This window comes from Streptomyces sp. NPDC050546 (assembly GCF_044457425.1).
Classification (GTDB): Bacteria; Actinomycetota; Actinomycetes; order Streptomycetales; family Streptomycetaceae; genus Streptomyces.
Genome location: NZ_JBITGX010000008.1, coordinates 227,416 through 282,315, shown reverse-complemented (window position 1 = coordinate 282,315; position 54,900 = coordinate 227,416). Strand labels below are relative to the sequence as shown.

At 72.1% G+C, this 54,900-nt stretch carries 44 protein-coding genes (1 of these 44 only partly in view); 23 read left to right on the top strand and 21 right to left on the bottom strand.

Features of this window, described 5'->3' with window-relative positions; all coding sequences use genetic code 11:
* Positions 1 to 528: 528 nt before the first annotated feature.
* From ACIBK5_RS21715 to ACIBK5_RS21705, 3 genes are all read left to right on the top strand, one after another.
* A complete protein-coding gene (locus tag ACIBK5_RS21715; protein ID WP_399021515.1) occupies positions 529 to 1,200 on the top strand; it encodes a DUF6230 family protein in 672 nt (223 codons plus the stop codon).
* Complete coding sequence (locus ACIBK5_RS21710) at positions 1,200 to 1,658, top strand: DUF6114 domain-containing protein (protein WP_399021514.1); 459 nt, start codon at positions 1,200 to 1,202, stop codon at positions 1,656 to 1,658. Before ACIBK5_RS21715 ends, ACIBK5_RS21710 begins: the two co-directional genes overlap by 1 nt.
* Before the next feature lie 144 nt (positions 1,659 to 1,802).
* Complete coding sequence (locus tag ACIBK5_RS21705; RefSeq protein WP_399021513.1) at positions 1,803 to 3,059, top strand: cytochrome P450; 1,257 nt, start codon at positions 1,803 to 1,805, stop codon at positions 3,057 to 3,059.
* Here the strand turns inward: ACIBK5_RS21705 and tatA are convergent.
* A complete protein-coding gene (gene tatA / locus ACIBK5_RS21700; protein ID WP_399021512.1) occupies positions 3,016 to 3,276 on the bottom strand; it encodes a Sec-independent protein translocase subunit TatA in 261 nt (86 codons plus the stop codon). The genes ACIBK5_RS21705 and tatA overlap by 44 nt on opposite strands.
* A gap of 77 nt (positions 3,277 to 3,353) precedes the next feature.
* Between tatA and ACIBK5_RS21695 the strand changes: the two genes are divergently transcribed.
* The gene (locus ACIBK5_RS21695) at positions 3,354 to 4,892 is read left to right on the top strand and encodes an LCP family protein (RefSeq protein ID WP_399021511.1); all 1,539 of its coding nucleotides are present in this window, start codon (positions 3,354 to 3,356) and stop codon (positions 4,890 to 4,892) included.
* On the opposite strand, the gene mgtA is transcribed toward ACIBK5_RS21695, so the two are convergent.
* Both mgtA and ACIBK5_RS21685 read right to left on the bottom strand, forming a co-directional pair.
* Positions 4,883 to 7,375 (bottom strand): magnesium-translocating P-type ATPase, encoded by a 2,493-nt coding sequence (gene mgtA, locus ACIBK5_RS21690; RefSeq protein ID WP_399021510.1) that lies wholly within the window; start codon positions 7,373 to 7,375, stop codon positions 4,883 to 4,885. The two genes, ACIBK5_RS21695 and mgtA, sit on opposite strands and share 10 nt — an antisense overlap.
* On the bottom strand, positions 7,365 to 7,712 hold the full coding sequence (locus ACIBK5_RS21685) for an ArsR/SmtB family transcription factor (RefSeq protein WP_399021747.1): 348 nt from the start codon (positions 7,710 to 7,712) through the stop codon (positions 7,365 to 7,367). Before ACIBK5_RS21685 ends, mgtA begins: the two co-directional genes overlap by 11 nt.
* 237 nt (positions 7,713 to 7,949) lie before the next feature.
* Here ACIBK5_RS21685 and ACIBK5_RS21680 point away from each other — a divergent pair, with 237 nt between their 5' ends.
* From ACIBK5_RS21680 to ACIBK5_RS21655, 6 genes are all read left to right on the top strand, one after another.
* Complete coding sequence (locus tag ACIBK5_RS21680; RefSeq protein WP_399021509.1) at positions 7,950 to 8,777, top strand: SAM-dependent methyltransferase; 828 nt, start codon at positions 7,950 to 7,952, stop codon at positions 8,775 to 8,777.
* 214 nt (positions 8,778 to 8,991) lie between these two features.
* On the top strand, positions 8,992 to 9,996 hold the full coding sequence (locus ACIBK5_RS21675) for a substrate-binding domain-containing protein (protein WP_399021508.1): 1,005 nt from the start codon (positions 8,992 to 8,994) through the stop codon (positions 9,994 to 9,996).
* 191 nt (positions 9,997 to 10,187) lie between these two features.
* Positions 10,188 to 12,818 (top strand): nitrate- and nitrite sensing domain-containing protein, encoded by a 2,631-nt coding sequence (locus ACIBK5_RS21670; protein WP_399021507.1) that lies wholly within the window; start codon positions 10,188 to 10,190, stop codon positions 12,816 to 12,818.
* A gap of 14 nt (positions 12,819 to 12,832) precedes the next feature.
* On the top strand, positions 12,833 to 13,264 hold the full coding sequence (locus ACIBK5_RS21665; protein WP_020271575.1) for a roadblock/LC7 domain-containing protein: 432 nt from the start codon (positions 12,833 to 12,835) through the stop codon (positions 13,262 to 13,264).
* Between the two features lies 1 nt (position 13,265).
* Positions 13,266 to 13,625 (top strand): DUF742 domain-containing protein, encoded by a 360-nt coding sequence (locus ACIBK5_RS21660; protein ID WP_399021506.1) that lies wholly within the window; start codon positions 13,266 to 13,268, stop codon positions 13,623 to 13,625.
* On the top strand, positions 13,612 to 14,196 hold the full coding sequence (locus ACIBK5_RS21655; protein WP_399021505.1) for a GTP-binding protein: 585 nt from the start codon (positions 13,612 to 13,614) through the stop codon (positions 14,194 to 14,196). The genes ACIBK5_RS21660 and ACIBK5_RS21655 overlap by 14 nt, the downstream gene beginning before the upstream one ends.
* A 251-nt stretch (positions 14,197 to 14,447) precedes the next feature.
* On the opposite strand, the gene ACIBK5_RS21650 is transcribed toward ACIBK5_RS21655, so the two are convergent.
* The 6 genes from ACIBK5_RS21650 to ACIBK5_RS21625 form a co-directional block, all read right to left on the bottom strand.
* On the bottom strand, positions 14,448 to 15,404 hold the full coding sequence (locus ACIBK5_RS21650) for an ABC transporter substrate-binding protein (RefSeq protein ID WP_399021745.1): 957 nt from the start codon (positions 15,402 to 15,404) through the stop codon (positions 14,448 to 14,450).
* Between the two features lie 63 nt (positions 15,405 to 15,467).
* Positions 15,468 to 16,133 carry an ABC transporter permease gene (locus ACIBK5_RS21645; RefSeq protein ID WP_382496137.1) on the bottom strand — a complete coding sequence of 222 codons (666 nt, stop codon included), beginning with the start codon at positions 16,131 to 16,133 and terminating at the stop codon, positions 15,468 to 15,470.
* Positions 16,130 to 16,828 (bottom strand): ABC transporter permease, encoded by a 699-nt coding sequence (locus ACIBK5_RS21640; protein ID WP_399021504.1) that lies wholly within the window; start codon positions 16,826 to 16,828, stop codon positions 16,130 to 16,132. Before ACIBK5_RS21640 ends, ACIBK5_RS21645 begins: the two co-directional genes overlap by 4 nt.
* Complete coding sequence (locus ACIBK5_RS21635) at positions 16,825 to 17,970, bottom strand: ABC transporter ATP-binding protein (RefSeq protein WP_399021503.1); 1,146 nt, start codon at positions 17,968 to 17,970, stop codon at positions 16,825 to 16,827. Before ACIBK5_RS21635 ends, ACIBK5_RS21640 begins: the two co-directional genes overlap by 4 nt.
* A gap of 68 nt (positions 17,971 to 18,038) precedes the next feature.
* Positions 18,039 to 19,520 (bottom strand): sensor histidine kinase, encoded by a 1,482-nt coding sequence (locus tag ACIBK5_RS21630; RefSeq protein ID WP_399021502.1) that lies wholly within the window; start codon positions 19,518 to 19,520, stop codon positions 18,039 to 18,041.
* On the bottom strand, positions 19,517 to 20,215 hold the full coding sequence (locus ACIBK5_RS21625) for a response regulator transcription factor (protein ID WP_382825598.1): 699 nt from the start codon (positions 20,213 to 20,215) through the stop codon (positions 19,517 to 19,519). The genes ACIBK5_RS21630 and ACIBK5_RS21625 overlap by 4 nt, the downstream gene beginning before the upstream one ends.
* A gap of 152 nt (positions 20,216 to 20,367) precedes the next feature.
* On the opposite strand from ACIBK5_RS21625, the gene ACIBK5_RS21620 reads away from it, so the two are divergent.
* The 4 genes from ACIBK5_RS21620 to ACIBK5_RS21605 are packed head-to-tail and all read left to right on the top strand — an operon-like array spanning position 20,368 to position 23,461.
* On the top strand, positions 20,368 to 21,708 hold the full coding sequence (locus tag ACIBK5_RS21620; protein WP_399021501.1) for a ferric reductase-like transmembrane domain-containing protein: 1,341 nt from the start codon (positions 20,368 to 20,370) through the stop codon (positions 21,706 to 21,708).
* 13 nt (positions 21,709 to 21,721) lie between these two features.
* On the top strand, positions 21,722 to 22,135 hold the full coding sequence (locus ACIBK5_RS21615; RefSeq protein WP_399021500.1) for an FMN-binding protein: 414 nt from the start codon (positions 21,722 to 21,724) through the stop codon (positions 22,133 to 22,135).
* Between the two features lie 4 nt (positions 22,136 to 22,139).
* The gene (locus ACIBK5_RS21610; RefSeq protein WP_399021499.1) at positions 22,140 to 22,877 is read left to right on the top strand and encodes an FAD:protein FMN transferase; all 738 of its coding nucleotides are present in this window, start codon (positions 22,140 to 22,142) and stop codon (positions 22,875 to 22,877) included.
* A 41-nt stretch (positions 22,878 to 22,918) separates the two neighbouring features.
* A complete protein-coding gene (locus tag ACIBK5_RS21605; protein ID WP_399021498.1) occupies positions 22,919 to 23,461 on the top strand; it encodes an MOSC domain-containing protein in 543 nt (180 codons plus the stop codon).
* A gap of 22 nt (positions 23,462 to 23,483) precedes the next feature.
* Here the strand turns inward: ACIBK5_RS21605 and ACIBK5_RS21600 are convergent, their stop codons facing one another.
* From ACIBK5_RS21600 to ACIBK5_RS21575, 6 genes are all read right to left on the bottom strand, one after another.
* On the bottom strand, positions 23,484 to 24,422 hold the full coding sequence (locus ACIBK5_RS21600) for a Dyp-type peroxidase (protein WP_399021497.1): 939 nt from the start codon (positions 24,420 to 24,422) through the stop codon (positions 23,484 to 23,486).
* 126 nt (positions 24,423 to 24,548) lie between these two features.
* Complete coding sequence (locus ACIBK5_RS21595) at positions 24,549 to 26,609, bottom strand: beta-galactosidase (RefSeq protein WP_399021496.1); 2,061 nt, start codon at positions 26,607 to 26,609, stop codon at positions 24,549 to 24,551.
* A 29-nt stretch (positions 26,610 to 26,638) separates the two neighbouring features.
* Positions 26,639 to 27,457: a carbohydrate ABC transporter permease gene (locus tag ACIBK5_RS21590; protein ID WP_193476626.1), complete on the bottom strand. Its 819-nt coding sequence runs from the start codon at positions 27,455 to 27,457 to the stop codon at positions 26,639 to 26,641.
* Positions 27,454 to 28,395 carry a carbohydrate ABC transporter permease gene (locus ACIBK5_RS21585; protein WP_399021495.1) on the bottom strand — a complete coding sequence of 314 codons (942 nt, stop codon included), beginning with the start codon at positions 28,393 to 28,395 and terminating at the stop codon, positions 27,454 to 27,456. Before ACIBK5_RS21585 ends, ACIBK5_RS21590 begins: the two co-directional genes overlap by 4 nt.
* 78 nt (positions 28,396 to 28,473) lie before the next feature.
* Positions 28,474 to 29,823: an ABC transporter substrate-binding protein gene (locus tag ACIBK5_RS21580; RefSeq protein WP_399021494.1), complete on the bottom strand. Its 1,350-nt coding sequence runs from the start codon at positions 29,821 to 29,823 to the stop codon at positions 28,474 to 28,476.
* A gap of 23 nt (positions 29,824 to 29,846) precedes the next feature.
* Entirely contained in the window at positions 29,847 to 30,905 is a 1,059-nt protein-coding gene (locus ACIBK5_RS21575; protein WP_399021493.1) for a LacI family DNA-binding transcriptional regulator, read from the bottom strand.
* A gap of 234 nt (positions 30,906 to 31,139) precedes the next feature.
* Here ACIBK5_RS21575 and ACIBK5_RS21570 point away from each other — a divergent pair, with 234 nt between their 5' ends.
* Positions 31,140 to 34,244, top strand: coding sequence for a beta-N-acetylglucosaminidase domain-containing protein (locus ACIBK5_RS21570; RefSeq protein WP_399021492.1), 3,105 nt, complete (start codon positions 31,140 to 31,142; stop codon positions 34,242 to 34,244).
* Between the two features lie 56 nt (positions 34,245 to 34,300).
* Here ACIBK5_RS21570 and ACIBK5_RS21565 read toward each other — a convergent pair whose 3' ends face one another.
* On the bottom strand, positions 34,301 to 35,065 hold the full coding sequence (locus tag ACIBK5_RS21565; protein ID WP_399021491.1) for a sugar isomerase domain-containing protein: 765 nt from the start codon (positions 35,063 to 35,065) through the stop codon (positions 34,301 to 34,303).
* A 166-nt stretch (positions 35,066 to 35,231) separates the two neighbouring features.
* Between ACIBK5_RS21565 and ACIBK5_RS21560 the strand changes: the two genes are divergently transcribed.
* The 6 genes from ACIBK5_RS21560 (at position 35,232) to ACIBK5_RS21535 (ending at position 44,512) form a co-directional block, all read left to right on the top strand.
* On the top strand, positions 35,232 to 36,116 hold the full coding sequence (locus tag ACIBK5_RS21560) for a MurR/RpiR family transcriptional regulator (protein WP_399021490.1): 885 nt from the start codon (positions 35,232 to 35,234) through the stop codon (positions 36,114 to 36,116).
* 140 nt (positions 36,117 to 36,256) lie between these two features.
* Positions 36,257 to 40,465, top strand: coding sequence for an NEW3 domain-containing protein (locus ACIBK5_RS21555; protein ID WP_399021489.1), 4,209 nt, complete (start codon positions 36,257 to 36,259; stop codon positions 40,463 to 40,465).
* Entirely contained in the window at positions 40,462 to 41,109 is a 648-nt protein-coding gene (locus ACIBK5_RS21550) for a peptidyl-prolyl cis-trans isomerase (RefSeq protein ID WP_399021488.1), read from the top strand. Before ACIBK5_RS21555 ends, ACIBK5_RS21550 begins: the two co-directional genes overlap by 4 nt.
* A 114-nt stretch (positions 41,110 to 41,223) precedes the next feature.
* Positions 41,224 to 42,597 (top strand): extracellular solute-binding protein, encoded by a 1,374-nt coding sequence (locus ACIBK5_RS21545; protein ID WP_399021487.1) that lies wholly within the window; start codon positions 41,224 to 41,226, stop codon positions 42,595 to 42,597.
* A gap of 2 nt (positions 42,598 to 42,599) precedes the next feature.
* Positions 42,600 to 43,637: an ABC transporter permease subunit gene (locus tag ACIBK5_RS21540; protein ID WP_391113971.1), complete on the top strand. Its 1,038-nt coding sequence runs from the start codon at positions 42,600 to 42,602 to the stop codon at positions 43,635 to 43,637.
* Positions 43,634 to 44,512 carry a carbohydrate ABC transporter permease gene (locus ACIBK5_RS21535; RefSeq protein WP_399021486.1) on the top strand — a complete coding sequence of 293 codons (879 nt, stop codon included), beginning with the start codon at positions 43,634 to 43,636 and terminating at the stop codon, positions 44,510 to 44,512. The genes ACIBK5_RS21540 and ACIBK5_RS21535 overlap by 4 nt, the downstream gene beginning before the upstream one ends.
* On the opposite strand, the gene ACIBK5_RS21530 is transcribed toward ACIBK5_RS21535, so the two are convergent.
* On the bottom strand, positions 44,476 to 46,767 hold the full coding sequence (locus ACIBK5_RS21530; RefSeq protein ID WP_399021485.1) for a glycoside hydrolase family 3 N-terminal domain-containing protein: 2,292 nt from the start codon (positions 46,765 to 46,767) through the stop codon (positions 44,476 to 44,478). The genes ACIBK5_RS21535 and ACIBK5_RS21530 overlap by 37 nt on opposite strands.
* Positions 46,764 to 47,948: an N-acetylglucosamine kinase gene (locus ACIBK5_RS21525; protein WP_399021484.1), complete on the bottom strand. Its 1,185-nt coding sequence runs from the start codon at positions 47,946 to 47,948 to the stop codon at positions 46,764 to 46,766. The genes ACIBK5_RS21530 and ACIBK5_RS21525 overlap by 4 nt, the downstream gene beginning before the upstream one ends.
* 18 nt (positions 47,949 to 47,966) lie before the next feature.
* Between ACIBK5_RS21525 and ACIBK5_RS21520 the strand changes: the two genes are divergently transcribed.
* Positions 47,967 to 49,235, top strand: coding sequence for a glycosyl hydrolase (locus ACIBK5_RS21520; RefSeq protein WP_399021483.1), 1,269 nt, complete (start codon positions 47,967 to 47,969; stop codon positions 49,233 to 49,235).
* Positions 49,236 to 49,239: 4 nt separating this feature from the next.
* On the opposite strand, the gene nagZ is transcribed toward ACIBK5_RS21520, so the two are convergent.
* Positions 49,240 to 50,724: a beta-N-acetylhexosaminidase gene (gene nagZ, locus ACIBK5_RS21515; protein WP_399021482.1), complete on the bottom strand. Its 1,485-nt coding sequence runs from the start codon at positions 50,722 to 50,724 to the stop codon at positions 49,240 to 49,242.
* Between the two features lie 223 nt (positions 50,725 to 50,947).
* Between nagZ and ACIBK5_RS21510 the strand changes: the two genes are divergently transcribed.
* Complete coding sequence (locus tag ACIBK5_RS21510) at positions 50,948 to 53,806, top strand: ABC transporter substrate-binding protein (RefSeq protein ID WP_399021481.1); 2,859 nt, start codon at positions 50,948 to 50,950, stop codon at positions 53,804 to 53,806.
* Between the two features lie 8 nt (positions 53,807 to 53,814).
* On the opposite strand, the gene msrB is transcribed toward ACIBK5_RS21510, so the two are convergent.
* Both msrB and murC read right to left on the bottom strand, forming a co-directional pair.
* A complete protein-coding gene (msrB, locus tag ACIBK5_RS21505; RefSeq protein WP_399021480.1) occupies positions 53,815 to 54,222 on the bottom strand; it encodes a peptide-methionine (R)-S-oxide reductase MsrB in 408 nt (135 codons plus the stop codon).
* A gap of 14 nt (positions 54,223 to 54,236) precedes the next feature.
* Positions 54,237 to 54,900 carry the end of a UDP-N-acetylmuramate--L-alanine ligase gene (gene murC, locus ACIBK5_RS21500; protein WP_399021479.1) on the bottom strand. Its footprint extends 728 nt past the window's final position, so only the last 664 of its 1,392 coding nucleotides appear in the window; its start codon lies beyond the right edge, outside the window; its stop codon occupies positions 54,237 to 54,239.

The following is a 54,900-nucleotide window of genomic DNA, read 5'->3' as shown; positions in this document are numbered from 1 at the left end:
GGGGGGCCCCGCGTTCGGTCGGGGGGGGGGGGGGGGGCCGGCTGGGGGCGCCGCGGGCGCGGGCCGTCCCCGCTTCCCCTTCCGGCCCGGCCCCCCCACCGGCGGTCCGGTCGCCGGCCGGAGGCACGCACGGGGACGCGACTCCGGCCGGGCCGGGCGGGGGGTGGCTGGTGGCACGGCGAGACACCCGTTCAGTACGGGCGGTGCTGGGGCGCGCGGACGGTGCCGCGTGACGGATCCGGCGCCACGGATCCGGTGTGAGACGAGGAGAGTTGTAGACCTACCGGTCAGTCAACGTCAAGGCATTGCAAGGGAGTTGTGCGTCGGCTGAGAGTTTCCGAACGCCGTTGACTCACATACGGCGCACATTCAACACTCTTTGTTCACACTTCCCTTGACCCTTCATGTAACCCCCGGTAACTTCCGACTCGGCTACCGCGTCGTAGCGCTTACGCACGCGGTCGGTGTCCGCGCCAGGGCAACGTGCCACCGAAGTCCGATCCGCACCGACACGCACCTGGAGCAGACATGACCTCCTCCGCCGAGCACACCCCCGAAAGACCGGACGGCCCGGCCGCCGCGGACGTCGCCGACGTCCCCGCGCGCCGCGGGCGGGTCCGGGCACGCCGGGCCGCGGTGATGGCGGTGCCGGCCACCCTGGTCGCCGCGAGCCTCGCGGTCCTCACCGCCGAGGGGGCGCTGGGCGTGCAGTTCGCCATCTCCGGTATGCCCTTCACGGTCACCGCGACCGAGCTGAGGGGCAACGGCTTCGCACAGTTCGGCGGTCTGGACGAGATGGCCGAGGGCAGCCCCAACGCGGGCGAGACCGGCGGCCAGGTCCTGGTCGTCACCTCCGTGATCAAGGACGCGACGCTCACCAAGCTGTGCCAGAGCGTGGACCTGGGCGGCACGAACCTGATCATCAGGGCGGGTGAGGGGACGAAGAAGGTCCGGGCCACCGACCTGACGACCGACTCCACCCAGCTCTCGGGCGACGCGGCCTTCACCAACATCGAGATCGGCAACGACGCCAGCAAGCTCAACAAGGCCGGAGACCTGGGCCGCGGGCCGATCGGCGTGTTCAGCCAGCAGTCCGACACGGTGCACATCGCCAACCTGCGGCAGACCAACTACGCCACGACAGCTGGTGTGTTCAAGCTTCCGGGGCTGAAGCTGGGCTTCAGCGAGTCGGGCTGCTGATGCCCGGCGGCGCACGCGGGAACGTCCGGCCCGCCTTCCGCCGGTGGCGGGCGGGCCGTCCCTTCTGGGGCGGGCTGCTGCTCACCCTGGGAGGGGCGGAGGTCCTGCTCACCCTGAAGGCGTCGCTGGACGTCATCCTGCACGTCGGCATGCAGGGTCTGGCCGGCTATCTGTTCCCGGCCGTGATGCTGCTGTGCGGCGTACTGATCCTCTTCAACCCCTCCCAGCGCCTGTTCTACTCGGTCATCGGAGTGCTGGTCTCCCTGGCCACCTGGATGACCTCGAACCTGGGCGGCTTCTTCGTGGGCATGCTCCTGGGCGTCGTCGGCAGCTGCCTCACCTTCGGCTGGCTCCCGGACCAGGAGCCGCGCGTCAGCCGGCGGCAGCGCAGGAAGGCCGCCAAGGCCGCGCGGGCACAGGCGCCGCCCCTGGAGCGGGAGGCAGGACAGGCCGTCTGAATCAGGCCTCGTGATCCTCTTCAGGCCAGTGATCCCGCACTCCCTGGCGTCGCCCGGCCACGGCGACTTGGCTGGACGGGCCACGCACCCTGCCCACGAGGCGGGCGCGCGGCGTACAACAGCCGTCAGCCCAGGGAGAGTCCGATGGATCAGACGCACCCGATTGTGATCGACCCGACCGGCCGCGACATCCACGGCGAGGCGACCCGGATCCGCGAGCGCGGCCCGGTCACCCCCGTCGAACTCCCCCACGGTGTCCCGGCCTGGGCGGTCAGCAACACCTCGCTTCTGAAACGGCTGCTCACCGACCCACGGGTGTCGAAGGACCCGCGCCGGCACTGGCAGCGCTGGATCGACGGCGAGGTCTCACCGGACTGGCCGCTGTTCACCTGGGTGGCGGTGCAGAACATGTTCACGGCCTACGGCACCGACCACAAACGGCTGCGCACCCTCGTCTCCAAGGCGTTCACCGCCCGTCGCACCAACGCGTTGCGGCCACGGATCGAGGAGATCACCGCGGCACTGCTCGACCGGGTCGCCAAGGCGGGAGCCGGCGGCGGCGCGGACGGCCGGGCCGTCGATCTGCGGGAGGAGTTCTGCTACCCGCTGCCCATCCAGGTCATCGGCGAACTCCTCGGACTGCCCGAGGAGTTGGGGGACGAGCTGCGGGTCGTGGTGGACGGTGTCTTCCACACCTCGGCCGACGCCGCCGAGGTCGCCGACATCTACGCCCGGTTCTACGCCGTCCTCGGTGAACTCGTCGCCGTGAAACGGGCGGCGCCCGGCGACGACCTCACCTCCGCGCTGATCGCCGCCCACGAGGAGGAGAGCGGCACGCGGCTCAGCGAGCAGGAACTGCTCGACACGCTGATGCTGATGATCAGCGCCGGTCACGAGACGACGGTCAACCTCCTCGACAACGCCGTCCACGCGCTGCTCACCCGCCCCGGCCAGCTCGCGCACGTCCGCGACGGACGCGCCACCTGGGACGATGTGATCGAGGAGACCCTGCGGGCCGAGGCACCGGTGGCCAGCCTGCCGCTGCGGTACGCCGTCGAGGATCTGCCCCTCGGCGAACTGGGCGGCCCGGACGGTGCGGTGATCCGCAAGGGCGAGGCGATCCTCGCCGCGTACGCCGCCGCAGGGCGCGACCCGGAGCAGCACGGCCCGGACGCCGCCGTCTTCGACGTCACCCGCGCCGCGAAGGACCATCTGGCCTTCGGGTACGGCGTCCACCACTGCCTGGGTGCCCCGCTCGGCAGGCTGGAGGCGCGCGTGGCCCTGCCGGCCTTGTTCGAACGGTTCCCCGGCCTCACCCTGGCCGTACCGGCCGAGGAGCTGCTGCCGGTGGACTCGTTCATCTCGCACGGCCATCGGACGCTGCCGGTCCTGACGGGCTGACGGGCGCCGCGGAGGGCGCCGGGTCCGGAAGACCCGGCTCTCCCGAGGCCGGTTCCCCGGCGTCCTCCTGCTTCAGTGCCTTCGCCTCGCTCTTGAGGATCCGCATCGAGCGGCCGAGTGAACGCGCCGTGTCCGGCAGTTTCTTCGAGCCGAACAGGACGATCACGACGATCGCCACGATCAGCAGATGCCAGGGCTCCAGTCCGTTGCGCAGCACGTCATGCCCTCCCTCTCTTCAACAGTTGCTACATTGCGCAACTGTACAACCCTCGGACGAGAGGCAAGCGGACGCCGATGACGGTCAGCAGCATTCGGAGGACAGAGCCACCGCGGCACCGGGCCGCGCCCCGGGACCAGAGGAGGCGGCGCGGCCGCCGCCGCGGCCCACGCGTCGCCCTCCTGGTCTGCCTGGCCCTGCTCGTACTCGCCGCGGGCGGTGCCGGCTGGCTGTATCTGAAGCTGGACGGCGACATCAGCACCTTCGACTCCGGCGGTCTCTCCGACAACCGCCCGGCGGCCGGCTCGTCGAAGGGCGAGAACATCCTGGTCATCGGCTCCGACACCCGCACCGGCGGCAACAGCGCGCTCGGCGGCGGCGACAAGGACGACGTGGGCCGCTCCGACACCGCGTTCCTGCTGCACGTCTACGCCGACCACCGGCACGCCCTCGCCGTCTCCATACCCCGCGACACCCTGGTCACCGTCCCGTCCTGCAAACTGCCCGACGGCAGCTGGACGAAGGCCCAGCCGGACACGATGTTCAACGCCGCGTACTCGCTCGGCCGGACCGCCGAGGGCAACCCCGCCTGCACCCAGAACACGGTCGAACAGCTCACCGGGCTGCGCGTCGACCACACCGTCGTCGTCGACTTCAAGGGCTTCGCACGGCTGACGGAGGTGGTGGGCGGGGTGCGGGTGTGCCTGCCGCAGGACGTGCACGAGAACGACCTCGACCCACACCTCACCGCCCCCGGCAAACTGCTGTTCCACAAGGGCGAGCAGACCGTGGCGGGGCAGCGGGCGCTGGACTACGTCCGGATCCGGCACGGCATCGGCGACGGCAGCGACATCGGCCGGATCAAGCGGCAGCAGGCGTTCGTGGCCAGTCTGCTCAAGGAGGTGAAGAGCAAGGGGCTCACCCCGACGCGGCTGTTGCCGCTGGCCGAGGCCGCCACCCAGTCACTGACCGTCGACCCCGGCCTCGGCTCCGCCGACAAACTGATCTCCTTCGCGATGTCCCTGAAGGACATCGACCTGCACAACACCAAGTTCGTCACCCTGCCCTGGCGCTACGAGGGTTCCCGGGTGGCGATCGTGCAGCCGGACGCCGACGCGCTGTGGGCCGCGCTCAGGGCCGACCGCACGATCGACGGCCAGGACGCCGGCGGAAAGAAAACCGGAGAATCTGGTTCCAGCCCCGCGTCCCCCGACCCCGCGTCCCCCGCGCCGGTCTCCGGTGACGGCATCGACGTCGCCGTCTACAACGGCACCGCGGTCCCCGGACTGGCCGCACGCGCCGCCGAGGCCCTCACCGCGGACGGGTTCACCGTCACGGGTACGGCGACGGCGTCCGCCCAGGACCACGCGACCACGGTGGTCGAGTACGGCCCGGGTCTCGAGGACCGGGCCCGGACCGTCGCGGCGGCCCTCCCCGGCGCCAGGCTCCGGTCGGTGACCGGCAGCGGGATCAAGGTCGTACTGGGACAGTCGTACGCCGACAGCCCGGCGGCGACCGCGTCCGCGTCCCCTGCTCCGACCGCCGTACCGTCCGAGGTCGCCGACGGGGCCCGTTCCGCGGACGACAACCCCTGCTCGGACCTCACCTACGGCTGACGCCGCCGCTGCCGGGCCCTGGCCGCCGTCAGGGCCAGGGCGTACAGGCCGAGCACCACGGCGGGCAGCAGGTAGTACGCGGCGGGCAGGGCCGTCATACCGAGGGCCGCGCCGAGGGCGCTCGGCGGCAGCAGCAGGCCGACGGCGGCGAGACCGGCCGCCGCAAGGCCGACCGGGCCCGGCATCCGGCTCCGCCCGACGCGCCGGCCGCCGCGCAGGAGCAGCATCACCAGGGCCTGGGTGAGCAGGTTCTCGGTGAACCAGGCGGAGTGGAACACGGCCTCGTCGTCCACGGCGTCGGGGCCGTTCAGCGCGAGGGCGAGGACGGCGAAGGTGGCGAGGTCGGCGAGCGCGTTGAGCAGGCCGAAGCCGGTGACGAACCTCAGGAAGGAGCGCGGCCGCAGCACGGCAGGGCCGCGCAACGCCGCCGCGCCGGGACGGTCGTGGGCGAAGGCGAGCTGGGCCGCGTCGAAGCACAGGTTCTGCGCGAGCACCTGGGCCGGGAGCATCGGCAGGAAGGGCAGGAGCAGACCCGCGGCGAGCATGGCGACGACGTTGCCCAGATTGGAGGAGAGCGTGACCCGCAGGTACGAGGCGATGTTGCCGCTCGCGTGCCGGCCGGCCGTGATCGCGTGGCCGATCGCCGTGAGGTCCTTCTCGGCGAGGACGACGTCGGCGCTCTCCCGGGCCACACCGACCGCGGAGCGGGGCGCGAGAGAGACGTCGGCGGCGCGCAGCGCGGCCACGTCGTTCACGCCGTCGCCGAGGAACCCGACGGTGTGCCCGGCGGCGCGCAGGGCGGCGACGAGGCGGGCCTTGTCCTGAGGGGTGCAGCGGGCGACCACGGTCGCCCCGGCGGCTTCGGCGTCCGCCAGGTGCGCGGCGGTCCGTACCCGCCCCGGATCCAGGCCGAGTTCCCGGCAGGCCCGGGCCGCCGTGGCCGGGTGGTCGCCGGTGAGGACCTTGACGGTGACGCCGCGGTCGGCCAGGCCGCGCAGGGCCTCGATGGCGGTCGGGGCGAGGGCGTCCCGGAAGGTCACCAGGCCCCGGAAGGCCAGGCCCCGGGGATCGGCCGACGGTTTCGCGCCGGAGGGGCGGTCGGCCGTGGCGAGGGCCAGCACCCGCAGCCCGGTGGCGGCTTCCCGGGCGGCGAGGGCGAGCAGCCGGTCGTGCTCGCCGGGCCCGGTCGCACAGCGTTCCAGTACGGCCTCGACCGCACCGGTGACGACGACGGTGTGCCGTCCGAGGGAGCCGCGTACCACCGCCGTCGAGATCCGCCGCGCCGGGTCGAACGGCACGGCGTCCACCCCGTCGTACTCCTCGCCCACCGGCCCGGCCGCCTCCAGCAGGGCCTCGTCGAGGGCGTCGGGCGCGGGCAGTTCGGCGAGCTGGAGGGTCCACCAGGCGCCGACGGCGGCCCAGTGCAGCACCTCCGGGTCGTCCCGGCCGGCCGGGTCGAGGGACCGTGCGACGACCGGCCGGTCCTGGGTGAGCGTGCCGGTCTTGTCGACGCACAGCACGTCGACGGCGCCCAGGTCGTGCAGCGCGGGCAGCCGTTTCACGATGACGCCGTGCGTGCGGGCCAGGAGGGCGGCGCCCCGGGCCAGGCAGGTGGTGACGATCACCGGCAGCATCTCGGGCGTCAGACCGACGGCGACCGCGACGGCGAAGGGCAGGGTCTCCAGGCCGCGTCCGCGCAGCGCCGCGTTGGCCATCAGCACCAGGGGCGGGGTCAGCAGCATGAACCGGATCAGCACCCAGGAGATCCCGTGCACGGACCGGTCGAAGGCCCCGCCCTCCCGGCGCGCGGCGGGCTGCCGGTGCGCCGCGGCGAACCGGGTCCCGGTGCCGGTGGCGACCACGACGGCGGTGGCGGTGCCCGAGGCGACGGTGCTGCCCTGGAAGCACAGGAGGGACTCGCCCGTCCCGTCCGCCGTTCCCTTGTCCAGCGGCGCCGACTCACCGGTCACGACGCCCTGGTGCACCGTGAGCCCCCGCGCCCGCAGCAGTCGTACGTCCGCCGGGACCAGGTCGCCCGGGCCGAGGCGGATCACGTCGCCGGGGACCAGTTCGGCGACCGGGACCTCCCGGGACTCCGGCTGCTCCCCGCCGTCGGTGCGGCGGAGCGCCGAAGCCGTGCCGGCGACCAGGTCGCGCAGGGCGGACATGGACCGGTCGGCCCGGTGCTCCCCGGTCGCGCGCAGCACGCAGCTCACCACGACCAGGGCGAGGATGACCACCCCGGTGCCCCAGGACGCCATGGCGACGGACACCAGGCCGAGGCAGAGCAGTACGGCGGTGAAGGGGTCGCGCAGGGCGTGCGCGCAGCGGAGGGGCCAGGACGGTGTGCGCGCCTCCGGCAGGGTGTTCTCGCCGGAGGTGGTCAGCCGCGCCGCGGCCTCGGCCTCGGTCAGCCCTCGGGGCCCCGACTCCAGCCGCCGCAGCACCTCCAGGGTGGTGCCCTCGGCGGTCTCAGAGGCCACGGAGCCGGCGGCGCGCCGGTGCGGCGCGGTCGGTGAGCCGGCCCACCAGGAGCCGTACGACGTCGACGATGTCCGGGTCGTCGACGTAGTACACCTGCCGGCGGCCCTCGCGGCGGGAGCGGACGAGGCCGGCCAGCTTCAGCTTGGTGAGGTGCTGGCTGACCGCGGGCAGCGCGCCGCCGACCCGCTCCGCGAGCCCGGTCACGTCGCTCTCGCCCTGGGCCAGCGCCCAGACGATGTGCAGCCGGGCGGGCGAGGCCAGCAACCCGAAGGCCGCGGCCGCCTCGGCGAGCACGTCGGCGGACGGGTCCTCGAAGCCACTGCCGGCTGCCGCCACCGTCGCCGCCCCTTCCGTCGTGAACGCCGTGTCCGTCGTGTCCGTCGTGTCCGTCGCGCCCGTCGTCCCGGGAGCCGCGAGCCGCGAGCCGCGAGCCGCGAGCCGCACCAGTTTAGGCGGCCCGCGGCGCCCACCTGGGAAAGCTGTTTCTTCCCTCCCGGCGCCAGGAGTGATGGAATCGCGCCCATCGGTCCAACTGTGGCCGCTGACAGGTGAGTTGTGTACTGGGAGGCCCGGATGCCGGAGCACCGTATCGACACCGAGAGCGCGCACTCCGCGCGGATCTACGACTACATCCTCGGCGGGGACGACAACTACCCCGCCGACCGGGAGGCGGGCGACGCCATGTGCCGCGAGTGGCCCGCCCTGCCGGTGCACATGCGGGCCAACCGCGACTTCATGCACCGCGCCGTGCGGTACCTCGCCGCCGAGGCGGGGATACGCCAGTTCCTCGACATCGGCACCGGCATACCGACCCCGCCCAACCTGCACGAGATCGCCCAGGCCGCGGCCCCGGCGGCGCGGGTCGTCTACGTCGACAACGATCCGCTCGTCCTCTCCCTCTCCCAGGGCCTGCTGTCCGGCACACCCGAGGGCAGGACGGCGTATGTCGAGGCGGACATGCGCGATCCGGCGGCCATCCTCGCCGCCCCCGGCTTCCGGGAGACCCTCGACCTGTCGGAGCCGGTCGCGCTGACCGTCATCGCGATCGTGCACTTCATGCTGGACGAGCACGACGCCGTCGGCATCGTGCGCCGGCTCCTCGACCCGCTGCCGCCCGGCAGCTGCCTCGCGATGTCCGTCGGCACCGCCGACTTCGCCCCCGACGAGGTCGGCCGGGTGGCCCGGGAGTACGCCGCGCGCGGCATGCCGATGCGGTTGCGCACCCTCCCCGAGGCGGCGGAGTTCTTCGAGGGTCTCGACCTGGTGGAGCCCGGCATCGCGCAGGTCCACAAGTGGCGCCCGAACCGCACGGACGGTACGGAGAACGGCGATGCCGGGAACGGTGTCACGATCCGGGACGAGGACATCGCGATGTACGGGGCGGTGGCGCGCAAGCCGTAGCCGGGGAAAGGGACCCTGACCTCGCCGTTCGGCCCGTCGGACGGATCATCACGATGCGGCAGCAGCAACTCACGGCTTGTGGCCGCTCACTTGACGACCGGTGGTCACACACGGTTGGCTCCGGGCCAGAGAGAGTCATCGGGTCGTGCACGTTCACGGCCCCGCTGTGCTCTCACCCTGCTCTTGCTCGGCCGCACAGCGAGGTCCACCCCCCATGAACGCTCCTCCCCCGCAGCCCACCACCCCGAGACTCTTCCGAACCGTGGCCCTGGCCTCCGCCGCGTGTCTGCTGGTGTCCGGCTGCTCCGTCCTCGGCGCCGCCGACGACGGGCCGGACACGGCAGAGCGGTCCGGCGGCGGGATGAAGGTCGCCCTCGTCACCCACGGCGGCGAGGGCGACGCCTTCTGGGACCTGGTGCGCCGAGGCGCCGAGGCGGCGGCCGCCAAGGACGGCATCGACCTGACGTACGCCGGGGACTCCGACCCGGCAGCGCAGGCCGCGCTGGTGAAGGACGCCGTCCGCGAGGGGGTCGACGGCATCGCCGTGACGCTGGCCAAACCGGCGGCGATGCGCGGCCCGGTCGCCCAGGCCAAGGCGGCCGGCATCCCCGTCGTCGGGCTCAACTCCGGCATCGACGCCTGGCGGCCCGCGGGACTCCTCGAGTACTTCGGCCAGGACGAGTCCGTCGCCGGCCGGGCCGTCGGCGACAAGCTGGACGAGGTCAGGGCCAAGCACGCCCTGTGCGTGGTGCACGAGCGGGGCAATGTCGCGCTGGAGGCCCGCTGCGCCGGCGTGCGGAAGACGTTCGGCGGCGACACCGACAACCTGTACGTGGACGGCACCGACCTGAACGCGGTGACCGCCACGATCGCGTCCCGGCTGCGGCAGGACACCAGCATCGACGAGGTCGTCACCAACGGCGCCCAGTTCGCGCTGAGCGCGGTCAAGGCCGTCGAGCAGGCCGGCAGCAGAGCCGAGGTGGCCACCTTCGACCTCAACAAGGACCTGGTCAAGGCGGTCCAGGGCGGCGATGTGCAGTTCGCCGTGGACCAGCAGCCGTATCTGCAGGGCTACCTCGCGGTGGACGCCTTGTGGCTGTACCGCACCAACGGCAATATCAGCGGCGGCGGGACGGCTCCGGTGCTGACCGGTCCCGCGTTCGTGACCAGGTCGAACGTGTCCGCTGTGGCACGGTTCGCCGCCGCCGGGACCCGGTGACCGGACACTTCCTGTGACGGTGTCGCCAAAGATTCGGTCAGGCCCGGTTCGCACGCCCACTTGTACGGATAACATCCTGCGCATCCCATGTGCCGCGCCCGGCACGCCCCCACCCCCGCGCCCGTCCCCCACCCTCCCCGACCGTTCCGCTTCCCCGTTCCTCGCTCCCCGCTGATCGCCCTAGGACGACGATGTCTCGACGGACAGGTGCCCGGCGCCGTCTCGGTTCCATACGCCTCTCCCTGTGGCTGCTGGCCCTGGTGCCCAGCGTCACCCTCGCCGCCATGTGGGGCGTGACGACGATCCAGATGTTCTCGGAAGGCCTGCGGCTGCGTGACCAGACCGAGCTGAGCCGGTCGACCGGCGCCATGGGCACCGACGCGACGCTCGCGCTGCAGCGGGAGCGCAGCCTGTCGGCCGCCTGGCTGGCCTCGCCGCACGGCTCCCGGGCCGCCCTCGACGCGCAGCGCGAGGACACCGACAAGGCGGTCGGGAAGCTGGTCGGGCAGGCGGACGCGATCGAGAAGGCGCCCTCCCGCGTCTCCGACCGGCTGTACTCGGTGCTGGGCTCGGTCGGAAGCCTCGAGTACTACCGGGACCAGGTGGACGACCCCACCGACATCACTCCCCAGCAGGCGCTGGACCAGTACTCCTCGATCATCGACGACCAGATCCACGCCTTCCAGGAGCTCTCCCAGGTCGACGACGGCGATCTCACCTCGCAGGCCGGTCCGCTGGTCGCGCTGGAGCACGCGGCGGAGCTGGTCTCCCGGGAGGACGCGCAGCTGACCCTGGCCTGGCCGTCGGGGCATCTGGACGACAGGGCGTGGGTGCAGTACGCGGAACTCGTGAACACCCGGCGCTGGCTGGTCCAGGACCAGGTCGTGCCCCAGCTGACCGGCGAGGCCAAGGCACAGACCGAGCGGATCCTGGCGAGCCCGGAGTGGCGGACGCTGGAGTCGATCGAGGACCAGGTGCTGGCGGCCCGGAACTCCAGTGCCGACGCGGACCGGATCGCCCTGCCGGACACGCAGAAGCGGTGGAACGCCGCCATGGACAAGCTGTCCGCGCACTACGCGAGCCTCATCGAGCGGCAGACGACGGGGCTGCTGGAACGCAGCGCCGACAAGGCGGACGAGACCCTGATCAAGGCGGCGTCGCTGAGCGCCGGCGGGCTGCTCGCGCTGCTGCTGTGCGTCGGCATGTCCTGGCGGATCACCCGCTCGCTGTCCCGGCGGCTGCGCGGCCTGCGCCGGGCCGCCGTCAGCCTGGCGCAGGAGCGGCTGCCCGACGTGGTGGCGCGGCTGGAGCGGGGCGAGACGGTCGACCCGGAGTCGGCGACGACCCCGCTGGACTACGGGCAGGACGAACTCGGCCAGGTGGCCCGGGCGTTCAACACCGCCCAGCGCACGGCCGTGCACACCGCGGTCGAACTCGCCGACACCCGGCGCGGTTTCCAGAAGGTCATCCTGGGCATCGCCCGGCAGAGCCAGAACCTGGTCAACCTCCAGCTGAGCAAGCTGGACGCGCTGGAGCGCGAGCACAGCGATCCCGACATCCTCAAGGGCCTGTACGAACTGGACTCCACGGCCAGCCAGTTGCGCCGCTACGAGGAGAACCTCGTCATCGTCAGCGGCGAACGGCCGGGCCGCAGCTGGACCGAGCCGGTCGCGCTGATGGACATCCTGCGCAGCGCGGTCGGCGAGGTCGCCGAGTACCAGCGGGTGGAGGTGCACACCGAGGAGGAGGTGTACGTCGCCCCGCCCGCGGTCGCCGACGTCATCCATCTGCTGGCCGAGCTCATCGACAACGCGACGGCGTACTCCCCTGCCCCGAGCCCCGTCACGGTGCGGGCCGGGATGGTGGCCAAGGGCCTGGCCGTCGAGGTCGAGGACCGCGGCCTCGGCATGTCGGAGGAGGACTACGCGTCCTTCAACGAACAGCTCGCGGTGCCCCCGCAGTTCGACGTGGTCGCGCTCGCCGACGACCTGCGCCTCGGCATGTTCGTGATAGCCCAGCTGGCCCACCGGCACGGCATCGCCGTCACCCTGCGCCTGTCGCCGTTCGGCGGGACCACGGCGATCGTGCTGATACCGCACGACATCGTGGTCCGGGAGATCCCCGCCACCGGCACACCCGGCACCCGCGACGCCAGGACCCTGAACGGCACGCACAGCCTGACGGCCCTCGGCGGCCCTCGGGGCACGGGTCTCCCGGCCGCCGGCAGGCCGAAGGACGTCGCAGACCCGGAGGACGGGCGGAGCGCGGTGGCCGAAGAAGCCTTGGGCGACGAACGCGGCGCGGGCGCCGGGCAGGGTCCGACGGACGGCCGAGGCCCGCACCACGGGCAGGACACGGCGGACAGCCGAAGCCCGGAAGCCGGACAGCGCTCGGGCGGCGGGCGGAACTCGGTGAGCGCCGAGCGGACCGCGGGGGCCGAGAGTGTCTCCGGCACCAGCGGCGGTGGCGGCGAAGCCGGGTCCGAGAGCGCCACCGGCGGTGCCGGCGACGGCCGTTCCGGGCGTGAGCCGCGGCCCCTCGTCGCGGCCCGGACCGCACCCGCCGCCCGCGCCCCCCGCGGAGACGGCCTCGCCCCGCTCCCCCGTCGTGTGCCGCAGACCAGCCTGGTCGAGGAACTGCGCGAAGAGTCCACGCCCGACGGCGACGACGGCTCCCTCGACGACTTCACCGCGGAAGCCGCCGCCTCCTCCCTGGCCGGCTTCCAGCGCGGCACGCTCCGGGCCCGTGACGAGGACCCGGCCGCACCACCCCGGCAGGCCGCCGCCGAACCCGTCCCCTCGACTCCGCCCGCCGACCGCTGACGAAGGACACCGCAATGACACGCCCCATCCCCGCCACGCACACCCAGCTCGACCAGCTGCTGACCGGACTCGTGGAGCGGGTCGCCGACGTGAACCAGGCCGTGGTGCTCTCCGAGGACGGCCTGGTGGTCAGCAAGTCCACCGGGTTCCTCCGGGACGACGCCGAGCGGCTCGCGGCGACCGCTTCCGGTCTGATGAGCCTGAGCAAGGGCGTCAGCATGGACTTCCGGGGCGGTCCGGTGCGCCAGGCGCTCATCGAGATGGCCAACAGCTATCTGATCCTGACCTCCGCCGGTCCCGGCGCCCATCTGGTCGTGCTGACCGGCCCGGGCGCGGACGTCGGTGTGGTCGCGTACCAGATGAACATGCTGGTGAAGAAGATCGGCGAGCACCTCAGCGCGGCACCGCGGGGCATGGCCGGACCCGTCGTCGACCCAGGCGTGTGAGGTGGGCGAAGGCGACTCGGCGGGCCGGCTCGTAAGACCGTTCGCCCTGACCGGTGGCCGGACCCGGCCCAGCCGTGCCGACTTCACGCTCATCGCGACGGTGACCGCGGTCAATCCGCCACCGGCCACCGCGGTCCGGTGCCAGCCCGAGCACACCCGGATCCTCCGGCTCTGTGCGGAGCCGGTCGCCGTGGCGGAGCTGGCCGCCCGGCTCGACCTGCCGGTGAGCGTGGTCGTCATCCTGCTCTGCGACCTGCTGGAGGCGGGCCGGATCACCGTCCGCCCGCCGCGCCTCGTTTCCCGTACCACTCCGGACCTGGACCTGCTGCAGAAAGTGAGGGACGGCCTTGGCCGGCTCTGACCCCGTCACAGACGCGTCCTCGGCACCCGACACGGTCAAGATCCTCATCGCCGGGGGCTTCGGCGTGGGCAAGACCACCATGGTCGGGTCGGTCAGCGAGATCGCCCCGCTGCGCACCGAGGAACCCCTGACCATGGCCGGTCTGGGCATCGACGATCTCGACGGCATCGAGGAGAAGCGGGCCACCACCGTGGCCCTGGACTTCGGCAGAATCACCATCAGCCGGGAACTGGTGCTGTACCTGTTCGGCACGCCGGGGCAGCAGCGGTTCTGGTTCATGTGGAACGACCTGGCGCTCGGCGCACTGGGCGCCGTGGTCCTGGTCGACGTCCGCAGACCGGAGTCCAGCTTCGCCGCGATCGACTTCTTCGAACGCCGGGAGATCCCGTTCGTCGTCGGGGTCAACGGCTTCCACGGCAAGCACCCTTATCCGCCCGAGGACATCCGGGACGCGCTCGCGGTGCCGGACCATGTGCAGGTACTGCTGTGCGACGCGCGGGACCGGGAGTCGTGCAAGGGCGTACTGATCGCGCTGATCGACCAGTTGATCGCGTCGGCCGTACAGGCCTAGGGAGCCGTCGCGGGGGCCGGGGGGGGGGCCCCCCCCCCCCCCCCGCGGCCGGGGGGGGGGGGGGGGCCCCCCCCCCGGGCCACCCCCGGGGCCCCCCCCGCCCGGGGGGATAGGCGGAGGGGGGCCGGGGGGTGCCCCGCGGGCCGCCCCCCCCCCCCCCCGCCCCCCCCCCCCGGCGCCCCCCCCCCCCCCCCGGGCCCGCCCCCCCCCCCCGGGGGGGGCCCCCCCCCCCCCCCCCCGGGACCGGAGCGTCAGGTCAGGCCCGCCGACTTCAGCCACGCCTTGGCCACGTCCAGCGGGTCCTTCTTCTCGAGCTGGACCTGCGCGTCCAGCTCGAGCAGCGCGGCCGTGTCGAGCTTGGCCGAGACCGCGTCGAGTGCCGCGGCGCCCTCCTTGGACAGCTCGCCCTTGCGGACCAGCGGCTGCACGTTCTGGAAGCCGAAGAGGTTCTCCGGGTCCTTCAGGACGACGAACTTGTCCCGGGCGATGGTCGGGTCGGTGGTGAAGAGGTCCGCGGCCTGCACGGTGTTCTTCTTCAGCGCCGTCTGGGTCAGCGGACCGCCCGCGTCGAGGGACTTGAAGGACTTGAACTCAAGGCCGTACACCGACTTGAGGCCCACCAGCCCCTGGTGCCGGGTCTGGAACTCCGGCGAACCGCCGAAGTCCAGGTCCTTGGCGACGTCCTTGAGGTCCGCGATGGACGAGTCCGCGGTCAGCTTGTACTTCTTCGCGGTCTCCGCGTTGACCGTCACGGAGTCCTTGTTCTGCGCGGCCGACGGCTTCAGCAGCTCCAGTTTGGAGTCGAGCTTGCCGTCGATGGCCGTCGTGGTCTCCTCGACCGTCTTCGGCTTGGCCTTGGCGTCGAGGTAGGCCAGCAGGGAACCGTTGTACTCCGGCAGCACGGTGACGCTGCCGTTCTTCATCAGACCGTAGGTGGTCTCCCGGCTGCCTATGTTGGGCTTGTAGGTGACCTTGATGCCCTTGGCCTTGAGCGCCTCGCCGTAGATGTCGGCGAGCAGGATGGACTCGGCGAAGTTGTTGGAGCCGACGACGACGGCGCCGCCCTCCGCCCCGCCGCCCTTGAGCGGGTCGTCGGAGGTGCCGCCGGAGGAACAGCCCCCGAGAAGAGCTGCCGCCGCGGCCAGCGCGACCGCTGCCGCGCCGGGGTGCCTCGTGATGGACCGGGTGCTGCTCTTCCGTGTAGTAATCACCCACTGATCCAAGCCAGCGGATATTCGGTCAGTCAAGAGCAGCTTGGTCACCAATTGGCGTCATCTCCTGCGCACACCCGGAGATACCGCGACCCGGGCCGCCGCCCAGAACAGCGCGAGCGTGACCAGCGCGAGAACGGCCACGAGCGTCGCGCCGCCCACCACCTTCTCGTAGTTGCGCTGGTAAAGGCCGTCGACGATGTACCGGCCGAGACCGCCCAGGCTGACGTACGCGGCGATGGTCGCCGTCGACACGATCTGGATGGCCGCCGAGCGCAGGCCGCTGAGGATCAGCGGCAGGGCGACCGGCAGTTCCACCTGGAAGAGGATCCGGGACTCGTGCATGCCCATGCCGCGGGCGGCGTCCACCGGCGAGGGGTCGACGGAGCGCATCGCCTCGTAGGTGGTGACGAGGATCGGCGGGACGGCGAGGATGACCAGCGGGATCATCACGGGCAGCATCCCGAACCCGAGCAGGGTGGTCATCAGCACCAGCAGACCGAAGCTGGGCAGGGCCCGCCCGGCGGTGGCGACCAGCGACAGGGCGTTGCCGCCGCGCCCGTAGTGCCCGGTGACCAGGCCGATCGGCAGTCCGATCGCGGCGGCGAGGAGCAGCGCTTCCAGGGTGTACTGGACATGCTCCCCGAGCCGGGCCGGGATGCCGTCGTAGCCCTGCCAGTGGGCGCTGTCGCTGAAGAACGCGTTGACGAAGTTGAGTACGTTCACCGGGCGGCTTCCTCAAGGGCGGGCGCCGGCTTGCGACGGGCCCTCCCGCTCGGCATCCAGGGCGTCAGCAGCACCCGGACGAGGACCAGCAGGGCGTCGACGAGGATCGCCAGGAGCGCCGTGGTGATCACGGAGTTCCAGGTGAGTTCGGGCCGGTTGTAGATCTGCGCGTCGTGGAGCAGGTTGCCGAGCGCGCCCTGGTTGCCGATGAGCATGCCGACGCTGACGAGGGAGATGCTCGACACGGTCGCCACCCTGAGGCCCGCGATGATCGCCGGTACCGCGATCGGCAACTGCACCTGGAAGTACCGCCGTACCGGCCCGAAGCCCATGGCGGTGGCGGCGGCCAGGGTCTCCGGGGGCACCGAGCGCACCCCGTCGACGATCGCTGGGACGAGCACCACCAGGCTGTACACGGCCAGCGGGATCATCACGGTGAGTTCGGTCTGGCCGGTGTAGTCGATGAGCACGACGAAGAACGCCAGGGACGGGATGGCGTACAGAACGGTCGTCAGGCCGAGGACGGGCGGGTACAGCCAGCGGAAGCGCACGCACAGCTGGGCGATCGGCAGCGCCAGGAGCAGTCCGGCCGCCACCGGCAGCAGGGCCTCCCTCAGGTGCAGCCCGATCAGCCCGAACCAGCTGTGCTGGAGGTCGCTCGGGATGTCGAAGAAGTTGTGGAGGTAGTCGCTCATCCGGCGACCTTCTCGTCCTCGTCGTCGCGCTCGTCCGCGTCGTCGCGCCGTGCCGCGTGGGCGCCGCGGATCGCCTCGCCGATGGTGTGCTGCTCGACCACGCCGGTCACCCGTCCCCCGGCGTCCACGGCGACGGCCCAGCCGGTCGGGGAGAGCACGGCGCAGTCGAGGGCGGCCCGCAGCGAGTCGGTGCCGGGCACGAACGGCCGCCCGTGGGACAGGAGCCGGTCGGGCCTGATGTCACCGGCCGTCAGATCGTCCGGCGTGCCCCAGCCGAGCGGCTTGCCGTCCGCGTCGGTCACCAGCAGCCAGGGGGCGTCGGGGGCGGCGATCTGCTCGGCGGTGGCGTCGACCCGGATGACCGGGCCGGTCGTCAGCGTGAGCCCCGCGGACGGGAAGAACGACAGGCCCCGGATGCCGCGGTCGGCACCGAGGAAGTCCTCGACGAAGGCGTCGGCGGGGTTCGAGAGCAGCTCGGCGGGCGGCGCGTACTGGGCGAGATGGCCGCCTTCCCGCAGTACGGCGACCATCGTGCCGAGCTTGATCGCCTCGTCGATGTCGTGCGTGACGAAGACGATGGTCTTGCCCAGCTCTTCCTGGATGCGCAGCAGTTCGTCCTGGAGGACCTTGCGCACCACGGGGTCGACCGCCGAGAACGGCTCGTCCATGAGCAGCACCGGCGGGTCGGCGGCGAGCGCCCGGGCCACGCCGACGCGCTGCTGCTGGCCGCCGGAGAGCTGGTACGGGTACCGCTTGGCGAGCGCGGCGTCCAGGCCCACGCGCTCCATCAGTTCGGCCGCCCGGGCCCGGGCCTTCTGCTTGCCCCAGCCGAGCATGCGCGGCACGGTCGCGATGTTGTCGACGATCGTGCGGTGCTGGAAGAGGCCGGCGTTCTGGATGACGTAGCCCATGGAACGGCGCAGGGTGGTGACGGGCTGCCGCTGGATGTCCTCGCCGTCGAGAAGGATCGTTCCCTCGCTCGGTTCGACCATCCTGTTGATCATCCGCAGGGTGGTCGTCTTGCCACAGCCCGACGGTCCGACGAGGACGGTGATCGAGCGGTCGGGTATCTCCATGGAGAGCCGGTCGACCGCCACCGTGCCGTCCGGGTACCGCTTGGTGACTGATTCGATCCGTATCAAGGCGCCGGGGCCCCTTCGGGTTGGCGGAGACTTCTGGCCATGGTCGTACGGGCTGTTGCCGGACGAGTCTAGACGGCGGTGGTTTCCGGGCCCCGGGCGGCCGGGACCCCCTCCCCCTGCCTCGGCAGGCGCACGGTGAACACCGTCGCCCCCGGCTCGCTGTCCAGCTCGATGCGGCCGCCGTGCGCCCGGACCAGGGACTGGGCGACCGCGAGGCCGAGGCCGCTGCCGCCGCGGTCGCGGGTGCGGGCCTTGTCGACGCGGTAGAAGCGGTCGAAGACCCGGGCCCGGTCGTCGGGCGGGATACCCGGACCGGTGTCGGCGACCCGCACCTCGGCCGAGCCGGGCGCGAGGCACACCTCCACGGACACCTTCGTCCCGGCGGGGGTGTGCACGGCGGCGTTGGTGAGGAGGTTGTCGACGACCTGCCGGATGCGCAGCGGGTCCATCCGCAGCCGCACCGGCCGCGGTCCCGCGAGCACGGTCAGCGGATGGTCGGGGCGGCCCGCGCGGAAGGCGTCGGCGGCCTGGCACACCAACTCCACCAGGTCGGCGTCCTCCAGCCGCAGCGGCTCCTCCACCTCCGCCGCGTCCAGCCGGGCGAGCAGCAGCAGGTCGTCCAGGAGGACGCCCATCCGGGCGGCCTCGGCGCGCAGCCGGGCCAGGTGCCGGTCGCGTTCCTCGGGGGCGTTGGCGGCGGCGTACTGGAAGAGGTCGGCATAGCCGCGTACCGACATCAGCGGGGTGCGCAGCTCGTGCGAGGCGTCGGCGACGAACCGGCGCAGCCGCTGCTCGGCCTCCGCGCGCACGGCGAGGGAGTCGTCGATGTGCTCCAGCATCGTGTTGAAGGCGGTCCGCAGCTCGTCCACCTCGGGCCCGCCGTCCCGGCCGTCGGCGCGCAGCGGCAGCCGGGCCGCCGACTCGGTCAGGTCGTGCGAGGCGATGCCGTGCGCGGTGGACGCCATGTCGCTGAGCGGTTTCAGTCCGCGGCGCAGGGTCCTGCGGCCGAAGACGACCAGCGCGAGCAGCGCGGCCCCGAAGGTGACGACCTGGATGGTGATCAGCTGCCCGACCGTGTCCTCGATGTCCTCCATGGGCGCGGCGCTGACCAGGACGACCCCGGGCTCGACCTGGCAGGCGCGCAGCCGGTAGGAGCCCGCGCCCTTGAGATGCTCGGTGCGCAGCAGCTCGCCGTGCGCGGCGGTCTGCGCCCGGGCCAGGTCGGTGAAGTCGTCGACGTCCTTCGGCAGGTCGGCGGGGTCCTCGGGCCTGCGGAGCTCGGGCGTGCCGTCCGACACGTCGTACACGGCGTAGAACCAGCTGTAGTACTTCTTGCCCGAGAGCGTGCCGTAGTCCGCGATGCTCTTGGACTGGGCGATCTGGGCCTGTGCCAGCTGGGTGTCGAGCTGGGCCGAGAGGTAGTCCCGCATGTACGTGGTCAGGGCCGTGCCGACGACGGCGAAGACGACCAGCGCCAGGGCGCCGAGGCCCAGCGCCAGCCGGGTGCCCAGGCGCATCCTGCGGTAGGTCCGCCGCAGCCTGGCGATCACTCGGAGGCCTGCCGCAGCACGTACCCGAATCCCCGCACGGTGTGGATCAGGGGCGCGCCGCCGTCGTCCGTCTCGTCGAGCTTGCGGCGCAGCCGGCTGACGACCAGCTCGACGACGTTGGAGCGGCCGCCGAAGCCGTACTCCCAGACGTGGTCGAGGATCTGCGCCTTGGTGAGCACGGTGGGCGACTTGCGCATGAGGTAGCGCAGCACCTCGTACTCGGTGGGGGTGAGCGACAGCAGCCTCTCGCCGCGCCGTACCTCGCGGGTGTCCTCGTCCATGGTCAGGTCGCCGACCTGGAGCACGGACCGCTGGAAGGCGGGGCCGGCGCTGCGCCGCAGCACGGTCCGCAGCCGGGCCATCAGCTCCTCCACGGCGAACGGCTTGACCAGGTAGTCGTCGCCGCCCCGCGTCAGGCCCGCGACCCGGTCGGCGACGCCGTCGCGCGCGGTGAGGAACACCACCGGCACCATCGTCCCGGAGGCGCGCAGCCGGTCCAGGACGCCGAAGCCGTCCACGCCGGGCAGCATCAGGTCGAGCACCACGATGTCGGGGTGGAACTCGGCGGCCCGCTTCAGCGCGTCCTCGCCGGTGTACGCCGTCACCGCGTCCCAGCCCTCGTAGCGGGCGACGGTCGCGACGAGGTCGGCGATGGGCGGGTCGTCGTCGACGACGAGGAGGCGTACTTTTTCCACCCGCTCATAGTGCTTCACGTGTCCTGCGCCTCCATAGCCGCTCGTGGCTTCGCTGCGGGATCGATAATCACTTGAAAGTTGAGCGACAGTATTTCGACAGCTCCTTGGCGACAAGCTCGGTATCCCAGGATCCGATCAAGGAGCTGCCGACCGTGACGACCCTCCAACAACCTCCCGCGGCGACCCGCGCGGGCGTGCGCCCCAGAGTGGTGGGGCGCACCGGCCTGTACGCGGTGCTGCTCGCCAACGCGGTCGTGGTGGCCGTGTTCTTCGTCCAGGCCGGCTTCGCCTCCAACACGCTGATCGTGCTGGGCCGGCTGACCGGCCTGTACGGTTCGCTGCTCATGGCGTTCCAGCTGCTGCTGGTGGCCCGGCTGCCCTGGTTCGACCGGCGGATCGGCATGGACCGGCTGACGTCCTGGCACCGCTGGACCGGCTTCTCGGTGCTGTGGCTGCTGCTCGCGCACGCGGTGTTCATCGTCTTCGGCTACGCCCAGTCCTCGTCGCTGGACCCGGTGAACCAGCTGGTCGACCTCGCGGAGACCGTCGAGGGCGTGCTGCGCGCGATCACCGCCCTGGCGATCATCATCGTGGTCGGCGTGGTCTCGGCCCGCTCCGCCCGGCGCCGGCTGGCCTACGAGACCTGGCACTTCATCCACCTGTACACCTACGTCGCGGTGGTGCTTGCGTTCACGCACCAGGTCGCGGCGGGCACCACGTTCGCCTCGTCGTCCGCGGCGAAGACGTACTGGTACGCCGTGTGGGGCGCGGCCCTCGCCGCCGTGTTCACGGGCCGCCTGGTGCTGCCGCTGTGGCGCAATCTCCGCCACCAGCTGCGCGTGACGGCCGTCGTCCCCGAGAACGACCACGTCGTCTCCATCTACATCACGGGCCGCGACCTGGACCGGCTGCCCGCCCGGGCCGGACAGTTCTTCCTGTGGCGGTTCCTGACCAAGGACCGCTGGTGGCAGGCCAACCCGTTCTCGCTGTCCGCCGCCCCGGACGGCCGTACGCTCCGGCTGACCGCCAAGCGCGCGGGCGACGGCAGCGCGGCCCTGCGCCACCTGAAGGTCGGCACGCGCGTCTTCGCCGAGGGCCCCTACGGCGCCTTCACCACCCTGCACCGCACCCGCCCGGACGCCCTGCTCATCGCCGGCGGCGTCGGGGTCACACCGATCCGGGCCCTGCTGGAGGAACTGCACGGCCACGCGGTCGTGATCTACCGGGTCGCCACGGACCAGGACGCCGTCCTCTACGACGAACTGCGCGACCTCGCGCACGCCAAGGGCGCGGAGCTGCACCTGGTGACGGGACCGGCCGTGCCGGACCGGCTGGCGCCCGGGGAGCTGGCCCGTCTCGTGCCGGACATCGCCGGGCGGGACGTCTATCTCTGTGGCCCGCCGCCGATGATGAACGCGGTGCTCGGCAGCCTGCGCGAGCTGGGCGTGCCCAAGCCGCAGATCCACTTCGAACGCTTCAGCCTGGCCGGATGACGAGGAGACTGTCGTGAAGCGAGCCATACCCGTCCTCGTCCTGAGCATCGCGGGCCTGATCCCGGTCTGGCGCTACGCGCCCTCGCAGGACACCGGATCGTCGTCGACCGCCACCGAGGCCGCCGCTCCGGCCTCCACACCCTCGGCCTCCTCGTCGGGTGGTTCCACGACCACGGTCGTGAAGGGCTCGACCCTCGACACCGAGAAGGGCCCGGTGCAGGTCGAGGTCACCTTCGACGGCGACAAGATCGCCTCGGTGCGGATGCTCCAGCAGCCGAACCACCCCCAGACCACGGCCGCCGTGCCCAAGCTGATCGAGGAGACGCTCCAGGCGCAGAGCGCGGACATCGACACGGTGTCCGGCGCCACGATCACCAGCGACGGCTACAAGGAGTCGCTCCAGGCCGCCATCGACGCGAAGGGCTGACGGCATGCGGCGCGTCGAGCACGTGATGGGGTTCCCGGTGTCGGTCCGGATCGACGACAAGGGCTTCCCCGAGGCCGCGGTGGACGGCCTCTTCGCCTGGCTGCACGAGGTCGACGCGCGGTTCAGCCCGTTCCGGCCGGACAGCGAGGTGTCGCGGCTGGACCGCGGGGAGGTCTCCGAGCCGAGCCCGGCGCTGCGCGAGGTCCTGGACCTGTGCGAGGAGTACCGGGTCGCGACCGGGGGCGCCTTCGACGTCCGCCTGCCGGGTCGCGGCCTCGACCCCTGCGCCGTGGTGAAGGGCTGGTCGGTGCAGAAGGGCGCGGAGCTGCTGGCGGCGGCCGGGGCGCGGCGCTTCTGCCTCAACGCGGGCGGTGACGTGGTCGCCGCCGGCGGCCCCTGGCGCGTGGGCGTACGGCATCCCGAGCACGCCGACCGGCTGTGCACGGTCCTGGACCTCACGGACCGGGCCGTCGCGACATCCGCCCGCTACGAGCGCGGCGACCACATCGTCGACGGGCGCACCGGCCGCCCGGCGACCGGGCTGCTCAGCCTCACGGTAGTCGCCCCCACCCTCACCGAGGCCGACACCGTCGCGACGGCGGCCTTCGCACTGGGCACCGAGGGCGTCGAGTGGGCGGCGGCCCGGGAGAACTGCGAGGTGTTCGCGGTGGACGCCGAGCGCCGGGTCCTGCGGTCGCCGGGGTTCCCCGCGGAACAGTCGGCTCCGGAGCCGAACGGTTAGGCTCCTGAAGGATCACTGCCGAACGGAAGGGGGCCGAAGGCATGAGCGCGACGGTGACGGCGGTCAGCAGCAACGGCGAGTACTCGTTCACCAAGCCGAACCGGGACAGCATCACCCTGCTCGCGGGGCTGGGGGTGGAGGGCGACATCCACGCGGGGGTGACGGTCAAGCACCGTTCTCGGATCGCCCAGGACCCCACCCAGCCGAACCTGCGCCAGGTGCACCTCATCCACGAGGAGCTCTTCGCCGAGGTCGCGGACGCCGGGTTCGAGGTGGCACCCGGCGCACTCGGGGAGAACATCACCACGCGCGGCGTCGACCTGCTCGGCCTGCCGGCCGGCACCCTGCTGCACATCGGCGAAACCGCGGTGGTGGAGGTGACGGGCCTGCGCAATCCCTGCGTCCAGATCGACGCGTTCCAGGACGGGCTGCTGAAGCAGGTCGTCGGCCGTGACGAGGCGGGCCGGATCGTGCACAAGGCGGGCATCATGAGCGTGGTGCGCGAGGGCGGTGTGGTGCGTCCCGGCGACGCCGTCGAGGTGCGGCTCCCCGCCGAACCGCACCGGCCGCTGGAACGCGTCTAGACGAGCTCTGGTGACGGGCCTGTCAGCCCTCGGGCAAGGCCTCCAGGAAGTCCGCCGGCGGTATGAAGAACAGGCTGCCGGTGACGGCCCTTGAGTAGTCCAGCAGCGGGTCGGGCCCCGAGCCCGGCTCGCCGAGGAACATCTTGCGCAGCATCGTCTCGGGTATCGCGGGCGTGCGCGCGTAGGCCACGAAGTACGTGCCGAACTCCCCGTGTCCCGGCCTGCCGAACGGCATCGCGGAGCGCAGGATCTTCTGCTCCGAGCCGTCCGGGCCGAGGACGGTGTTGACGTCCTTGTGGGAGCCCGGCGCGTCGAGTTCGAGGTTGGTGAGCTTGGTGCGGCCTATCACCTTCTCCTGGGCCTCCACGGCGAGGGCGTCCCACGCGTCCACGTCGTGCAGGTACTTCTGCACGATCGCGTAACTGCCGCCGCGGAAGCCGGGATCCTCCTCGCCGACCAGTGCCGCGTCGGCCGCGGGCTGGCCGACGGGGTTCTCGGTGCCGTCGACGAAGCCGAGGAGGTTGCGCGAGTCGAAGTAGGCGAAGGCCTGCGTCTCGTCGCGCACGGTGACCGCGCCGCGCAGCCGCCGCACCAGCTCGGCGGCGAGGGCGAAGCACAGGTCGGTGCGGGCGGCCTTGATGTGGAAGAACAGGTCGCCCGGGGTGGCCGGGGCGTGGTGCCGGGGCCCGGCCAGCTCGCGGAACGGGTGCAGTTCGGCGGGTCTGGGGCCGCCGAACAGCCGTCCCCAGACCCGGGACCCGACCCCGGCGACACAGCCGAGACCGCCGTCGGGGCTGGGGAACCCGACGGACCGCACCAGGCCCGCGAGGGAGCCCAGCGCCTCCCGTACGGCGGCCTCCCCGCCGGGTTCGATCGTGGCGACCAGGAACACCGCGACCGACGCCGGCGGGTTCAGCAACGGCTGTGGCAGCGTCTCTCCCGGGGGCAGCGGTGACGTCATGGCTTCCCATCCCTTCGCCGGCCGACAGGGCCCGCCCGCTCCCCCTCCGGGGCGGCGCGGCCCACGCCCCTGACACGATGCCCAGCGAACGGGCGGCCGGAACTCCCCGGCCGGAAAGGACGGTTGCTACCCGGCCTCGTCCTGAAGCACCTTCACGTCCCAGGGCCCGAGCGGCACCGTGTCGCCGTACACGGTGTCCGACAGCACGTCCCGCACCGCCGCGGGCACCGGCACGGACACCTCGTCCCACGACCAGTTGTGCAGGAAGCGCACGCGGCGGCCGTCCCGGGCGGTCGCCGAGGTGGCCGTGACGCTCGGGTGGGCGGGGCGCCAGGCGCCGTCCGGGGCGTACCGGTCGAACAGGGCCCGGGCGAGGACGGGGTCGGGCACGGTGCCGACGTAGGTGATGCGGCCGGTGCCGTGGCGGTGGGTGGTGACCGCGGGCCAGCGGCCGAAGTGCGGATGCGTGTACGCCGCCAGTGTCTCGGCGCCCTGCGTCCGCAGTCCGTCAGCCCAGTGCAGGGCGTGCGCGTCGGCCGGGAGGGGGAGGGAGTCCGTGCCGGTGACAGGCAGCGGGTCGCGCAGGTTGCTGAACTCGTCGTACGTCACCCCGGCCGCCTCGGCCAGCCGGCCCGGCTGGAGGTCGGTGCGGGCCCTGGCCTCGGTGTCGCCGTAGCCGGTGCGGGGGCCGAGGACGAGATGGCCGCCGGCCTCGGCGTAGGCGCGGAGCCGGTCGAGGACGGAGTCGTCGGCGGCGTAGTAGCCGGGGACGACCAGCACGGGCGGCAGATCGGCGTCCGCGAGCTGCCCGGGATGCAGGACGCGTGCCTGGAGTCCCGCGTCGAAGGCGCCGCGGTAGAAGGCGTCGAAGATCCTCTCGTACGACCTCCCGTCCGGGTTTCCGTCGGCGTCGGCGAGCGGCGGCTGGCCCTTGAGCGCCCACTTGCTGGGCCCGTCGTACAGGAAGGCGACGTCGGCGTCCGGGGTGAGGGAGGCGACCAGGTCCCCCGCCTTCTCCAACTCGCCTCCCAGGGCTGCCAGTTCGCGATAGACACGGCCGGGCCGGCCGTTGTGCGGGAGGATGCCGCCCCAGTAGGTCTCGGTGCCGAAGTGCAGGGTGTGCCAGTGCCAGTACTCGATCATCGAGGCGCCGCGGGAGATCAGCGCCCAGGCGGCCTGGCGCCACTGGCCGTCGTAGGCGGGGCGGTTGTCCCACGGCCCGCTGATGGCCTGCGCGTTGGTCTCGGTGACCAGGTAGGGCTCCTGCCGGGAGGAGTACATGCGGTCGGCGCTGCGGTACAGCGCCCAGGTGCCGTTGGTCGTCCAGTGCTGCCCGTCGCCGCCCGCGTCGGGCAGGGCGAGGGCGTCCTGCATCGTGTAGTACGGGTTGCCCGCGGTGACGTCGAGGGCCTCGGTGAGGCGGTCGTCCTCGACGCCCTGGCGGTCGTAGGAGATGCAGGTCGTGACGAACTGGCCGGGGCGGGTGTACTCGCGCACGATCTCGGCCTGCCAGGCGATGAACTCGGTGGTGAGCCGGGCCTGGAAGCGCCGCCAGGCCAGGTCGTACTGCGGCTGGGCGTTGCCGTCCGGGGTCCACAGGTCGGCCCAGGTGGACAGCCGGTGCGACCAGTAGACGAGGCCCCACTCGCGGTTGAGGGTCTCCACATCGCCGTACCGCTCGCGCAGTTCGTCGGTGAAGCGCTGGAAGACGCCGTGGTTGTGGAAGAGGTGCAGGCCCGGTTCGTTGTCCACCTGGAAGCCGATGACCGCCGGGTGGTCGGCGTAGCGGCCGACGACCTTGCGGATGATCCGCTCGGCGTGGAAGCGGAACGCTGGGTGGGTGAAGTCGACCTCCTGCCGGGCGCCCCAGCCGTGGCGCTCGCCCGTGCGGGACTCGCCCGCGATCTCCGGGTACTGCCGGGCCAGCCACGGCGGCACCGCGTACGTCGGCGTCCCGAGGATGACCGAGATGCCCCGCTCGTGCGCGCCGTCCAGGACCGGCTGGAGCCAGTCGAGGTCGAAGCGGCCGTTCTCGGGCTCCCAGGTGGACCACACCGACTCGCCGACGCGGATCACCGTGAAGCGGGCCTCGGCCATCAGGTCGAGGTCGTCCTTGAGGCGCTCGTACGGCTGGTACTCGTGGTAGTAGGCGGCACCGAACAGGACGCGTCGGGGCAGCTCGAACATGCTTCTCCTTCAGATGAGTTGCTGGACGGTCAGCCCTTGACCGCGCCCGTGGACAGGCCTTCGAGAAGCTGCTTGCGCAGCAGCACGAAGAGGGCGACGGCGGGCAGGACGGCGAGGACGGCTCCGGCGAGCACGAGGTCGTACTGCCGTTGCTCCGACACGAACAGGGTCTGCAGCCCCAGCGGCAGGGTGTACTGGGAGCTGTCGGAGACCAGCACCAGCGGCCACAGGAAGCTGTTGTAGCTCTGCAGGAACTGCCAGACGGCCAGGGCGCCGAGCGAGGGCCGCAGCAGTGGCAGCACGATGGTCCGGAAGATGCCGAACTCGCTCGCCCCGTCGATCCGGGCGGCCTCCAGCACCGAGTCCGGAATCGACTGCACGATGTACTGCTGCATCATGAAGATCCCGAACGCGGGCGCCACCCACGGCACGATCAGCGCGAACCAGGGGCTGCCGAGCCCGGTCTTCACGAGGATCACGAACAGCGGCACGAGGATCACCGCGAACGGGATGGACAGCGAGCTGAACATGACGTTGAACAGCAGCCGCTTCCCGGCGAAGCGGAACTTGGCGAAGCCGTAGCCGGCCAGCGCGCAGACGAAGACGGACACGGTGGTGGCGACGACGGCGACCACCGTGCTCATCAGGAACCAGCGGCCGAAGGGCTGTTCCGTGAGGAGGGTGCGGTAGTTGTCCAGGGTGAAGGGGTCGGGGACGAGCTTCGGCGGGTAGCCGAAGATCTCGCCGCGCGGCTTGAACGAACCGCTCAGCGCCCACAGCAGCGGGGCGAGGAAGCCGAGGAACAGCAGGACCAGTACGCCGTAGAGGGGCAGGCGGGCGCGTGTCATGAGGTGGCCCTCCCGATGCCGAGGAGACGGTTGACGAGTTGGCTGAGGCCGAAGACGAGGACGAAGAGGACGACGGCGGCGGCCGCCGCGTAGCCGAACTGCTGGCGCTGGAAGGCGGCCCGGTAGATGAACATGGTCACCGAGAGGGTCGACTCGGCCGGTCCGCCGCCGGTGAGCAGATACGGCTCCTCGAAGATCTGGGCCGCGCCGATGAAGGACGTGACGACGACGAACGCCGTCACCGGCTTCAGCGCCGGCAGGGTGACGGTGGTGAAGGTACGCAGCCGCCCGGCCCCGTCGATCGCGGCGGCCTCGTACAGCTCCCGGGGCACGTTCTGGAGCCCGGCGAGGAAGAAGACGGTGAGATAGCCGGTCCAGCGCCACAGCATGACCAGGGAGATACTCACCTTGGCCAGGTCCGGATCGCCGAGCCAGTCGACACCGCCGGTGCCGAACAGGGCCCGCAGCACCGAGTTGGCGAGCCCGAACTGCCGGTCGAAGATCAAGCCGAAGACGAGGGCGACGAGGATCGGGGAGACGACGACCGGCACGAAGTAGGCGGTCCGCCACAGGTCACGTGCCCTGAGCCCCTTGGCGTTGAGCGCCTGGGCGATCAGCAGCGCGAGCGGCACGACGACGCAGACCGCGACCAGCACGAAGACGGCGGTGTTGCCGAGGGCCCGGTGAAAACTTATGTCCGTGGCCAGCAGCCGGTAGTTGCGCAGCCCCACCCAGTCCGGGGCCCCGAGCCCGACCCACTCGGTCAGACTCAGCCACACCGATACCCCGACCGGGACCAGCATGAACAGGGCATAGAGGAGATAGAAGGGCGAGATGAAGAGGTAGGGCGCCCAGGACCGCTTCGGGCGGCGCCCCGCGTTCGTCTCGCCGACGCGCTCACGGGCGGATCGACTCGGCCCGGCCAGGGCGGTGGTCATGATGAGGGACCTCCTGAACAGCGCCCCGAAAGGGGCGCGGGGAACTGCGCGACAAGCCCCGACGGCGCCGCACCCGGACTACCGCCCGGCCTGGTCACGAAAATCCGCAGCGGTCTGCTGCAACGCCTGCCGTGGCGACAGATCCCCGTGATACGCCCGCAGCAGATTCCCCCCGAGCACGTCATAGAGAATCGACTGGTCCGGACTCTGATGAAACGGCGGCACATCCGGCAGCAGCGACCGATACAGCCCGAACAGCCGCTGCCCACCGCAGAACTCGTCCTCGTACGCCCCCAGGCGCGGATCCTCGTACACGGACCGCCGCGTCGGCAGATACCCGGTCTCGGTGAACCGCCGCACCTGCCCGTCATGGGTGAGCCACGTCTTGAAGAGGAACTCCGTGGCCGCACGGGTGTTGGCCTTGTCCTTGACGACACCGAACCCGGTGCCGCCGAGCGCGGCGGTCACCCCGCCGCCTCCGCCGAACCGGGGCAGGGCACGCACGCGCCACTTGCCCTTCTGCTCGGGCACGTTGGGCAACAGGCCGTAGTTCTTGTACCAGATGGCCATGGGCAGACCGATGACCCGGCCGCTCTTCAGCGCCGTCTGCATGGCGGCCCCGTAGTAGTCGGCGACGTCGATCACGAACCCGCTGCGCAGCCCCTCGCAGAGGAACCGCAGCACCTCCTCGGCCTCCGGCGAGTCGAGCCGCAGCTTCCCGTCGGCGTCGAAGAACTCGCCGCCGCGCTGGTAGAGCAGCATCTGGAAGGACTGCACGACCTGACCCGGGTCGCTGCCCACCGTGGAGACGACGCACATGGACGCCTGGTGATCCCGGTACACCCGGGCTCCGGCCTCGGCGAACTCCTCCCAGGTCTGGTCGCCTCGCAGGAGCCCGTACTTCTCGAAGAGGTCCGCGCGGTGGAAGTACACGACCATCGGGGTGTCCGAGTCGAAGGCGTAGACATGGCCGTCCCTGCTGAAGGGGGCGGTGCGGGCGGGCAGCAGGTCGTCCTTCAGGCCGGGCACGGCCTCGATGTCGGGTGTGAAGTCGTGCAGCAGCCGCTCGGCGATGTCGCCGCGCAGCATGCGCGGGAAGCTGCCGATCTCGAAGCCCACCATGTCGGGGGTGCCGCGTCCCGCGACGGCCTGGGCGAGCAGCTTGGTGACGATGTCCGGCGGCCCGGAGCGGGTGACCTTCAGGTGGTAGCGGAAGTCGGTGGCCCGGTCCGCCTCCGGGACGCCCTTCACGAAGAACGCCTCGTAGCCCGGGTCGTGGGTCCACAGGGAGAGGGTGACGTCGCCGGAGGTGCGGGGCGTCGTATCGCCCGCTCCGCAGGCGGAGAGTGCGACGGCCGTACCGAGGCCGAGTGCTCCGCGCAGCAGGGCGCGGCGGGTCGGAGGGGCAGGGGACGGTGGGGTGTACACACGTGACTCCTCACGTGGTGCGGCTACGGGTGGGGAAGCGCGGGGCCCGGGTCGCGTATCGGGCCGGTGGAGGCCCGTATCGTCAACTCGACCGCCTGGTCGGCGGGTTCGGCCGGTGCGGGGCGGCCCTCGATCAGGGCGATCAGTACGTCGACGGCGCGGTCGGCGACGGCGGCGAAGTTCTGCCGGACGGTGGTCAGCGGCGGGGAGAGATAGGCGGCGGCGGGGATGTCGTCGTAGCCGACGACACTCACGTCACCGGGGACGGCGCGGCCCGCGTCGGCGAACGCGCGCAGGGCGCCGATGGCCATGTCGTCGTTGGCGGCGAACACGGCCGTCACATCGGAGAGTCCGGCGAGCTGCCGCCCGGCGGCGTAGCCGGAGGCCGGGCTCCAGTCTCCGGGTGACGGCAGGGGCGGTTCGGGGGCGCCGGCGGCGGCGAGGGCCTCGCGCCAGCCGCGCAGCCGGTCCCGGGCGGCCCACCAGTCCTGCGGGCCGGGCAGGTGCCAGACGGTGCGGTGGCCCAGGGACAGCAGATGCTCGGTGGCGAGCCGGGCGGCCGCGATGCCGTCACCGCCGACCACGGCACAGGTGCCCTGGGCGAGTTCCACGCCCTCGCCGACGCTGACCACCGGCACATCGGCGCTGAGTCTGAGGGGCGTGCCGTCGTCGATGGGCTCGGACAGCACGATCCCGTCCACGCCCTGCTCCAGCAGCGCGTCCACGGCGACCGAGACCTTCTGCCCCTCCAGGGTGCTGGCCAGGGCGACGGAGTACCCGGCGCGCTGCATGGCCCGTTCCAGGGCTATGAGCAGGGTCGAGGGGCCGTAGAGCGAACTGCCCAGCGAGACGACGCCGATCCGCCGGTAGCGGCCGAGGAGCAGGGCCCGGGCCGCGGTGTTGGGACGGTAGTCCAGTTCGCGGATGACCCTCAGGACGCGGTCGCGCACCTCCGGGCTGACATGCGGCTCGCCGTTGACGACCCGGGAGACGGTCTTCTGCGACACCCCGGCGGCCCGTGCGACCTCGGTCATGCCGGGACCACGACGGCGACGGCCGCCTTCGTCTCCGGTCGTCGTCATGAGGGCTCCCAGGAGGTGGCACGGGCATGGACTACGTAGTCATGCGCAGCATCCGGATGGAAAGAGCTTGCTTGACTACGTAGTCAGGCCAGTGTGGGAGTCGAGGCGGGCGGCGTCAATGCCCCACACGCAGACGATCTCCGACGCCCCATTGATTGCTTGATTCAACATCTCTAGCATCACCCGGTGGCTCCATTCACCTCTCCCTTCATCCCTCCCCGGGAAGGAGAATCCGTGTTCCCAGCCACTCGTCTCAGACTTCCCACTGCCGCGCTGCTGCTGGCACTGGGCCTCACGCTCGCGCAGGTGCCGCCCGCGGCCGCCGCACCGGACGAACCGTCGAAGGCCGCCGCCCTGCCCCAGGTGTGGCCGCGGCCGAAGAGCCTGCACGCCGGGCCCGGCCGGCTCACGGTCCCCGAACGGGTCGTGGCGGTCGTCGGGCGCGGGACCGACCCCTCGGCCCGGCGGGTCGTCGAGGCCGTCCTGCGCGACGCCGGAGCCAAGCGGATCGTGACGGTCGACAAGCCGCCCGCGAAGGCCGGGTTCACCGTCTTCCTCGGCGGCCCGAAGGAGAACACCGCGACGGCCTCGGCCCTGAAGCGCCTCAAGGCCCCCTCCCCCGCCGGGCTGCCCTCCGGCGGCTACGTCCTCGCCTCCGGCCGCGCGGACGGCCGCACCCTCCTCGCCCTGTCCGGCACCGACCGCACCGGCACCTTCTACGCCGCCCAGACCCTGCGCCGGCTGGTCACCAGGACCGTGCCCGTGGTGACCGTCCGGGACTGGCCCACGGCCGCGCTGCGCGGAGTGATCGAGGGCTTCTACGGCACCCCCTGGTCGCACACCGAGCGGCTGGACCAGCTCGACTTCTACGGCCGCACCAAGCAGAACGTCTACGTCTACTCCCCCAAGGACGACCCGTATCTGCGCGCGCAGTGGCGCGACGAGTACCCGGCAGCCGAACTGCGGCAGTTGAAGGAACTGGTCGACCGGGCCGACGCCAACCACGTCCGCTTCACGTACGCCCTCTCCCCCGGACTGTCGGTCTGCTACTCCTCGGCCGCCGACATCAAGGCCCTCACCCGCAAGTTTGAATCCCTGTACGCCATCGGCGTGCGCTCCTTCGCGATCCCGCTGGACGACATCAGCTACACGAAGTGGAACTGCGAAGCCGACGAGAAGCGGTTCGGTACGGGCGGCGGTGCGGCGGGAGCGGCGCAGGCGCATCTGCTCAACGAGGTCTGGAAGGACTTCTCGGCCGGCCACCCCGGCCTGCACCCCCTGGAGATGGTCCCCACCGAGTACTCCGACCTCGCCGACTCCCCCTACAAGAAGGCACTCCGGGAGCAGCTGGACCCGTCGGTGGTCGTGGAGTGGACCGGTGTCGGCGTGATCGCCCCCACCATCACCGCCGACCAGGTCGCGAAGGCCCGTGAGGTCTACGGCCATCCGATCCTGGTCTGGGACAACTACCCGGTCAACGACTACGTCACCAGCCGCCTGCTGCTCGGCCCCTACACCGGCCGCGAGCCCGGCGTGGCGAAGGCGGCGACCGGGGTGACCGCCAACCCGATGGTCCAGGGCCAGGCGAGCCGGCTCGCCCTGTTCACCTCCGCCGCCTATCTGTGGAATCCGGACACCTACGATCCGCGGGCCGCGTTCCTCGCCTCCGTCCGCGACCTCGCCGGGCCGGATGCCGCCAAGTGGCTGCGGATCTTCGCCGAGAACAACTACTCGTCCCAGCTGGACCCGACCGAGTCTCCGACGCTGAGCGCCCTGATCGCCAGGTTCCGCAAGGCGTACGAGGAGGACTCGGGCCTCGACCGTGCCGCCGCGGCGCTCCGCTCGTACTTCGCCGACATGGCGGCCACGCCCCGTGAACTCCGGTCCCGTCTCGACAACCCCGGGTTCCTCCGGGAGACCTCGGCCTGGCTGGACAAGCTCGGCCGCTACGGCAGCGCGGGGCGCACGGCCGTGGACCTGCTGCTGGCCGGCAAGCGCGGTGACTCCGACGCGGTCGCCACGTACTGGAACCGGCTGAGGTCCCAGCGCAAGGAGCTGGACGCGATCCCCCAGCAGGTGTCCCCGGGCGTGATGGACCAGTTCCTCTACACGGCGATGATCGAGAACGCGCCCGATCCTGGTGTGGACGCGGCCTTCGCGCCTGGTTCCCTCAGCCTGAAGCCGGGCGAGTCCGCGAAGATCACGCTCTCCTTCTCCGACGCGGCCGCCACCGCCGCCCGGACGGTGGCGTGGAAGCTGACCGCCCCTGACGGCGTCACCGTCTCGCCCGCCGAGGGCACCGCGACCGTCCCGGCCGGGGGCAGCGCATCGGCGACGGTCACCGTCACGGCCGGGGAGAACGCGAGTGCCGGGGTGCGGTCCGTCGGGGTGGCGGGCGACGGCGTCCTCGACCGTGCGCTCCCGGTCCAGGTCACCGACGGCACGGGCTCGCCGAGAGCGCTGACGGCCAACTTCAGTGGGGCGTCGGTCAGTTCCGTCGATCTGTCCTCGAAGAAGACCACGAACATCGCCGTGGGCGCCAACCCGGGTGAGGTGGTGACGAGTACGGACGGACGTACCGCCTACGCGGCCGACCAGGGCTCGAACACGGTCAGCGTGATCGACGTGGCGCAGGGGAAGGTCACCGCCACGGTCCCCGTCGGCAGGGTCCCCGCCGGGCTCGTGCTCACCCCGGACGGCCGCACCCTCTGGGTCGCCAACTACTCGGACGGCACGGTCCAGCCCGTCGACACGGCCTCCCTCACCCCGGGAGCGCCTGTCCAGGTCGGCAACGGGCCCGAGAACCTGGCGATCACGCCCGACGGCCGGACGCTCTACGTGCCCAACATCAAGGACAACACGGTCACGCCGGTCGACCTGACCACCCGTAAGGCCGCCGCCGCCGTCCCCGTCGGTCCGAGCCCGTTCAACATCGTGGCCGCGCCGGACGGGAAGACGGTGTACGTGTCCAACTCAGGTGGCTCGACGGTCACTCCGATCGACACGGCCACGAACGACACCGAGCCGACCCTCCTGGTCTCCGGCCAGGCCTACGGTCTCGCCCTGTCGCCCGACGGCCGGACCCTGTGGGTCAGCCCCAGCACCGGCGACACCGTCACGCCCGTCGACACGGTCACCGGCGCTCCCGGCAAGACGGTGACGGTCGGCAGGTCCGCCTTCGACGTCGCCCTGGACTGGAACGGCGGCACGGCGTACGTCACCACCGCCGACGCGGGCGCCCTGGTCCCCGTCGACACGGTGTCCGGTGCCGTCGGGGCGCCGCTGACGACTGGTGCGTATCCGCTGGCCGTCGCGCTGACGCCCGTACCGGTGAAGTGAGATGGGAACGGCCGGGGCCCCTCAGCGGGGGCCCCGGCCGTTTCGTACGGTCCGGTTCAGCTCGCGGTGCGGCGGATCCGGCCCGCGTACCTCTTCTCCAGCTCCAGGTTGCCCTCGAAGCCGCCGGGCACATTGGCCGAGACATAGACCGGGGGGCGCTCGCCGGCGGCGAGGAGGCGGCCGGCGGCCTCGGCGACGGTCATCTGGACGAGCATCACTCCGGTGAGCGTGGACAGGGCGCAGACCGAGCCGCCGCCGGGCAGTTCGAGCAGGGAGTCGCCGCGCGGGGCCGCGTTGTCGAGGACGACGTCGGCGATGTCGGCCAGCTTCCGCCCGCTGGGATGGGCGGCGGGGACGGCCCGGGTGTGGGAGAGGGAGGTGAGGGCCAGGACGCGGTGGCCGTGCTCCTTGGCGTGCAGGGCCATCTCCACGATGACGTTGTTGACGCCGGAGTTGGAGATGACGACGAACAGGTCCTGGGGGTTCGGGGCGGCGAGGTCGTAGATCCGCCGCGCCACCCCGGGCTGCCGTTCGAGGAGCGGGTCGTCGAGCACGGCCGGGTTCTCGCCGCCGTAGAGGACGAGGTCGGCGATGCTCAGCCGGTTGGTGGGGACCAGTCCGCCGGCGCGGCCGGCGAGTTCGAGGACGAGGGCCTGCGAGTGGCCCGTGCCGAAGGCGTGGACGACCCCGTCGGCGCGCACGCACTCGGCGACCAGGCCGGCGGCGGCGGCCACATCATCGCGGGCGGACTCGATGACCTGCTGGAGGACGGCGAGGCTCTCCCGCGCGAACCCCTGGGCGCTCACAGACTCGACGGACACGCGATCACACTCCCCACTGATGGATTGAACCACCCTATACTTCTCCGTCGATGAATCAATAAACCATCCCTCAATAAATCACACAGCTCCCCGGTGTTCAATCGGGCCCGGCGTCGGGTCCTGGTATTCAAGTCATGCCTTGGAGGGTGGCTGGTACCTTCTCCCCATGCCTCCCACGGACGTCACGACTCTGATCCGCACCGAGCTGCCCCGGCTGGCGGGCTCCCTGCGGAAGGTCGGCGAGCTGATCCTGGAGGATCCGGCCGCCGTCACCCACTGCTCGGCCGCCGAGCTGGGCCGCCGCACCGGCACCTCCCAGGCGACGGTGACCCGCTTCTGCCGGGCCATCGGCCTCGACTCCTACCAGCACCTGCTGATCGAACTGGCCCAGGAGCGCGGCCGGGGCGAGGTCTCCGACTGGGGGACCGCCGAGATCGGCCCGGACATCTCGCCGGACGACAGCCTGGAGCGGGTCGTACAGGTCGTCGGCAGCGCGGATCTGCGGGCGGTGCAGCAGACCATCGAGCGGATCGACCTCGACGCCGTCGAACGCGCGGCACAGGCCACCGCCCGGGCCCGGCGTATCGATGTCTACGGCGTCGGCGGCAGCGGGGCCGTGGCCCAGGAGACCGAGACCCGGCTGTTCCGGATCGGCTGCGCGGTGCGCGGCTGGACCGAGGTGCACGCCGCGACCACTTCCGCCGCCCTGCTCACACCCGCCGACGTGGCGATCGGCATCTCCCACTCCGGTGCGACGCGCGAGACCATCGAGCCGTTCGAACTGGCCAAGGAGCGCGGGGCCACCACCATCGCGATCACGGCCGACACCCGCTCGCCGCTCGCCCGGGCCGCCGACGTCCGGCTCGTCTCCTCGTCCTCGGAGACCAGTTTCCGCACCGGCAGCATCGGCGCCCGGCACAGCGCGCTGGTGCTCATCGACTGCCTGTACGTCCGGGTCGCCCAGCTCTCCTACCAGCGTGCGAGCGCCTCGCTGGCGCTGACCGACCACATCGCCGGGCAGCACGCGGTGAAGTCCCGGCGGGCCAGGTGAGCATGGCCACGGGGGCGCGAGGCGTCGGCGGGCATGGCCGAGGGTGCATGGATGAACCACCAAGTTGATGTGAAGATGGTTGTTTGAATCATTCCTGCCGTGCAGGATGGGGCTCCCCCCAGAGCACTCGTAGGAGCCCCATGCGCGTCACCTCTGTCGAGTCCACCGAGCTCTTCACCGGGACCACCGAGCAGCCGCGCCAAGTGGTGGCCGTCGAGCTGAGCCACACCCCGGGCCGTACCGTCCGGCTCAGCGTCGAGGGCCCGGGCCTCAGCGGCACCACGGAGACCACCGTCGGCGAGGACGGCACCGTGCGCGCCGAGATATCCGTGATCGGCGAGGACCTGGTACCCGGCGACCGCCGCGAGATCACCGTGACCGCCATGGACGGGGGCGAAGTCACCACCCGCACCGGCGTGTTCACGGCGGCCGAACCCGGCTGGACCATGTTCATGGTCAGCCACTTCCACTACGACCCCGTCTGGTGGAACACCCAGGGCGCCTACACCGAGACCTGGGACGTCGCCGACGACCCGGCGAGCAGCGGACTGCCGGCCCGCACCTTCGACTCGCGCGGCCAGTCCGGGATGAGCCTGGTCCGGGCCCACTGCGACCTGGCCCGCCGCGACCCCGCGTACACCTTCGTGCTCGCCGAGGTCGACTACCTCAAGCCCTACTGGGACTCCTTCCCTGAGGAGCGCGCCTTCCTGCGGCAGCTGATCCGCACCGGCCGCGTCGAGATCATGGGCGGCACCTACAACGAGCCCAACACCAACCTCACCGGCGCCGAGGCGACCGTGCGCAACGCCCTGTACGGCGACGGCTTCCAGCGCGGGATCATCGGGGCCGCGCCCGAGACGGCCTGGCAGCTGGACGCCTTCGGGCACGACCCGCAGTTCCCGGGGCTGATGGCGGACGCCGGGGTCAGCTCAAGTTCGTGGGCGCGCGGGCCCTTCCACCAGTGGGGGCCGACGCTGTCGGTGTTCGGCGAGGAGCCGAGGGACCCGGGCCGGATGCAGTTCCCGGCCGAGTTCGGCTGGATCGCCCCGTCGGGGCGCGGCCTGCTGACCGCGTACATGGTCAACCACTACGGCGCCGGCTGGGCGATCGACAACGCGCCCACCCTGCCGGAGGCGAACGCCGCCGCGTACAAGCTGTTCCAGCGGCTCAAGCAGGTCGCGCTCACCCGCAACGTGCTGCTGCCGGTGGGCGGGGACTACGCGCCCCCGTGCCGCTGGGTCATGGACATCCACCGCGACTGGAACGCCCGGTACGTGTGGCCGCGGTTCGTCAGCGCGGTCCCCCGGGACTTCTTCGCCGCCGTCCGCGCGGAGCTGGAGGCGGAGGGCCGCAAGGCATCGCCCCAGACCCGCGACATGAACCCGGTCTACACCGGCAAGGACGTCTCCTACATCGACACCAAGCAGGCCCAGCGCCACGGCGAGTCGCTGCTCGCCGAGGCCGAGGCCTGGGCGACGCTCGCCTCCCTCGTCACCGGGCACCCCTATCCGGACGCGGCCCTGGACAAGGCCTGGCGGCAGCTCGTCTACGGTGCCCACCACGACGCCATCACCGGCTCGGAGTCGGACCAGGTGTACATCGACCTGATGACCGGCTGGCGGGAGCTGCACGACCTGGCGGTGAGGGTGCACGCCGACGCGACCCAGGCCCTGGCCGACCAGGTCGCACCCGGCGACGGCCCCGACCTGGTCGTCTTCAACTCCGCGACCTGGGCGCGGCGGGACGTGCTGACGGTCGACGACCCGGGCCTCGTCCCCCGGGGACTCCCCGCGGTCCGCGAGGACGGCCGCCTGCACGTCGTCGTCCCGGAGGTACCCGGCATGGGCCTCAAGGCGCTCCCGCTCACCGAGGGGACCGTCCCCGGATGGGAACCCGCCGAAGGCCTCACCATCCGCAACGAGTTCTACGAGGTGACGGTCGACCCGGCACGCGGCGGTGGCGTCAGCAGTCTGCGCGCGATGACCGAGGGCGGCCGGGAGCTGCTGCGGCCCGGGGACATCGGCAACGAGATCGTCGTCCAGGAGGAGTACCCGAGGCATCCGCGCTTCGGCGAGGGCCCCTGGCACCTCACCCCGACCGGCACGACCGCCGCCCGCGGCCGGGACGTGACCGCCGAGGTGCGCGCCGAGCACTCCGCCGCCGGTTCCCGGATCACCGTCACCGCCGACCTCGGCCTCTTCCGCTACACCCAGCGCCTGACGCTGTGGCAGGGCGTCGACCGGCTCGACGTCACCACGACCCTCGACGGGTACGACGGCGCCGACCGGCTGATCCGGGTGCGCTGGCCGTCGGACGTGCGGGGCGGACAGCCGGTGCACGAGGTCGCGGACGCGGTGATCGGGCGCGGGTTCGGGTTCGTGGAGGTGGACAGCGAGCGGTTCCCGTGGACGCTGGACAATCCGGCGAACACCTGGTTCGGGCTCGGCTCCACCGCGCGGGTCGCGGTGCACGACGACTCCGGCACGCTCCTCGGGCACCGCTCGATCGGCGTCGCCGAACTCGTCTACGCCGACTGGGACATGGCGGGCGACCTCGGGGCCCCGCTCGCGGCGGCCCTGGTCAGGGCCGGGGTCACGGCGACCTCGACCATCGCGGGCGGACCCCGCTACGGCGACCTGGAGGTCGACTCCAACCTCCCCGACATCCGGATCGCCGTCGGCGGCCCCGACCGCAACCCCGTGGCCGCCGAGGCGCTCGGCTGGGACCCGGCGGCCGGGCGGGAACTCAGGCGTCAGCTCGCCGACCGGGGCGTGGCCGCCGTCTGGGTCGCGCCGCGCGCCTCTCTGCGCGAGGAGTGGATCCCCGGGGCCGACCTGCGCGACCTGGAACGCCTGCCGCTGCTCGTGGTGGCGGGCGCACGTCCGGAGGACGACGCCAAGGCGGTCGACGCGCTCGTCGCCGACCTGGACGACTTCACGGTGACGGCCACGGCCGCCGGTGGCGGTGAGGCCCTGCCGCCCGGTGACGCCTGGGACGGGCGCGGCTTCGCCGTCCTCAACCGTGGCACGCCCGGCTGCGTGGTGACCTCCTCGGGCGACCTGTACCTGTCCCTGATGCGCTCCTGCACCGGCTGGCCGTCCGGCATCTGGATCGACCCGCCTCGCCGGACCGCCCCCGACGGCTCCGGCTTCCAGCTCCAGCGCTGGTCGCACACCTTCGAGTACGCCGTCGTCGCGGGCCCGGGCGACTGGCGCGAACTGCGCCTGCCCCAGGCCGGGCACGCGTACAACCGTCCGCTGACGGCACGGCTCCGGCGCTCCTCGGGTGCCCTCCCGAGGGACGTCGCCCTGCTTCGCCTGGAGTCCGACGGCGAGGTACTGCTCGACGCGCTCAAACCGGCCGGCTCCCCGCTGGCCCGGGGCAGCGCGGCACCCGTGGATCCGGGGCAGGGCGTCGTCATCCGCGTGCACGAGGTCGACGGGCGCCCGGTGCGGGTCCGGCCGGCCGGACCGGTCCCCTGGTCGGCGGGCGCCCGCGCCGACGTCCTGGAGACGCCCGGGGAGCCCCTCGCCCCGGACGCGGACGGCGTTCTCGAGGCCGGCCTGACCGGCTTCGAGGTCGCCACGATCCTGGCCACCCCGGCCCACGCCCCGGACCTCGCCTCCGGGCCGGGCACCGACGCCCACGAGCCCGCCCAGCCGATCGCCACCCGCTACTGGCTGCACAACTCCGGCCCCGCCCCACGCGGCAACATGCCGGTAGCGGTCTACCTCTCCCCCACCACCCTCACCGCCGACGGCCCGGTCACCGCGACCGTCCGGGTCTCCTCGGAACTCACCGACGCCCCGGTGTCGGGCACGGTGACCTTCGCGACCCCACCCGGCTGGACCACCGAACCCGCCGAACTCCCCTACGCCCTCGCCCCCGGCGGCTTCACCCTCACGGACATCACGGTGACCCCGCCCCCGGAACCCGCCCCCGGCCGCCACTGGCTCGCCGCCCGGCTGTCGTACGGCGGCCAGACGTACGAGGACGTGGTGGCCCTGGACGTCCCGGACGGCCACACGGGCCCGACTCTGCTGACGGATCTGGGAGTCGAGCGGGTGACCGTCCGCCGGGGAGAGCGGGCCCGCGTCCCCGTGACCCTGCGAAACCCCACCCAGGGCCCCGTCAACGGCACGATCTGGGCCGTGTCCTCCTGGGGCACCTGGCCGGGGGTCACCCCGTCCTGCCAGGGCTTCACGGTGCCCGGCGGGGAGCGGGGCGAGTCAGCGATCGAGGTGAACGGCGACGCGGTGCCGCCCGGGTCGTACTGGCTGCTGGCGAAGATCGCCTGGCACGGCTGCGTGGCGTACACGAAGGCGGTGGAGCTGGTGGTGACGCCATGACGTCTGATCACGCGGCACGCGTCCGGGGCGAGGCGATCCCGAGGGAACGGGTAGCCGCCTTCCTGAGCGGCGGCTCGGCATCGCCCTCAAGGGGCGCGGGGAACTGCGCGACCAGCCCCAACGGCGCCGCACGTGCAGACCGCCAACGCCAACGCTGGGCGACGCAGGTAGTCATCACGGACGAACTCGCCCGCCAAGCCTGCGCGCAACGAAGCCTCGCCCCGCCGGACGTTGTCCTGCCGATGCGGCAGCTCACCGTCCCCGAACCCGACGTCGCCACCCTCGGCAGCATCATCGCGGCAGCCCTCACCCACTCCCCCGCCGCCCGAGCCCTGCTCACCGACCTGGAACGCGAGCAGGACATCCCCGAATCGGCCGTACGGGACTACTACGACCGCAACCGGGACCGCTACCTCACCCCCGACGCCCTGCGCCGCGGCATCGACCCCTACGACGAACCAGCTCCCACGGACATCCATCCGTACAGGCACGTACGCCACGGCATCGAGAGCGAACTGCGCCAAGCCGCAGCCCACCGCGCCTTCTTCACCTGGCTCGACGAGGCCCGCGCGGAGGTCGAGTACGCCGAGGGCTACGAACACCCCGGCGATCCCACGCACCAGGATCACGAACACCACCACTGAGCAAAACCATTGACCTCCGATGAATTCTGGTCCACATTTTCATCAATCGAAGTCCGACTTGGTGATTTGATCCAGCGACTCGATCCAGCGACGACTGGTCCCAGGAGGGCAGCAATGCGCGCAAGAAGACTCACCGGATCCCTGACCTGTCTGGTCGTCCTGACCCTGACGGCCGCCGGCTGCGGCCTGTCCGGCGGCGGTTCCGACGGTGGTGACGCCACGGCCGGCGGCTGCAAGGTCGACAAGGGCAACGTCGGTTCCGGCAAGCTCTCCGGCGAGGTCAAGGGAAAGATCACGTTCCAGACCACCAACCTGAAGAAGGACTTCGGGAAGTACTTCAACGGCGTCATCGACGCCTTCGAGCAGGCCCACCCCGGCACCGAGGTCAACTGGATCGACGACCCGGGCGACGCCACCTTCACCCAGCGCCTGGTCGCCGACGCGCAGGGCTGCACACTGCCCGACGTCGTGAACATCAACGTCAACACGGCGGTGGCACTGACGAAGAACGGCTATCTGCTGAACCTGGACGACAAGGCGCCGGACGCGGGCAAGCCGTTCGCCCCCGCGCTGTGGAAGTCCAGCATGTACGCCGACGCGGACGGCAAGAAGGTGCACAGCGTGCTGCCCTGGTACTCCGGCGGCATCGTGCAGACCTTCAACACCGACCTGATGAAGAAGGCCGGCCTGGACCCGGCCAAACCTCCGACGACCGTGCTCGGCCTGTTCGACGACGCGGAGAAGGTGGCCAAGGCCTCCGGCGGCAAGTACTACGCGTTCCTCGCCAACCCGCAGTTGCGCATCCCGGCCGACTGGCAGCAGATGGGCATCGAGATCCTCTCGGCCGACGGCAAGAAGTTCACCTTCGCCGACGACCCGAAGACCGCCCAGTGGGTCGAGGCCATGACCAAGCTCTACAAGGCCGGCGGCATGCCCAGGGACTCGCTGTCCTCCACGCAGGACCCGGCCAACGTCTACGGCCAGGGCAAGCTCGTCTACGGCCCCACCAACCCCAACTTCCTGCGGTTCATCCAGCAGAACAACCCGAGCGTCTACAAGAAGACCGGCGTCGCCCCGTTCATGCTCGACGCGCTCGGCCACACCGTCGGCGCCCCGCAGTACGTCGGCACCGCGTCCACCAGCAAGAACGCCTCGACCGCGCTGGCCTTCGCACGGTTCCTGACGAACGCCGAGAACCAGCTCGCCTGGGCCAAGGACCCGAACGTCGTCATCTTCCCCTCCACCACGGCCTCCCTGAACGACCCGTTCTTCCAGTCGGTCAAGGGCGACGACCCCTTCGCCGAGGCCCGCAAGATCGTCGCCAGTGACCGCAAGACCGCCACGGCCGACGAGATCGCCCTGACGCCCGGTGAGCTGAACGCGATCTCGGCCCAGATCCAGCTCGCCATGCAGGGCAAGAAGAGCGCCGAGGACGCTCTGAAGGACGCCCAGTCCAAGGCCGACCAGCTCATCGAGCAGGGCAGCTGAGGATGACGCAACCGACCGTCCACCAGGCGCCCGTCCCCGCTCCCCCGGGTGCGGGCGCCCGACGCCCCGGCGGCGCCTCCCCCTCCCGGCCGCCGGGGCCCCTGCGCCGCGCCCTCCGCTTCGTGACGCCCGGCCCGAGCGCCGACGCGGGGGGCGCGGCGCTCCACCGCCGCTGGTGGCTGCCCTGGCTGTGGATGGCCCCGGCGATCATCGGCGCGACCGTGTTCGGGGTCTTCCCGTTCCTCAACACGGTCGTCGTCTCCTTCACCGACGCCAAGCCGCTCGGCGGGGCGTACAACCTCGTCGGCCTGGACAACTACCGCCGGATGCTGGGCGATCCGGACTTCTGGCTGGCCACCCGCAACAGCCTGCTGTACGCGCTGATCGTCGTCCCGCTGATGGTGCTGCTGCCGCTGCTGCTCGCGATCCTGGTGGAGAAGAACCTGCCGGGCATCGGCTTCTTCCGCTCCGCCTTCTACACGCCGGTGCTCGCCTCCAGCGTGGTCGTGGGCCTGAGCTGGCAATGGCTGCTGAGCGACCAGGGGCTGGTCAACACCTGGCTGCAGCAGGCCCACATCATCCGGGACGCCATCCCGTTCCTGTCGGACTCGTGGCTGATCCTGCTGTCGGCGATGGGGCTGACGCTCTGGAAGGGCCTCGGCTGGTACATGATCTTCTACCTGGCCGCCCTGGGGAACGTCCCCAAGGAGCTGCACGAGGCGGCGGCCGTGGACGGCGCGGGTGTCGTGCGCCGCTTCTGGCACGTCACCGTGCCCGGCGTCCGCACCTCGATGATGCTGGTCGGCACCCTGACCGGTATCGGCTCCCTCAGGGTCTTCACGGAGATCTACATGCTGGGCGGTTCCACCGGCGGCCCCGGCGGCGCGGACCGCACGCTGCCCTTCTACATCCGCGACGTCGGCCTCGACCCGCTCACCGGCAACGCCGGCTACGGCGCCGCCGTCAGCGTCGCCCTGTTCGCCCTGACCCTGGGCCTCACGCTGCTCGCCCAGCGCCTGACGAAGGAGGACGAGGCATGACGACCGCCGTCGACAAGCGCCGACGTCTGATGCCCCGCTGGCGGGACTACGGCCGACCGCGCGAACTGGTCGTCCGCTATCTGCTGCTGGTGTTCGTCCTCTTCATCACCGTCGGCCCGCTGCTGTGGCAGCTGCTGTCGTCCCTCAAGGGCGCGGGCGAGGACGTCTTCGGCGCCGGTGCCTCGCTGATCCCCCACCACCCGACCCTGCGGGCCTACCGCGAGATCTTCGCCCAGGTCCCGGTGTGGACGTACATCGGGAACAGCATGGTGATCGTCGCGCTGTCCGTCACGAGCCAGCTCGTCTTCTCCACCCTGGCCGGCTACATGCTGTCCAAGCCGGGCTGGAAGGGCCGCAAGCTGGTCTGGGTGGTGCTGATGGCGTCCATGATGTTCCCCTTCGAGTCGATCATGGTGTCGCTGTTCCTCAGCATCCGGGACATGGGCCTGGTCGACCATCTGGCGGGTGTCTGGCTGCCCGGCTTCGTCGCCGCGATCAACGTCCTCATCATGCGGGCCGCGTTCCTCGCCGTGCCACGCGAGATCGAGGACGCGGCGATGCTGGACGGGGCGGGCGAGTGGAAACGCTTCCGCCATCTGTATCTGCCCTCCGCCTACGGCGCGATCCTCGTCGTCACCATCAACACCTTCATCAGCGCCTGGGACGACTTCCTGTGGCCCCTGATCGTGCTGCGCTCGGAGGAGCACTTCACTCTGACGCTCGGTCTCGCCCGGCTCCAGAGCTCGTCGTTCGGCTACGACCAGCGGATGGTGATGGCCGGTTCGGTGATCTCCGTGATCCCGGTGCTGGTGCTGTTCGTCATCACCCAGCGGTGGTTCTACCGGGGCGTCTCGTCCGGTGCCGTGAAGCTCTGATCGACCCGGAGCTCGACCGGTACGGCGGTCAGGGCCCGGCGCGCCGACTCCGCGACGCGGAGCTCGACCGTGCCGGGCAGGACCACCGTCCGCAAGTCGGCGTCCACCTGCGCGAGTTGGTCAGGACCGAGATCGAACGCCACCGTACGGCACTCCCCCGGTTCCAGGTCGACGGCCCGGAAGCCCCGGAGTTCCAGTGCGCGCGGCCAGACGGGCGTGACGAGCCTGCGCAGGTACAGCTGCGCGACGGTACGCCCGTGCCGTTCCCCGGTGTTGGTGACGTCGACCTCGACGGTCCGCCCCGACAGCCGTGGCGTTCCATAGGCGAAGCTCGTGTACGACAGCCCGTGCCCGAAACCGAGGAGCGGCTCGGCGTCGGCGTCGGCGTAGCCGCCGTACTCGGTGTCCTTGTGGTTGTAGTGGACGGGCAGTTGGCCTGCCGAGCGCGGCACGGAGACGGGCAGCCGGCCCACGGGCTCGGCCCGGCCGAGCAGCACGTCCGCGATCGCCTCGCCGCCCCAGGGGCCCGGGTACCAGGCGGTGAGCAGCGCGGCGGCCCGTTCGGCGGCCTCGGGGACGGCGTGCGGGCGGCCCTGGACGAGGACGACGACGGTGGGTGTGCCGGTCGCCGTGACGGCGTCGAGCAGGGCGTGCTGGGCCGCGCCGAGCCGGAGCCCGGCCAGGTCGACACCCTCTCCGCAGGTCATCTCGGACACGACGGTGCGCGCGGCGCCGTTGGCGTCGAACTCCGTGCCGGGCGTACGGGCGCTGCTCCCGCCCAGCACGAGCACGGCCACATCGGACGCGGCGGCCTCGGCGATCGCCCCGGGGACGCCGGAGAGGTCGTCGCCGGTGAGGGCACAGCCCTCGGCGTGGCGCACGTCGACGCCGGTTCGCCGGAGCGCGTCGAGGACGCTGGTGCCGGTGCCGGGGCGCTGCGGGGCGGTGTAGTCGCCGAGTTGGTGGGCGACGGTGCCGGCGTGCGGCCCCAGGAGAGCGATACGGGAGCCGGTCGACAGGGGCAGGACGCCTCGGTCGTTGCGGAGGAGGGTGACGGCGGCCCGGGCGAGGGCGGTGCTCAGCTCACGTCCGACGGCCGGGTCCGGGAACGGGCCGGCGCTGTAGGGCTGTTCGAACAGCCCTAGCCGGAACTTGAGCCGCAGCACCCGCGCGACGGCCGTGTCCAGGGACTCCTCGCTCACGAGCCCCCGCTCGACCGCCTCCTCCAGATGCGTGAAGCCCTCGTCCCACAGGCTCAGGTCGATCCCCGCGTCGAGCGCGAGAGCCCCGGCCGACACCTTGTCGCCGGTGACACGGGCCAGCCGGTCCACGGCCAGTCCGTCCGCCATGACGAGTCCGTCGAAGCCCCAGCGGTGCCGCAGCAGTCCGGTGAGCAGGGCGCGGTTGCCGCAGCAGGGCATCCCGTCGACCTCGTTGTAGGCGGCCATGACGGCGGCTGCTCCGGCCCGGACACCGGCGTGGGCGGCGGGGAGGTGGATCTCGTGCAGCTCGCGGAGGCCGAGTTCGGACTCGGCGGAGTTGCGGCCGCCGACGGTGGCGCCCTGCCCTGCGAAGTGCTTGAGGACGACGGGTGCCTTGTCCGGGGCGAAGGCCCCGTCCGGTCCCCGCTCCCCCTGCATGCCGCGCACGAGCGCCACGGTGAGCCGGGCGGCCAGATACGGGTCCTCGCCGAAGCACTCCTCGGTCCGGCCCCAGCGCGGATCCCGGGCGATGTCCAGGGCCGAGACCAGGGCGACATGCCCGCCACGGGCGCGCAGTTCGGCGGCGGCGTGGGCGGCGGCCCGCTCGTAGAGCCCGGGGTCCCAGGCGGCGCCGACGGCGAGGTTGACGGGCAGGACCGTGCCGTCGAGGGCCATGTGCCCGTGCGGCACCTCCTCGACGAACAGGGCCGGGATGCCGAGCCTGCTGTGCTCGACGACATGCCGCTGGACGAGGTGGGCCAGTTCGGCACCGTCCTCGGCGCCGGACCCCGTGGTGTGGTCGACGCCCGACCAGGCGTCGGCGCGCAGCAGCCCGTACAGGGCCCCGAGTCCGGCGAAGCGCTCGGTCTCGGTGTACAGGGCGTCGGTGAGTTCGAAGCCGCCGTCGGGGGTGCGGCGGTAGGCGTCCCAGCCGTACATCCGCTGGTTGAGCTGTCCGGCCTTCTCGCGCGGGGTCATACGCGCGAGCAGGTCGCGGACGCGGTCGTCGACCGGGGCGGCGGGATCGCGGTAGAGAACCGGGGCGACGGTCATGTACGGCCCTCGCGGGCGAGACGGGCCAGGGCCACGGCGCCCAGGCGGCCGTCAGGCACCCAGTCGAGGGTCAGGCCGAGGGTGTCGAGGCGGGCCTCCAGACGTGAGGTGAGCGGCCCGTCGGGGCCGATCAGGCCTCCGGTGGCCACGAGCCGCTCTCCCGGATGTGGGTCCAACGCCCTTATCGCGTTGGTGAGTTGGTCAGCCGCCTCGTCCAGGATGGCCAGGGCGACGGAGTCCTCGGCCGCCTCGGCGACCAGCGGCGCGAGTCGCGCGAGGCGGATGGGGGGCTCGGCCATGACAGCGGGGAGCACGTGTCTGCGATAGGCCTCGCGGTGGAGGCGGGACCAGGGGGTGTCGTCGGGAGGGAGGGGGCGCCGGTCGGCGGGGGAACCGGCCCCGGCCGCTCCGGTCGGCCCGCCCGCGGGCGGGGGCGCCTCGTGCCGCGCGTCATCCGGCGCCCCCTCCGCGACGCCCTGCACCACATCGGGGGACAGGTTCCGGACCACACCACCGGCGACACCCCCGGCCGCTCCGCCGGGCAGCACGTCGCCCGGCACCCCGAGTTCCCGCCCCACCGTCTCCGCCAGCACGGTCGGCGCGCCCCTCCCGTCCGCCATCCGCAGCGCCGCCCGGACCGCCGCGCGGCCGATCCAGAAGCCGCTGCCGTCGTCGCCGAGGAGCCAGCCGTCGCCGTCCACGGTGGCGGTGCCGCGGCGGCCGGTGATGCGCATGGCGACCGCGCCCGTGCCGGCCACCAGGGCGAGGCCGTCGGCCGGGGCGCCCGGGGCGGAGGCGAAGGCCGCCTCGATGTCGCTGCCGATGACGGGTGCCCCGGCGTCGATGCCCAGTCGGCGCAGGGCGGCGGTGAGGGCGGCCAGGGCGTTGCGCCGCCCCGGTTCGTCGGCGGCGGCGTCCGTCGCGCCGGCGAAACCGCCGGCCACGGCCACGACCCGGGCCCGGAGGGACTCGGGCACGGCCTGCCCGACGGCCTCGGCGAGATGCTCCGTGAGCTGCGGCACCGGGACGGTCAGGGCGTTGCCGGGCCCGGCGGAACCCTCACCCAGCGGACGCCCGTCCAGGGCGGTCGCCAGGACCGCCCGGGTCCGCGTGCCGCCCGCGTCGAGACCGACCACCAAGGACGAGCCGCCCTGACGCTCCTGGTTCAATTCATTACCCATCGCCGACTATGGTGATTGATGCATTCACCCAGAGCAAGGGATCTGGGTGCTCGACCCGAGGAGGATCCCATCCCCACGCTCCGCTTCGGCGTCAACTACACGCCCCGCCGCGGCTGGTTCCACGCCTGGCACGATTTCGACCCGGCGCACGCCCGCGAGGACCTGGACCAGATCGCCGCCCTCGGCCTCGACCACGTGCGGGTCTTCCACCTGTGGCCGCTCCTCCAGCCCAACCGCACGTTCATCCGCCCGGCGGCCGTGGACCAGCTGGGCCACCTCGTCGACATCGCGGCCGAGGCCGGCCTCGACGTCCTGGTGGACGGGGTGCAGGGCCATCTGTCCAGCTTCGACTTCTACCCGGAGTGGACGCGAAGCTGGCACCACCGCAACGTCTTCACCGACCCGGAGGCCGTCGCCGCCCAGGCCGAGCTGATGCGCACCCTCGGCCGCGCCCTCGCCGGCCGCCCGAACCTCATCGGCCTCCAGCTGGGCAACGAGCTGAACAACCTGGTCGAGCACAACCCGGTGACCGCGGACGAGGTGGACCACTACCTCGACACCCTGCTGTCCGCCACCCGTGAGCACCTGCCCCCGGGCCGGCTCGCGACGCACTCCGCCTACGACGCGGCCTGGTACGGCGACGACCACCCCTTCACCCCTCAGGCCTCGGCCCGCAAGGGCGATGTCACCACCGTCCACCCCTGGGTGTTCTCCGGCGACTGCGCCCGCCGCTACGGCCCCCGCTCGCCCCAGGTGCTGCACCTCGCCGAGTACGGCACGGAACTCGCCAAGGCCTACGCCGAGGATCCGGCCCGGCCGGTCTGGGTCCAGGAGACGGGCGCCCCTGAACCCCACATCCCGGCGGCCGACGCCCCGGACTTCGCTCGGGCGACCGTGCGGAACGCGGCCGGGTGCGCGGGGCTGTGGGGCGTGACCTGGTGGTGCTCCCACGACGTGGACCGGTCCCTGGCCGACTACCCGGAACTGGAGTACACCCTGGGCCTGTTCGACGCGCGGGGCGAGGCCAAGCCGATCGCCACGGCCCTGGCCGAGACGGTCGCCGCGGTGCGCGCGGGGCACCACCCGGTCCGGCCCCGCGACACGGCCCTGGTCCTGGACTGCACGCCGTCCACCCGCTCCGTCTCCGGACCGGGAGGCGCGTACTTCGACGCGTGGATGGCCCTGCGCGCGCGGGGCGTCCACCCGGCGGTGGTCCTGGCGGGGCGGGCGGACGACGCCGCGTACCTCGCGGCGCGCGGCATCAAGGAGGTCGTACGCGTGCCGTGAGCCCTCAGACGGCCGGGGTGTCCCGGCCGCCCGCCAGCGCCTCGGCGACGGCCCGCAGATTCACCCGCCCCCGCCCGTAGGAGCAGAGGGTGCCGCCCTCCGGCAGCCCGGTGTCGATCCGTACGGCGCCGGGCCGCCGGGACAGCAGGGCTGCGCGCAGCCGTTCCTGCCAGGGGTGGAGCCCGGCGTCACAGGTGGCGACGACCAGCGGCGTGTCACCGGAGGCGCGCAGGATCTCCTCCACGAACGGGGCCGGATCCGCCGGCTCTCCGCTGACCGCGGTGCCCGTGGCCGTGGGGTCGACGGCCCGCACCTCCGTCAGCAGGTCCTCGCCGCCCCAGTTGAGCGCGGGATGCGGCGGCGGGAACAGGTCGACGACATGGGCGCCCCGCACGCCCGACGGCAGCGGCCGGCTGCGGACAGCCCGGCGGGCGGCCTCGAGACCGGCCCCCGCGTCCCAGCCGTCGGCGGCGCCGGCGGGCGGAGCGGCGTACCGCACGGCGAGGCGCCGCACCCGCCCGGCGGCCTCCCGCACCCGCTCCTCGGGCAGCGCGCCCGAGCGCAGCGCTTCGAGCACCGCGTCCCGGCAGGCCAGGGTGACCTCGAGGTCCGGCACGGCCACGATGACCTGGTCCGCGCCCGCCGCGAGGGCGATCCGCGCCCCGGCGGCCTCGCCGTAGCGGTCGGCGATGGCCTTCATCTCCAGGGCGTCACTGACCAGGACCCCGTCGAAGTCCAGCTCGTGGCGGAGCAGATCGCCCAGGATGCGGCGGCTCAGGGTGGCGGGCCGCTCGGGGTCCAGCGCCGGGTAGACGACATGGGCGCTCATGATCATCGGCACGCCCGCGTCGACGGCGGCGCGGAACGGCTCGAGGTCGGCCCGCAGTTCGTCGTACGACCGGGGGTCGACGGCCGTCCCGTGATGGCTGTCGGTCTCGGTGCCGCCGTGCCCGGGGAAGTGCTTGGCGCAGGAGGCGACGCCCCGCCGCTCGGTGGCGGTGATCCAGGCCCGCAGATGCCGGGCGGCCAAGGCGGGTTCGGCGCCGAAGGACCGGGTGCGCACGATCGGGTTGCGCGGATGGTGCTGGAGGTCGGCGACCGGGGCGTAGGAGACCGTGATGCCGAGTGAGGCCAGGTGCCCGGCCAGGGCGTCGGCGCAACGGCCGGTCAGCCCGGGGTCGTCGGCCACTCCGAGCGCGTACGACCCGGGCACCTCGGGGGCGCCCGCGCCCACCAGGTGACCGATCCCGCCGCCCTCGTTGTCGATCCCCACGAGCAGGTCCGGCCGCAGGGCCCGCAGTTCCGCGGTGAGCCGCCGCACCTGTTCCGCGTCCCGCACGTTCCGGGTGAACAGGATGACCCCGCCGAGCCCCCGGTCGACGAGCCGCTTGAGGGTGTCGGGCACGGTCGTGGTGCCGGCGAAGCCGGCGACCAGGCAGCGGTGGGCGGCCTCGTCGAGGCCGGGGGGCAGGTGCGCGGAGTGGGTCACCCCGGGAATCCTCTGGCTCGTTCAACCAAATGTCAACAGTGTGATGGATCGCCCATTCATCGCGTCGGACACAGACCAGCCGAAACGTTCCTGAAGTTCTTCCGTCACCCACTCGCACCCCACCCACACCGGCTAGCCTCGTAAGTCACCGAAGGCGAACGGGGGATTGCCCATGGTGAACGCTGATCGCACGCCGCCGGACTGCCCCGGGGGACATGACGGTATGCCGGAGCGTGGCGCCGGGCTCCACCTCCAGGATCAGCTCGAGATCCTCATCCAGGACTTCCGCACGAGCGCCGAGCCACCGATGCCGGTGTTCGTCGTGCACGCCCAGGAGAGCGCGGACGACGACGCGGTGACCGGGCTGGTCCGGCAGCTCTACACGGGCCAGGAGGCACACGGCACGCGCTGCGCGGTGGCGCAGGACACCTACGAGGGCCCCACGGAGGTGCGCAAGGCCGCGGCCATGGTGCGGGCACTGAGCAATCCGAGGAAGTGGGGCGGCCCGAAGGCGGTCTACCGGCGCTACGCCTTCCCGCGGCTGCGGCTGGTGCACGCCATCGACGACGCGGTCGCGGCCCTCGGCGACACCTGGCCGGCGCCCGAGCCGGGCAGCCCCGAGGCCGGTCAGGACCAGCGGCAACGACTGCTGAACCAACTGGCCCAGCAGCGCTGGCGGCCGAGGAACACCGCGCGCTGGCGCTCGGGGCTGCCGCAGTTCGACATGGCGCACATCCTCCCGGCGAGCCTCGTGACCGTGCTCGCCGCGCTCATGGCCCGCAGCGAGTGGTACGTGGCGGTGGGCGCCGGTCTCGTCTTCCTGCTGCTGCTGACCGTCCTCAACTACGCCCTGCCGGGGCGGGCGCCGATCTTCCTGTGGCTGCGCCGGGAGAGCCGCTGGTTCATGACCACGACCTTCCTCAGGGCGGCGGACCACGAGGATCCCACCGAGGTCTCACTGCTGCGGCCGGTGCGGTCCTGGAAGGCGATCGCGGCCCGTGCGTACGACGTGGCGGAGGCACTCACCGCCGGCGGCGACTTCCACCTCCAGCTCTGCGTGCTGGCTCTGCGGGAGGACCTGCGCGACAACCACCGCCGCTGGAGCTGGGACCTGCGCGGCTTCAAACGGCCGCGCCCGCCGATGCTGTTCCTGCCCCACGCGGACGCCAGCAACGGCGGCATCGAACTGATCCGGGCCATCAGCGACGTCCGAAGCCGCCGCAGTGAGCTCGACCCCTTGGTGGTGGTCGCCGCGGTGCGCACGCAGGACGTGCCACGCCTGGAGCGCGGCACGGTTCCGGCGGCGCCCGCCCCGGCCGCCGTACCGCCCAGGTTCGGTGAGCGGCTGCGCACCTGGCACCGGGAGTGGGCGCACAACCTGCGCGCCGAGCAGTCGCCCAGCCGGGAGCGGTCCGTCCTGCCCTGGGTGATGAAGGTCCCGCTGCCGCACGACCAGCTCGGTCCCGTCGAGGAACGCACCCGCCATCTGCGGGCCTCGACCCGTGCCACGCCCGCCCGGCTGGTGTGGTCCCTGCACACCCTGGTCCTGGTGGTCGCCCTGCTGACCGCCGGGACCGTCATGCGGGCCGACGCCCTGCACGACCGGTACTGCTCGGCGTCCGTGCTGACCGCCAACCGGGACACCCGGCGCGAGGAGACACCCGGCGGCGGCACGGAATGCATCGGCATAGCGACGGACGGCGTCCGCTTCGCCGACTGGCTGCCCGCACCCGTCGCCGGCGACGAGCCCAAGGCCCTGACGGCAGGCGACGCGACGCCCTGGACGGTGGGCGAACTGGAGGACCGCATCGCCGGCCAGAACGCGAACGTCCTCGCCCACCACTCCGGCAAATACGTCACCGTCGTCTACGCCGGGCCGCTGAGCGCCGATTCCTCGGACGGCTCCTCGCTCGTGAAGGGCGCCGAGGAACTGGCGGGCGTGTATCTGGCACAGGCCGTCACCAACAAGAACTCCAGTGTGAAGCTGCGGGTCCTGCTCGCCAACGGCGGCGTGGACCTGGGTCACCAGGAGGAGATGGCCGAGGAGATCGCCGCGTACGCCGCCCAGGACCCGACCGTGGTGGGGGTCGTCGGCACCGGCCGCGACCTGAAGTCGAGCAGGGCGACGACCCGCACGCTGATGGAGGCCGGGCTGCCGGTCGTCTCCGGCACGAACTCCGCCACCTATCTGCCCCGCGAGTTCGCCAACTGGTTCAGCCTGGCCGCCACGGACCAGTGGCAGACCGAGCAACTCGGGCTGATCGCGGCCCAGTTGCGCACACCGGAGCGGCGGCAGTACTCCCTCGTCCTCGCCCGCGACACGGCGAAGACCGACGACCTGTACACCGACGAACAGGCCCGCTACGGCCAGGACATGCTGGGCCGGCAGGGCTTCACGCCGCTCGACCAGCGCCGCTACACGCTCAGCGGCGGCAAGCCGGAACTCCGCTCGCACGCCCAGGAGATCTGCCGGGGCGGCCGGGTCCCCTCGGTGATCTACTTCGCCGGCCGGGTGGAGGACATCGACCCCCTGATGACCCAGCTCGGCACCGAGCCCGGCTGCGCCGGGACACCGCTGGCCATCCTCACCGGCGACGACCTGTCCAAGGCCGACTTCACCGCCGGCGGACAGTCCGTCGCGCCGAAGGTCACGCTCTACCACTCGGCCCTGGCCGAACTGCGGACGGCCGCCACCACGACCACCTTCTACCTGGACGCGGCCGCACACCTGCCGGGACTGCGGGGCGGGAACCTGCGCTACGACAGCCCCGCCCTGGCCAGCGGCCAGACCGCCCTGGCACACGACGCGACCCGCGCCCTGTACTGGGCGGCCACCCGGGACGACCGGCCCCAGAGCCGCGCCTCGACCTGGGTGAACCTGCGCAACGTCAAGATCGAGGGAATGGCCACCGGCACCATCGACTTCACCGGTGCCCCGCTGTACGGCGACCGCACCGGCCACAGCATCGTCCTCAAGGAGGTCCGCCGCGCCGGTGACGGCACCTCCGAGACACGGGTGGTGTGCAGCCGCACCGCGGGGATCACGAAGCGGCTCACCCAGAAGGAGTGCCGGATCCGCTGAGGGCTGTCTCAGTCCTCGGCGGCGGTCAGGCGCAGCGCGATGCTGTTGATGCAGTACCGCTGGTCCGTGGGCGTGGGGTACCCCTCACCCTCGAACACGTGCCCGAGGTGTGAGCCGCAGCGCGCACAGCGCACCTCGGTACGCACCATGCCGTGCGTCCGGTCCTCGATCAGTTCCACCGCGTCGGTGTCCCTCGGGTCGAAGAAGGACGGCCAGCCGCAGTGGGACTCGAACTTCGTGTCCGAGGTGAACAGCTCCGCACCGCAGGCACGGCAGGAGTAGACCCCCTGGGTCTTGGTGTCGGTGTACTCACCGGTGAAGGCGGGCTCCGTGGCCGCCTGGCGCAGTACCGCGTACTCGCCAGGGCTCAGCTCCGCGCGCCACTGCTCGTCCGGCTTCTCGACGTCGTACGGCATGAGCCTCCAGCCCCTCAGTTCGACAGACGGTCCAGGATGCGCGGGCCGAGGTCGGTGACGTCGCCCGCTCCCATGGTGAGAACGAGATCACCCGGCTTCGCCATTCCCGCGACCACCGAGGGGACGTCCGCCTTGTCGTGCACCGGCGTCACGTCCGCGCCCGCCGCCCGGGCCGCCTCGATGATCAGCTCGCTGGTCACGCCGGGGATCGGGTCCTCGCGGGCCGGGTAGATGTCCAGCACGACCGAGGCGTCCGCGAGGGCCAGGGACTGGCCCATCTCCTTGCCCAGCTCCTGCGTGCGCGAGAAGAGGTGCGGCTGGAAGACGACCAGGATCCGGGAGTCGCCCGCCGCCGCGCGCATGGCCTCCAGGTCGGCGGTCATCTCGGTGGGGTGGTGCGCGTAGGAGTCGATGACCTGCACGCCCGCGGCCTCGCCCTTGAGCTGGAGCCGCCGCTTCACGCCCGTGTACGCGCCCAGCGCCCGGGCCAGCTCCTCGGCGGGGACGCCGAGCGCCACGCCCGCCGCCAGCGCGGCCACCGCGTTGTGCGCGTAGTGCCGGCCGGGGACGGAGACCGTGAAGGTCAGCTCCTGCCCCTGAAGCACCACGGTGACCTCGCTCTTGAGGCCCTGCGGCACGACCGACAGGATGCGCACTCCGGCGTCCTCGGACTCGCCG

Excerpts from the sequence above, each read along its gene's own strand:
- ACIBK5_RS21525 (WP_399021484.1), bottom strand. The coding sequence starts at position 47,948 with ATGGGTAATGAATTGAACCAGGAGCGTCAGGGCGGCTCGTCCTTGGTG.
- ACIBK5_RS21665 (WP_020271575.1), top strand. The coding sequence starts at position 12,833 with ATGACACGCCCCATCCCCGCCACGCACACCCAGCTCGACCAGCTGCTG.
- ACIBK5_RS21670 (WP_399021507.1), top strand. The coding sequence starts at position 10,188 with ATGTCTCGACGGACAGGTGCCCGGCGCCGTCTCGGTTCCATACGCCTC.
- ACIBK5_RS21510 (WP_399021481.1), top strand. The coding sequence starts at position 50,948 with ATGCCGGAGCGTGGCGCCGGGCTCCACCTCCAGGATCAGCTCGAGATC.
- ACIBK5_RS21600 (WP_399021497.1), bottom strand. The coding sequence starts at position 24,422 with ATGACGTCACCGCTGCCCCCGGGAGAGACGCTGCCACAGCCGTTGCTG.
- ACIBK5_RS21610 (WP_399021499.1), top strand. The coding sequence starts at position 22,140 with ATGCGGCGCGTCGAGCACGTGATGGGGTTCCCGGTGTCGGTCCGGATC.
- msrB (WP_399021480.1), bottom strand. The coding sequence starts at position 54,222 with ATGCCGTACGACGTCGAGAAGCCGGACGAGCAGTGGCGCGCGGAGCTG.
- ACIBK5_RS21520 (WP_399021483.1), top strand. The coding sequence starts at position 47,967 with ATGCATTCACCCAGAGCAAGGGATCTGGGTGCTCGACCCGAGGAGGAT.
- ACIBK5_RS21540 (WP_391113971.1), top strand. The coding sequence starts at position 42,600 with ATGACGCAACCGACCGTCCACCAGGCGCCCGTCCCCGCTCCCCCGGGT.
- ACIBK5_RS21605 (WP_399021498.1), top strand. The coding sequence starts at position 22,919 with ATGAGCGCGACGGTGACGGCGGTCAGCAGCAACGGCGAGTACTCGTTC.
- ACIBK5_RS21555 (WP_399021489.1), top strand. The coding sequence starts at position 36,257 with ATGCGCGTCACCTCTGTCGAGTCCACCGAGCTCTTCACCGGGACCACC.
- ACIBK5_RS21710 (WP_399021514.1), top strand. The coding sequence starts at position 1,200 with ATGCCCGGCGGCGCACGCGGGAACGTCCGGCCCGCCTTCCGCCGGTGG.
- ACIBK5_RS21530 (WP_399021485.1), bottom strand. The coding sequence starts at position 46,767 with ATGACCGTCGCCCCGGTTCTCTACCGCGATCCCGCCGCCCCGGTCGAC.
- ACIBK5_RS21680 (WP_399021509.1), top strand. The coding sequence starts at position 7,950 with ATGCCGGAGCACCGTATCGACACCGAGAGCGCGCACTCCGCGCGGATC.
- ACIBK5_RS21560 (WP_399021490.1), top strand. The coding sequence starts at position 35,232 with ATGCCTCCCACGGACGTCACGACTCTGATCCGCACCGAGCTGCCCCGG.
- ACIBK5_RS21675 (WP_399021508.1), top strand. The coding sequence starts at position 8,992 with ATGAACGCTCCTCCCCCGCAGCCCACCACCCCGAGACTCTTCCGAACC.
- ACIBK5_RS21595 (WP_399021496.1), bottom strand. The coding sequence starts at position 26,609 with ATGTTCGAGCTGCCCCGACGCGTCCTGTTCGGTGCCGCCTACTACCAC.
- ACIBK5_RS21590 (WP_193476626.1), bottom strand. The coding sequence starts at position 27,457 with ATGACACGCGCCCGCCTGCCCCTCTACGGCGTACTGGTCCTGCTGTTC.
- ACIBK5_RS21535 (WP_399021486.1), top strand. The coding sequence starts at position 43,634 with ATGACGACCGCCGTCGACAAGCGCCGACGTCTGATGCCCCGCTGGCGG.
- ACIBK5_RS21640 (WP_399021504.1), bottom strand. The coding sequence starts at position 16,828 with ATGAGCGACTACCTCCACAACTTCTTCGACATCCCGAGCGACCTCCAG.
- ACIBK5_RS21715 (WP_399021515.1), top strand. The coding sequence starts at position 529 with ATGACCTCCTCCGCCGAGCACACCCCCGAAAGACCGGACGGCCCGGCC.
- ACIBK5_RS21550 (WP_399021488.1), top strand. The coding sequence starts at position 40,462 with ATGACGTCTGATCACGCGGCACGCGTCCGGGGCGAGGCGATCCCGAGG.
- ACIBK5_RS21695 (WP_399021511.1), top strand. The coding sequence starts at position 3,354 with ATGACGGTCAGCAGCATTCGGAGGACAGAGCCACCGCGGCACCGGGCC.
- ACIBK5_RS21575 (WP_399021493.1), bottom strand. The coding sequence starts at position 30,905 with ATGACGACGACCGGAGACGAAGGCGGCCGTCGCCGTCGTGGTCCCGGC.
- ACIBK5_RS21705 (WP_399021513.1), top strand. The coding sequence starts at position 1,803 with ATGGATCAGACGCACCCGATTGTGATCGACCCGACCGGCCGCGACATC.
- ACIBK5_RS21545 (WP_399021487.1), top strand. The coding sequence starts at position 41,224 with ATGCGCGCAAGAAGACTCACCGGATCCCTGACCTGTCTGGTCGTCCTG.
- ACIBK5_RS21585 (WP_399021495.1), bottom strand. The coding sequence starts at position 28,395 with ATGACCACCGCCCTGGCCGGGCCGAGTCGATCCGCCCGTGAGCGCGTC.